The sequence below is a fragment of the Kribbella sp. NPDC051620 genome (genome assembly GCF_044453825.1).
Classification (GTDB): Bacteria; Actinomycetota; Actinomycetes; order Propionibacteriales; family Kribbellaceae; genus Kribbella.
In genome coordinates this window covers 1373510-1430519 of the sequence record NZ_JBITDB010000001.1, presented here as the reverse complement: position 1 = coordinate 1430519, position 57010 = coordinate 1373510, and the positions used below count along the sequence as shown (strand labels likewise).

General features: G+C 68.0%; 51 protein-coding genes (2 of these 51 cut by a window edge). 24 read left to right on the top strand and 27 right to left on the bottom strand.

Annotation, left to right across the window (positions count from 1 at the left end; all coding sequences use genetic code 11):
• On the top strand, window positions 1-515 hold the final stretch of the coding sequence (locus tag ACIA12_RS06285; RefSeq protein ID WP_396365729.1) for a family 78 glycoside hydrolase catalytic domain. Its footprint begins 3421 nt before the window's first position; only the last 515 of its 3936 coding nucleotides appear in the window; the start codon falls outside the window, past its left edge; it ends in the stop codon at window positions 513-515.
• Between the two features lie 38 nt (window positions 516-553).
• On the opposite strand, the gene ACIA12_RS06280 is transcribed toward ACIA12_RS06285, so the two are convergent.
• Window positions 554-1816 carry a cytochrome P450 gene (locus ACIA12_RS06280; protein ID WP_396365728.1) on the bottom strand — a complete coding sequence of 421 codons (1263 nt, stop codon included), beginning with the start codon at window positions 1814-1816 and terminating at the stop codon, window positions 554-556.
• 232 nt (window positions 1817-2048) lie between these two features.
• On the opposite strand from ACIA12_RS06280, the gene ACIA12_RS06275 reads away from it, so the two are divergent.
• A complete protein-coding gene (locus ACIA12_RS06275; RefSeq protein ID WP_396365727.1) occupies window positions 2049-3362 on the top strand; it encodes an MFS transporter in 1314 nt (437 codons plus the stop codon).
• A gap of 1 nt (window position 3363) precedes the next feature.
• On the opposite strand, the gene ACIA12_RS06270 is transcribed toward ACIA12_RS06275, so the two are convergent.
• The 7 genes from ACIA12_RS06270 to ACIA12_RS06240 form a co-directional block, all read right to left on the bottom strand.
• Window positions 3364-3882: an FxsA family protein gene (locus ACIA12_RS06270; protein ID WP_396365726.1), complete on the bottom strand. Its 519-nt coding sequence runs from the start codon at window positions 3880-3882 to the stop codon at window positions 3364-3366.
• Between the two features lie 22 nt (window positions 3883-3904).
• The gene (gene lnt / locus ACIA12_RS06265; protein WP_396365725.1) at window positions 3905-5470 is read right to left on the bottom strand and encodes an apolipoprotein N-acyltransferase; all 1566 of its coding nucleotides are present in this window, start codon (window positions 5468-5470) and stop codon (window positions 3905-3907) included.
• Window positions 5471-5966: 496 nt separating this feature from the next.
• Window positions 5967-6356: a hotdog domain-containing protein gene (locus ACIA12_RS06260; protein ID WP_396365724.1), complete on the bottom strand. Its 390-nt coding sequence runs from the start codon at window positions 6354-6356 to the stop codon at window positions 5967-5969.
• Complete coding sequence (locus tag ACIA12_RS06255; protein WP_396365723.1) at window positions 6353-7111, bottom strand: OAM dimerization domain-containing protein; 759 nt, start codon at window positions 7109-7111, stop codon at window positions 6353-6355. The genes ACIA12_RS06260 and ACIA12_RS06255 overlap by 4 nt, the downstream gene beginning before the upstream one ends.
• Window positions 7108-8685 carry a lysine 5,6-aminomutase subunit alpha gene (locus ACIA12_RS06250; protein WP_396365722.1) on the bottom strand — a complete coding sequence of 526 codons (1578 nt, stop codon included), beginning with the start codon at window positions 8683-8685 and terminating at the stop codon, window positions 7108-7110. Before ACIA12_RS06250 ends, ACIA12_RS06255 begins: the two co-directional genes overlap by 4 nt.
• Entirely contained in the window at window positions 8673-10274 is a 1602-nt protein-coding gene (locus ACIA12_RS06245; RefSeq protein ID WP_396365721.1) for an amidohydrolase, read from the bottom strand. The genes ACIA12_RS06250 and ACIA12_RS06245 overlap by 13 nt, the downstream gene beginning before the upstream one ends.
• Window positions 10275-10278: 4 nt before the next feature.
• On the bottom strand, window positions 10279-11388 hold the full coding sequence (locus ACIA12_RS06240) for an L-erythro-3,5-diaminohexanoate dehydrogenase (protein WP_396365720.1): 1110 nt from the start codon (window positions 11386-11388) through the stop codon (window positions 10279-10281).
• Window positions 11389-11495: 107 nt separating this feature from the next.
• On the opposite strand from ACIA12_RS06240, the gene ACIA12_RS06235 reads away from it, so the two are divergent.
• Window positions 11496-12965 (top strand): KamA family radical SAM protein, encoded by a 1470-nt coding sequence (locus ACIA12_RS06235; protein ID WP_396365719.1) that lies wholly within the window; start codon window positions 11496-11498, stop codon window positions 12963-12965.
• 100 nt (window positions 12966-13065) lie between these two features.
• Here the strand turns inward: ACIA12_RS06235 and ACIA12_RS06230 are convergent, their stop codons facing one another.
• The 3 genes from ACIA12_RS06230 to ACIA12_RS06220 are packed head-to-tail and all read right to left on the bottom strand — an operon-like array spanning window position 13066 to window position 13819.
• The gene (locus ACIA12_RS06230) at window positions 13066-13365 is read right to left on the bottom strand and encodes a hypothetical protein (RefSeq protein ID WP_396366033.1); all 300 of its coding nucleotides are present in this window, start codon (window positions 13363-13365) and stop codon (window positions 13066-13068) included.
• Window positions 13332-13673 carry an alcohol dehydrogenase catalytic domain-containing protein gene (locus ACIA12_RS06225; protein WP_396365718.1) on the bottom strand — a complete coding sequence of 114 codons (342 nt, stop codon included), beginning with the start codon at window positions 13671-13673 and terminating at the stop codon, window positions 13332-13334. Before ACIA12_RS06225 ends, ACIA12_RS06230 begins: the two co-directional genes overlap by 34 nt.
• A gap of 2 nt (window positions 13674-13675) precedes the next feature.
• Window positions 13676-13819 (bottom strand): hypothetical protein, encoded by a 144-nt coding sequence (locus tag ACIA12_RS06220; RefSeq protein ID WP_396365717.1) that lies wholly within the window; start codon window positions 13817-13819, stop codon window positions 13676-13678.
• A 97-nt stretch (window positions 13820-13916) separates the two neighbouring features.
• On the opposite strand from ACIA12_RS06220, the gene ACIA12_RS06215 reads away from it, so the two are divergent.
• Together ACIA12_RS06215 and ACIA12_RS06210 are read left to right on the top strand one after the other, a co-directional pair.
• Window positions 13917-14246: a DUF4288 domain-containing protein gene (locus ACIA12_RS06215; RefSeq protein ID WP_396365716.1), complete on the top strand. Its 330-nt coding sequence runs from the start codon at window positions 13917-13919 to the stop codon at window positions 14244-14246.
• 29 nt (window positions 14247-14275) lie between these two features.
• On the top strand, window positions 14276-14905 hold the full coding sequence (locus tag ACIA12_RS06210; RefSeq protein ID WP_396365715.1) for a class I SAM-dependent DNA methyltransferase: 630 nt from the start codon (window positions 14276-14278) through the stop codon (window positions 14903-14905).
• Here ACIA12_RS06210 and ACIA12_RS06205 read toward each other — a convergent pair.
• On the bottom strand, window positions 14902-15342 hold the full coding sequence (locus tag ACIA12_RS06205) for an Lrp/AsnC family transcriptional regulator (RefSeq protein WP_396365714.1): 441 nt from the start codon (window positions 15340-15342) through the stop codon (window positions 14902-14904). The genes ACIA12_RS06210 and ACIA12_RS06205 overlap by 4 nt on opposite strands.
• A 104-nt stretch (window positions 15343-15446) precedes the next feature.
• Between ACIA12_RS06205 and ACIA12_RS06200 the strand changes: the two genes are divergently transcribed.
• Window positions 15447-16367: a 5'-3' exonuclease H3TH domain-containing protein gene (locus ACIA12_RS06200; RefSeq protein ID WP_396366032.1), complete on the top strand. Its 921-nt coding sequence runs from the start codon at window positions 15447-15449 to the stop codon at window positions 16365-16367.
• On the top strand, window positions 16364-17563 hold the full coding sequence (locus ACIA12_RS06195) for a M20 family metallopeptidase (RefSeq protein WP_396365713.1): 1200 nt from the start codon (window positions 16364-16366) through the stop codon (window positions 17561-17563). Before ACIA12_RS06200 ends, ACIA12_RS06195 begins: the two co-directional genes overlap by 4 nt.
• Before the next feature lie 118 nt (window positions 17564-17681).
• Here the strand turns inward: ACIA12_RS06195 and ACIA12_RS06190 are convergent, their stop codons facing one another.
• Genes ACIA12_RS06190 through ACIA12_RS06180 form a run of 3 tightly spaced genes read right to left on the bottom strand, consistent with a single transcriptional unit; the run spans window position 17682 to window position 22095 of the window.
• Window positions 17682-19763 carry an ABC transporter ATP-binding protein gene (locus ACIA12_RS06190; RefSeq protein ID WP_396365712.1) on the bottom strand — a complete coding sequence of 694 codons (2082 nt, stop codon included), beginning with the start codon at window positions 19761-19763 and terminating at the stop codon, window positions 17682-17684.
• A complete protein-coding gene (locus ACIA12_RS06185; RefSeq protein ID WP_396365711.1) occupies window positions 19760-21493 on the bottom strand; it encodes an ABC transporter ATP-binding protein in 1734 nt (577 codons plus the stop codon). Before ACIA12_RS06185 ends, ACIA12_RS06190 begins: the two co-directional genes overlap by 4 nt.
• A complete protein-coding gene (locus ACIA12_RS06180; RefSeq protein ID WP_396365710.1) occupies window positions 21493-22095 on the bottom strand; it encodes a TetR/AcrR family transcriptional regulator in 603 nt (200 codons plus the stop codon). The genes ACIA12_RS06185 and ACIA12_RS06180 overlap by 1 nt, the downstream gene beginning before the upstream one ends.
• 232 nt (window positions 22096-22327) lie before the next feature.
• Between ACIA12_RS06180 and ACIA12_RS06175 the strand changes: the two genes are divergently transcribed.
• The 11 genes from ACIA12_RS06175 to ACIA12_RS06125 all read left to right on the top strand — a co-directional run bounded on the left by ACIA12_RS06175 (window position 22328) and on the right by ACIA12_RS06125 (window position 37704).
• Complete coding sequence (locus ACIA12_RS06175; RefSeq protein WP_396365709.1) at window positions 22328-24202, top strand: ABC transporter ATP-binding protein; 1875 nt, start codon at window positions 22328-22330, stop codon at window positions 24200-24202.
• Window positions 24203-24256: 54 nt separating this feature from the next.
• A complete protein-coding gene (locus ACIA12_RS06170) occupies window positions 24257-27328 on the top strand; it encodes an SNF2-related protein (RefSeq protein WP_396365708.1) in 3072 nt (1023 codons plus the stop codon).
• A complete protein-coding gene (locus ACIA12_RS06165) occupies window positions 27325-28563 on the top strand; it encodes an SWIM zinc finger family protein (protein ID WP_396365707.1) in 1239 nt (412 codons plus the stop codon). The genes ACIA12_RS06170 and ACIA12_RS06165 overlap by 4 nt, the downstream gene beginning before the upstream one ends.
• A 101-nt stretch (window positions 28564-28664) precedes the next feature.
• The gene (locus ACIA12_RS06160) at window positions 28665-29159 is read left to right on the top strand and encodes a SigE family RNA polymerase sigma factor (RefSeq protein ID WP_396365706.1); all 495 of its coding nucleotides are present in this window, start codon (window positions 28665-28667) and stop codon (window positions 29157-29159) included.
• A complete protein-coding gene (locus tag ACIA12_RS06155; RefSeq protein ID WP_396365705.1) occupies window positions 29156-30055 on the top strand; it encodes a hypothetical protein in 900 nt (299 codons plus the stop codon). Before ACIA12_RS06160 ends, ACIA12_RS06155 begins: the two co-directional genes overlap by 4 nt.
• Window positions 30056-30267: 212 nt before the next feature.
• The gene (locus ACIA12_RS06150) at window positions 30268-31968 is read left to right on the top strand and encodes an ABC transporter substrate-binding protein (protein ID WP_396365704.1); all 1701 of its coding nucleotides are present in this window, start codon (window positions 30268-30270) and stop codon (window positions 31966-31968) included.
• A gap of 67 nt (window positions 31969-32035) precedes the next feature.
• A complete protein-coding gene (locus ACIA12_RS06145; protein ID WP_396365703.1) occupies window positions 32036-32989 on the top strand; it encodes an ABC transporter permease in 954 nt (317 codons plus the stop codon).
• Window positions 32989-33870 carry an ABC transporter permease gene (locus ACIA12_RS06140; RefSeq protein WP_396365702.1) on the top strand — a complete coding sequence of 294 codons (882 nt, stop codon included), beginning with the start codon at window positions 32989-32991 and terminating at the stop codon, window positions 33868-33870. Before ACIA12_RS06145 ends, ACIA12_RS06140 begins: the two co-directional genes overlap by 1 nt.
• Window positions 33867-34826, top strand: a complete 960-nt coding sequence (locus tag ACIA12_RS06135; protein ID WP_396365701.1) for an ABC transporter ATP-binding protein — start codon at window positions 33867-33869, stop codon at window positions 34824-34826. Before ACIA12_RS06140 ends, ACIA12_RS06135 begins: the two co-directional genes overlap by 4 nt.
• Window positions 34823-35938 (top strand): ABC transporter ATP-binding protein, encoded by a 1116-nt coding sequence (locus tag ACIA12_RS06130; protein ID WP_396365700.1) that lies wholly within the window; start codon window positions 34823-34825, stop codon window positions 35936-35938. Before ACIA12_RS06135 ends, ACIA12_RS06130 begins: the two co-directional genes overlap by 4 nt.
• Window positions 35935-37704 (top strand): gamma-glutamyltransferase family protein, encoded by a 1770-nt coding sequence (locus tag ACIA12_RS06125; protein ID WP_396365699.1) that lies wholly within the window; start codon window positions 35935-35937, stop codon window positions 37702-37704. Before ACIA12_RS06130 ends, ACIA12_RS06125 begins: the two co-directional genes overlap by 4 nt.
• Window positions 37705-37828: 124 nt before the next feature.
• Here ACIA12_RS06125 and ACIA12_RS06120 read toward each other — a convergent pair whose 3' ends face one another.
• On the bottom strand, window positions 37829-38509 hold the full coding sequence (locus ACIA12_RS06120; protein WP_396365698.1) for a GntR family transcriptional regulator: 681 nt from the start codon (window positions 38507-38509) through the stop codon (window positions 37829-37831).
• Between the two features lie 144 nt (window positions 38510-38653).
• Window positions 38654-40426, bottom strand: a complete 1773-nt coding sequence (locus tag ACIA12_RS06115) for a M1 family metallopeptidase (RefSeq protein WP_396365697.1) — start codon at window positions 40424-40426, stop codon at window positions 38654-38656.
• A 143-nt stretch (window positions 40427-40569) separates the two neighbouring features.
• Between ACIA12_RS06115 and ACIA12_RS06110 the strand changes: the two genes are divergently transcribed.
• Window positions 40570-42123 (top strand): adenylate/guanylate cyclase domain-containing protein, encoded by a 1554-nt coding sequence (locus ACIA12_RS06110; protein WP_396365696.1) that lies wholly within the window; start codon window positions 40570-40572, stop codon window positions 42121-42123.
• On the opposite strand, the gene ACIA12_RS06105 is transcribed toward ACIA12_RS06110, so the two are convergent.
• The 4 genes from ACIA12_RS06105 to ACIA12_RS06090 are packed head-to-tail and all read right to left on the bottom strand — an operon-like array spanning window position 42106 to window position 45955.
• Entirely contained in the window at window positions 42106-42831 is a 726-nt protein-coding gene (locus ACIA12_RS06105) for a MerR family transcriptional regulator (protein WP_396365695.1), read from the bottom strand. The genes ACIA12_RS06110 and ACIA12_RS06105 overlap by 18 nt on opposite strands.
• A gap of 3 nt (window positions 42832-42834) precedes the next feature.
• Entirely contained in the window at window positions 42835-43587 is a 753-nt protein-coding gene (locus ACIA12_RS06100) for an SDR family oxidoreductase (RefSeq protein WP_396365694.1), read from the bottom strand.
• A 13-nt stretch (window positions 43588-43600) separates the two neighbouring features.
• Window positions 43601-44398: a GNAT family N-acetyltransferase gene (locus ACIA12_RS06095; protein ID WP_396365693.1), complete on the bottom strand. Its 798-nt coding sequence runs from the start codon at window positions 44396-44398 to the stop codon at window positions 43601-43603.
• Between the two features lie 21 nt (window positions 44399-44419).
• The gene (locus ACIA12_RS06090; RefSeq protein WP_396365692.1) at window positions 44420-45955 is read right to left on the bottom strand and encodes an SDR family oxidoreductase; all 1536 of its coding nucleotides are present in this window, start codon (window positions 45953-45955) and stop codon (window positions 44420-44422) included.
• A gap of 103 nt (window positions 45956-46058) precedes the next feature.
• Here ACIA12_RS06090 and ACIA12_RS06085 point away from each other — a divergent pair, with 103 nt between their 5' ends.
• Window positions 46059-46865 carry an ArsR/SmtB family transcription factor gene (locus tag ACIA12_RS06085; RefSeq protein ID WP_396365691.1) on the top strand — a complete coding sequence of 269 codons (807 nt, stop codon included), beginning with the start codon at window positions 46059-46061 and terminating at the stop codon, window positions 46863-46865.
• A 115-nt stretch (window positions 46866-46980) separates the two neighbouring features.
• The gene (locus ACIA12_RS06080) at window positions 46981-48156 is read left to right on the top strand and encodes a GAF domain-containing protein (RefSeq protein WP_396365690.1); all 1176 of its coding nucleotides are present in this window, start codon (window positions 46981-46983) and stop codon (window positions 48154-48156) included.
• Window positions 48157-48160: 4 nt separating this feature from the next.
• Here ACIA12_RS06080 and dhaK read toward each other — a convergent pair whose 3' ends face one another.
• The 4 genes from dhaK to ACIA12_RS06060 are packed head-to-tail and all read right to left on the bottom strand — an operon-like array spanning window position 48161 to window position 51448.
• A complete protein-coding gene (gene dhaK, locus ACIA12_RS06075) occupies window positions 48161-49156 on the bottom strand; it encodes a dihydroxyacetone kinase subunit DhaK (protein WP_396365689.1) in 996 nt (331 codons plus the stop codon).
• A complete protein-coding gene (gene dhaL / locus ACIA12_RS06070; protein WP_396365688.1) occupies window positions 49153-49797 on the bottom strand; it encodes a dihydroxyacetone kinase subunit DhaL in 645 nt (214 codons plus the stop codon). Before dhaL ends, dhaK begins: the two co-directional genes overlap by 4 nt.
• Entirely contained in the window at window positions 49794-50594 is an 801-nt protein-coding gene (locus ACIA12_RS06065; protein WP_396365687.1) for an HAD-IA family hydrolase, read from the bottom strand. Before ACIA12_RS06065 ends, dhaL begins: the two co-directional genes overlap by 4 nt.
• A complete protein-coding gene (locus ACIA12_RS06060; RefSeq protein ID WP_396365686.1) occupies window positions 50591-51448 on the bottom strand; it encodes a ketose-bisphosphate aldolase in 858 nt (285 codons plus the stop codon). The genes ACIA12_RS06065 and ACIA12_RS06060 overlap by 4 nt, the downstream gene beginning before the upstream one ends.
• Before the next feature lie 121 nt (window positions 51449-51569).
• On the opposite strand from ACIA12_RS06060, the gene ctaD reads away from it, so the two are divergent.
• Both ctaD and ACIA12_RS06050 read left to right on the top strand, forming a co-directional pair.
• Window positions 51570-53330, top strand: coding sequence for a cytochrome c oxidase subunit I (gene ctaD / locus ACIA12_RS06055; protein ID WP_396365685.1), 1761 nt, complete (start codon window positions 51570-51572; stop codon window positions 53328-53330).
• A 13-nt stretch (window positions 53331-53343) separates the two neighbouring features.
• Entirely contained in the window at window positions 53344-53940 is a 597-nt protein-coding gene (locus ACIA12_RS06050) for a hypothetical protein (RefSeq protein WP_396365684.1), read from the top strand.
• Between the two features lie 47 nt (window positions 53941-53987).
• Here the strand turns inward: ACIA12_RS06050 and ACIA12_RS06045 are convergent, their stop codons facing one another.
• Window positions 53988-54815, bottom strand: coding sequence for a serine/threonine-protein kinase (locus ACIA12_RS06045; protein ID WP_396365683.1), 828 nt, complete (start codon window positions 54813-54815; stop codon window positions 53988-53990).
• A gap of 271 nt (window positions 54816-55086) precedes the next feature.
• On the opposite strand from ACIA12_RS06045, the gene ACIA12_RS06040 reads away from it, so the two are divergent.
• Window positions 55087-56079, top strand: a complete 993-nt coding sequence (locus tag ACIA12_RS06040; RefSeq protein ID WP_396365682.1) for a calcium-binding protein — start codon at window positions 55087-55089, stop codon at window positions 56077-56079.
• Window positions 56080-56400: 321 nt separating this feature from the next.
• Here the strand turns inward: ACIA12_RS06040 and ACIA12_RS06035 are convergent, their stop codons facing one another.
• On the bottom strand, window positions 56401-57010 hold the final stretch of the coding sequence (locus ACIA12_RS06035) for a hypothetical protein (protein ID WP_396365681.1). It continues 1727 nt past the right edge of the window; only the last 610 of its 2337 coding nucleotides appear in the window; its start codon lies off the right edge, out of view; it ends in the stop codon at window positions 56401-56403.

Below are 57010 nucleotides of genomic sequence, written 5' to 3'. Positions count from 1 at the left end.
ACTTCGCCGTACCGGCTGGCGTTCGAGGTGGGCAGTATCCGGTGACGGTGACGGTCACGGCTCCCGACGGCACTCGGGTCACGGCCACTGTCGAAGTACTGGTGTTCGGGAGTTGGCCAGCCGGCACGGCGGCGGCCGCGTCGAGTGAGCATGCCCCGAACGAGGTAGGCGGCATGACGCGCACCTACCTGGCGGCCAACGCGCTCGACGGCGATCCGGCGACGTTCTGGAACGACGACACCGCGAACGCCTACCCCGACAGCCTCACGGTCAGCTCACCGACCGCGGTGGAAGTGCGGGGCGTGGGGCTGACGTCGCATCCCGACGGCGTTCTGACCGACTTCGCCGTCCAGACCTGGGACGGCACGCAATGGTTGACCCAGGCAACCATCACCGGGAACACGGCGGTCTCCCGCTGGATCCCGTTCACCGCGCCCGTCAGCACCACCAAGGTGCGCGTCCAGGTCACCGGTGCTCAGGCCTCCTTCAGCCGGATCGCCGAACTCACGCCCTAGTAGTAGACGGGGCCGGCACCGCCGGCCCCGTCCACAGGTCACTCGGGTGGGAGTACTGAGACAGGCAGTCCGGCCAGACCGTGCAGCAGCGCGCTGCTGGTCCACCGCACGTCGTCGGCCGGTACTGCGAGCCGCAGGTGCGGGTAGCGGGCGAGCAACCGGTCCAGCGCGATCTCGATCTGCATCTTGGCCATCGGAATGCCGATGCAGTAGTGTACGCCGTGCCCGAAGGAGAAGGTGCCCTGCGGGCAGCGGGTGACGTCGAGCCGGTCCGGGTCCTCGAACTTGGTCTCGTCCCGGTTCGCCGATCCCCAGGACAGCGCCAGGATCTGGTCCTTCGGGATCACCACGCCGCCGACCTCGATCTCGGCCTTGGTGAACCGGAAGGTGCCGACCGAGGCGGCCGGGTCGTAGCGCATCAGCTCGTCGACCGCCGCCGGGATCAGCGACGGATCGGCCCGCAGCTTGGCCAGCTCCTCGGGGTGGGTGAGCAGGTTGAAGACGCCGTTGCCGATCGAGTGGACCGTGGTGACATGGCCGGCGGTCACGACGATGAAGATCATCCCGACCATCTCGCTCTGGGTCAGCTGATCGCCGTCGATGTCCATCGTCAGCATCTCGCTGATCATGTCGTCGCCCGGATCGGCCCGGCGCGCGTCGATCAGCGCGTTCGCGTACTCGGTCATGTTCTTCGACGCCGACGCGACCTCTTCGGGGTCCTGACCGGCACCGGTCAGCGTGCCCGACCACTTGCGGAAGTTCTCCCGGTCCTCCTCCGGCATGGCGAACAGGTCGCAGATCGTGCCCAGCGGCAACGGCCACGCGAACTCGGCCAGCAGATCGACGACCGGCGCCGCCTCGAGCTTGTCCAGCAGCCGTTCGACGGCCAGCTCGACCTTGGGACGCAACGCCTCCTGGCGGGCCGGCGTCACCGCCTTGATGGCCAGCTTGCGCAGCCGGGTGTGGTTGGGCGGGTCGCTGTTCAGGACGTGCGCGGCCAGTTCGTCGTCGAAGCCGGGCTCGGCCTCCTCGTCCTCCTCCCTGGTCGAGTGCATCGGCGAACTCAACGTCGAGTGCTTGGCGTACATCTCGTTCAGCCGGCGGCCGTCCTTGCCGACCCGCGGGTCCAGCGCCAGCATCTTGCAGTCCGCGTACCGCGTCACCAGCCAGACCTTCGCGCCGTGCGGGAAGATCACCTCGTGCACCGGGCCCTCGCCGCGGAACCGGCGCAGATAGTGCGCCTGCCGCTGGACAAAATCCTCGCCCAGCTCTTCAATCGTTTGAGTTACCTCATCTGGCATGTCCGGGTTCCCCTCCTAGGTGGACGCGCGGGCTCCAGGCACCCCCGCTCCGCAACGCCTTCAGACTGGAAGAGGCGCGAGACCGGCCAGTTCTGATACACGCCCACGCGTGCCGTCCGCTGTGTCTGTCCGGGCAGTACGCCGGATCTGTATCAGCGGAGCCTGGTCGCGCCCTCAGTAACCAGAGCAGCGCCAGTCGCTGGGTGTGGGGGAACAGAAAGGTGAATCGCCGATGAGCGGTGAGACAGCAGACGACGTGGGGACGAAGGCCCGACCGGGGGTGTTCGAGACCTGGCAGCAGACTCCACGCGAGGCCAAGGCGCTGCTGGCCGGTGTGTTCGTCAGCAAGCTCGCCTCGTTCCTGCAGATCTTCCTGGTCCTGTTCCTGACCCATCGCGGGTTCTCGGGCAGCCAGGCCGGCTGGGCGCTCGGCGTCTACGGCGCGGGCGCGGTGCTCGGCACCGCGATCGGCGGCTGGCTCAGCGACCGGCTCAGCCCGCGCTCGGCGACGGTGATCTCGATGATGGGATCCGCCGTCTTGATCGCGTCGCTGATCTACATCAAGTACTACCCGCTGATCCTGCTGGCCGTCCTGCTGGTCAGCGCGGTCGGGCAGTTCTACCGGCCGGCGGCGCAGTCGATGATCACCCAGCTGACCCCGCCGGACAAGCTGGTGATGGTCACCGCGATGTACATGCTGTGCGTGAACCTGGGCACCACAGTCGCGCCGCTGATCGGCGTCGCGCTGGCCGAGATCTCGTACAACCTGCTCTTCTGGGCCGAGGCGCTGGCCGTCCTCGCCTTCGGTGTGATCGCGCTGGTCGCGCTGCCCAAACCGGATCGCAGCGCGGCGGCAGCGGCTGCCAAGGAGACGGCCGAGGCGGCCGATCCGCCGATCCGCGGTCGCTACATCGACGTCCTCCGCGACTACCGGTACTCGCTGTTCATGGTCGCCTTCTTCCTCCAGGCAGTCGTCTACGTCCAGTACACGGCCGCCCTGCCGCTCGCGATCAAGGCGGCCGGGCAGAGCATCTGGTGGTACGGCGCGCTGATCACGATGAACGCGATCATCTGCGCGACCTGCCAGATGATCGCCACCAAGTTCGTCCAGGGCTGGCCGATCCGGGTGGTGCAGCTGACCGGCTTCACCCTGGTGGCGCTGGGCTATGCGATGTACGCGATCGACATGCTGCCGGTGTTCCTGATCCTGGGCACGCTGTTCTGGACGCTGTCGGAGATCGTCGGAGTGCCGACGATGTTCGCCTATCCGGGGATGATCGCGCCACCGCATCTGCGCGGCCGGTACATCGGGGCGATGCAGACCATGTTCGGTCTCGGCGCGACCGTCGGCCCGGTGCTCGGCGTGCTGCTGTTCGAGCACATCGGCCAGCGGGTCTGGATCTGGATGACGCTGATCGAGGTGGTCGCCACGGTGATCGGCGCGATCGGCATCCGGCGCGTTCTCACGCCAGGGGCCGACCCGGCCCCGACGCCCGACTCGGTGGTCGAGTCACCGACCGGCGTGGCGGTCGACCCCGCCGACTGAGCTACTTGTCCTTGGGCGCTTCGGGGTCGATGACCTCACCCTGTACTACGTCGTCGCGGGCCTCCCGCTGACGGTGGGCCCGGTCGGCGTCCTCCGCGGTGGGCGGCCGGAAGGTACCGGGCATGAAGCCGGTGATCGGGTTGCCGCCCAACTGGGCGGCAACCCGGCGGCTCAGGAACCCCGCCAGCACCTTGCGCGCCAACGGCCGGGTGAACGGCAGAACGAAGAAGAACCCGAAGATGTCGGTGATGAAGCCCGGCGTCAGCAGCAGCGTGCCACCGACCAGGACGAGCGCCGCGTCGGCAAGCTCTCGGGTGGGCATCCGCGCCGTCTCGGTGGCCTGCTGCAGGGCCTTCCAGGCCCGCCGGCCCTCCCGCTTGATCAGCCAGGCGCCGAGCGCGCTCTCGAACAGCAGCAGCGCGATCGTGGGCCAGCCGCCGATCGCCTGACCGACCTGGATGATCACGTAGATCTCGGCCACCGGAACGACCAGCAACGCGACTGCGACGAACCAGGGCATACTCACACCTTCTTCATGATTCCTAGACTGGAACCTTTGCACGGTCGGGGGTCGCTGCGGGCGGGTTGCCGGGGTCCTCGGTGCGTGGCTTGCGCCGGGCCAGCAACGCCAGTACTGCTCCAAGGATGCCCAGGCCGGTCAAGATCCACTGCGGCCAGCCGCCCAGTGTCGTGGCGAGCGTCTTCTGATCGCGGACCGGGACCTTCGCGACGTACACGTCCGGGACGAACTGGCCCGACTTGTGCTCGACTTTGCCGTCGGGGTTGATCACGCCCGAGATGCCGCTGGTCGAGGCGATCAGCACGGTCCGGCCGGTCTCGATCGCGCGCATCCGGGTGATCGCGAACTGCTGCTCCGGCTGCCCGGTGTCGCCGTAGGTCGCGTTGTTGGTCTGCACGATCAGGATCTGCGCGCCACCCTTGGCGACGTCGGAGACCACGTTGTCGTAGGCGAGCTCGAAGCAGATCAGGTCGCCGTACATGACGCCCTTGATCGGCATCAGCCCGGGACCGACGCCGGGGATGGTCTGCCGGCCGATCATCTCGAGCCGCTTGATGTAGGGCAGCAACTGGTCGCGGAACGGGATGTATTCACCGAACGGCACCGGGTGGCGCTTCGCGTACCGCTGGCCGGGGCCGGTCGCTGGGTCCCAGACGATGCCGGTGGTCTGGCGCTCGTTCGGCCCGGGCCCTTCGGTCACCGCGCCGACCAGGATCGGCACCTTGACCGCCTGCACGGCCGCCTCGATGTCCTGCTTGGTCTCGAAGTCCTTGTACGGATCGATGTCGGTCGAGTTCTCCGGCCAGATGACCAGGTCGGGCTTGACCTGCGAGCCGGCCTCGATCTGCTTCTCCAGGTCGAGGGTCGCGTTCATGTGGTTCTTGGTGACGGTCCGAGCCCGGCCCAGGAACTCCAGGCCCTTGCCCGGCACGTTGCCCTGGATCATCGCCGCGGTCACCGTCTTGCCGTTGCCCTCGGTCGAGAGCGTGACGAGCGAACTGAGACCGACGATCGCGATCCCGGCGACGAGGCTGACCGCGCGCAGGCTCAGGGCGCTGCGGCGGCGCAGTACGGCGTACACGAGAACGCCGAGCAGGGCGAGGACGAAGCTCAGGCCGGCGATCCCGACCAGGGAGGCGAGCTTGCCCAGCGGGGAGTCGGCGAAGGCCCAGGCCAGCCGGCCCCACGGGAAGCCGCCGAAGGGGACGGAGCCGGTCGCGTACTCGGTGGCCACCCACAGGCACGGCACCCAGAGCATCCACAGTTTGTGCTTCAACGTCTGGCTGGCCAGTGCCCCGAAGACTCCGTAGAAGAGCCCTTCGAGGATGGCGAGCGCGATCGCGGCGTCGCCACCGATCACGGTCAGCCACGGCACCAGTACGGCGTAGTACGTGATGCCGAAGCCGGCCCCGACCAGGAAGCCGCCCTTCATCGAGACGCCGTTCAGCATCGCGAGCAGCAGCGGTACGGCGGCGATCGCCAGCCACGGATGGTCGTGCGGCTGATAGGCCAGTCCGAGCAGCGCGCCCGCGCCGACCGCCACGGCCACCCTCGGCAAGATGCGCACCAGCGCCTTCAACCGCTCCACAGCCACGCCCCTTCGCCTCACCACCCGGTTGCCACCGGTCGGACGACCGTACAACGTGCGGTGGGCGCGGATATATCCGGTCGGCGACAGGCGGGCAAAAGGAAAGAGGCTCGGCGCCCTTCGGACCAAACGCCGGCCCGCTGGATGCGAGCCGCCCGGTTGTTGTCTACTGGGCGCCGAGCCTCTTCCACCTCTGCCCCGCGGGGGGCTAACCACCGGCGATCTCAGCCCCCGTCGACTCAAGCCTGGCACTGGCCTGGTCAGCGTCGCGGGATCATCCGGTGGCCGAACTTCTTTGAACCGTTGATGAAACGGGTGGTGACGACTCCCAAAACGATGCTCGTTCGCCGCCGCCCTGTCAACCTTTCCGGTGCTGACTTGAAGTCGTTGTAACACATTTGGCTGCCCTGACTGGAGAAACGAGCAGCCGCCACCGATGTCACGTTACAGAGCCGTCTCAGCACTCCACGTAATCGTTACCCAGGGCAACTAATCGTCACGCGACCGGTACGACGACGGTTCCGGTTGCGCGTGTGATCACAAGCGGTTCGGCCAGTACCTCGGCCGCTGACTCCGACAGATCCGTGCGGCCGCGGCAGACCACCGTGGCGACGAAATCCAGCTCGCGGCTGCGGTTGCCGACCCGGGAGATCGTCGCTGTCACCTCCACGACGTCACCGGCCCGCAACGGCTGCAGGAACTGGACGTCCGAGTAGGAAGCGAAAAGTCCTTCATCTCCGTCGGCCTGGATGCACACCTCGGTCGCGACATCGCCGAACAGGCCGAGGACGTACGCGCCGTCCACCAGATTGCCCGCGTAGTGCGCGTGGCTGTACGGGACGTAGCGACGGTGAGTTGCGGTGAGTCCGATGGTTGCCTTGGTCATGCACTTCTCCGAACGGCTGCGGGCTTGCGACGGGTGACGAGGGCATCGACGAGATAGCTGGCCACTTCACCAGGAGTGGTACCGCGACCGAACACCCGGTCGACGCCGAGCTCCGGCGCCATCGCCTCGGTGAAACGGGGGCCACCGGCAACCAATACGGGACGGGCGTCCTCGGCGTACGCCTCGCGGAAGGCGGCCGACATCTCCTTGGTGTTGAGCACGTGCGCCTCGCGCTGGGTGACGACCTGGGAGACGAGGATCGCGTCGGCCTTCTCCGCTTTGGCGCGGCGTACCAGCTCAGGTACGGCCACCTGGGCGCCGAGGTTGACCACCTTCAGCTCGCGGTAGTACTCCAGGCCCTTCTCCCCCGCGAACCCCTTGATGTTCATGATCGCGTCGATCCCGACGGTGTGCGCGTCGGTGCCGATGCACGCGCCGACGACGGTCAGCCGGCGCCGCAGCCCCTTGCGGATCGCCAGGTTCGCGTCCTTCGGCGACAGCAGCGGGTAGTCGCGCTCGATCACCTCGACCTTGTCGGTGTCGACCAGGTGGTTAACCGGCCCGTAGACGACGAAGAAGGTGAAGTCCGGCCCCATCGGCTTGGCGTGCACGACGAGCGCGGGATCCATCCCCATCTTGTTGGCGAGCTGGATCGCCGCGCCCTCGGCACGCTTGTCGTGCGCGATCGGCAGCGTGAACGACATCTGCACCATCCCGTCACCGGTGGTGTCGCCGTACGGCCTGATGATGCTCACTGTGCCTCCTCGAGCAGCTCGATCGCTGGGTTGTAGTACTCCGGAGAACGACGGGCGACGCCGTCGAGGCCGCGGCCGGCGTCCTGGGGGCGCTTCATCAGGCCGAAGGTGCCGTCGCCGATGGCGTTCAGCAGGCCGTCGTCGACGATCCGTTCCAGCAGGTCGATCGACTCCCCCAGCACCTGCCGGGCGCGGTTCGCGATGAAGCCGTTCGGCGCCGGGTGGAAGTCCTCGTGAAGGTTGCCGGCGGCACCCAATACGTAGCGGACGTTCTGTAGTGCGAGGTCGCGGTCCGAGATCCACGGGGTGACGACGGCCTCGGTCATCATGCCGACCAGCAGGATGCCCTGGCCGGTCATCGCGCCGACCAGGTTGAAGAAGCCGTCCAGCAGGTACCCGCGGAAGACGTCACCGGTCATGTGCCGGGTCGGCGGCATCCACTTCAGCGGCGCGTCCGGGAACAGTTGCCGGGCGAGCATCGCGTGCGCGAGTTCGAGCCGGAACGAGTCCGGGATCTCCGGCGTGATCTCGAAGGCGTGCCCCAGCCCGAGCTGCCAGTCCTCGAGACCCGCCTCCTTGGCGAAGTACTCGTTCAGCAGTTGCGACACCGTCACCGTGTGCGCGGCGTCGACCGCGTCGGCGGTGGTCAGGTAGTTGTCCTCGCCGGTGTTGATGATGATCCCGGCGCGGGCGTGGATCTGGCGGCTGAACCGCTGGTCCACGAAGGTGCGGATCGGGTTGATGTCGCGGAACAGGATCCCGTACATCGAGTCGTTCAGCATCATGTCCAGCCGCTGCAGCCCGGCCAGCGTCGCGATCTCCGGCATGCACAGCCCGGACGCGTAGTTGGTCAGCCGGATGTAGCGCCCGAGCTCCCTCGACGACTCGTCCAGCGCCGCTCGCATCAGGCGGAAGTTCTCCTGCGTCGCGTACGTACCGGCGAAGCCCTCACGGGTCGCGCCCTCCGGAACGTAGTCGAGCAGCGACTGCCCGGTCGACCGGATCACCGCGATGATGTCCGCGCCTGCCCTCGCCGCTGCCTGGGCCTGCGGGATGTCCTCATAGATGTCGCCGGTGGCCACGATCAGGTAGATCCACGGCCGCTGTTCCGGATCGCCGTGCTTCTTGATCAGCCGGTCGCGCTCCCGCCGCCGAGCGTCGACCTGCTTCAGTCCGGCCGCCGCGGCCTTCCGCGCCGCTGCCTTCGCCCGCACGGCGTCCCGTCCCTCGGGCAGCCGGAACGTGACCGAGCCCGACGCGGCCTTCTGCGCAAGGACGTTGAGATCCTCGGCCTCGCCGCGGAGCAACGCATCCCAGACGGGCAAGGCGAGGCCGTGTTCCAGGCCGACGTCGGCTCGTACGGTGTCGGCGAGCCGGTTCACCCACGGGATGCCCTCGGTGTCCGCGCCGGCCAGGCCCGCCAGCCGGAGGACGGCGCGCTCGACCGAGACCGTCGTGTGCTGCTTGGCGATGTTGACGATCGGCCGGCCGGCCTTGCGCGCCAGGCTGCGCGCTTTTCGGACGGTGACCGGGTCGAGGTCGAGCTTCTTCACTGCACGGGTCACGATGACCATCCTTCGGATTCATACACGACACGACCGCCTACTACGGTCCGCCGGCAGGTCGGTACGGGTGCTTCGTCACTCAGGTCCGGCAGAACCGGTACTCCGGCGCGCGGGTCGGTCGACCAGGCGGCAACGCGGTCGTCCGGGGTCTGCACGACCAGGTCGGCGTCGCTCTCCCAGATCGCATAGGTCGCGGCGGTTCCGGGCGCGAGTACGCCGGCGTCGTCGATCCCGGCCGCCCGCCAGCCTCCTCGGGTGTGGGCGGCGAAGGCAGCTCGGACGGTGATTCGCTGGCTGGCTTCGTGGTGGAACGCGGCTGCCCTCACCGCTTCCCAGGGGCCGACCTCGGTCACGGGCGAGTCCGACCCGAACGCCAGTACTACGCCCGAGCGGGCCAGCGAGCCGAACGGGTTCATGCCCGACCAGCGGTCGCCTACGCGTTCGGCGTACATGTCACTCGGTCCGCCCCAGAGCCGGTCGAACATCGGCTGGACGCTGGCGACGACTCCACACCGCGCGAGGGTGGCGATCGCGGCGTCGTCGACCATCTCGACGTGCTCCAAGCGATGGCGTGCGGCCACGAGTGCCTGGACGCCGACCTTCTCGGCGGCCAGCTCGAAGCCGCGCGCGATGTTGTCCAGGGCCAGGTCGCCGATGCAGTGGAAGCCTGCCTGGATGTTCTTCTCGGTGCAGGCGATCACGTGCTCGGCGATCTGCTCGGCCGTCAGGTAGGCGTGACCGCGGTGATCGGCCAGATCCTCGTACGGCGCTCGCAGCGCGGCTGTCCGGGAGCCGAGAGCGCCGTCTGCGTTGAGGTCGCCGGCCAGCCCGGCCAGTCCGTATTTGGTGACGTTGTCGAAGACGCCGGGCTCACCCCAGTACAAGGTTGCCGAGAGCCCCAATTCGTCGGCGGCCTGGCGAACCAGCGGCAACTCCCACAGCGGGCCGATGTGCGGGGCGGCCATTTCGTGGAAGGCGCCGACGCCGCGTTCGGCCATGGCCGTCACGGCCGCGCGCGCATCCGCGAGGCGCTGCTCGGGGCCGACCAGCTCGCTCAACGCGTCGCGGACGTCGTGGTGCGCGTCGCGTTCGACGCGGCCGGTGGCGTCGTACCCGGCCTGGTTCTGCAGGTTGGGCACCGCTGCGGCCAGCGAGGACGAGATGACGCCGGAGTGGCCGTCGACGCGGGAGAGGTAGACGCGGCGTCCGCCTGCCGCGCGGTCGAGTTCCTCCGATGTCGGCGGACGGTGCTCGGGCCACTTCGTCTCGTCCCAGCCGGAGCCGTCGATCACGGCGTCCGATGCGAGCCCGGCGGCGAAGGTGGCGAGCCGGTCGAGGGCTTCGGTGAGGTTCGTCGTACCGGTCAGGTCGAGGCCGGTGAGCAGGGCGCCGGTCTGGGCGGTGTGGACGTGCGCGTCGACGAACGCGGGCGCGACGAGTTTGCCCCGCAGGTCGATCACCTCGTCGGCGCCGTTCGCGTAGGAGGCAGCGCTGACGTCGTCGCCGAGCCAGGTGACGACGCCGTCATCGAAGGCGATCGCGGTGGCGTGGGGATCGGCGGGTGAGTAGACGGAACCGTTGGTCAGAAGTGTGCGCACAGGCCTAATCCTCCGCCAGCCTGCGCTCGAACAATCCACGGACACCCGGCTCGTCCCGCAACAGCTTCAGCGCGTACTCCGCGTGGCCGGGCACGTACCCGTTGCCGACCAGCATCGTCACGTCCGCCGCCAGCCCCTCGGCACCGAGCGCGGCCGCGGAGAACGACGTCGCCATCGAGAAGAAGATGACCGTGCCCCCGGCCTTCGTGGACAGCACCGCGCCATGCTCGCACCCCGGCACGTCCACACAGACCACCGTGATGTCAGCAGTCCCCGCCTGCCAGCCGGCTGCGTTCCCAGTCCTGTCGCCGGCGGCTCCCCCGGCCTCCTCCAGACCGGCCGCGACCGCCTTCGCCAATGCCACCGGGTCCCGGGCGTCAGCCAGCGCGACAGCGTCCGCGAGGCCGGCCTTGTCCAGCTTCTCCGCCTCGGCCGGGAACGGCACGATGCCGATCGTCCGGGCGGCACCCGCATCGCGCGCCGCGGCCAGTGAGAGCGAGCCGGATTTACCTGCCCCGCCAATTACTGACACGACAGGCTTTATGCCTTTGTCGACATATGAGCGCACCACCCGAGCGGTCAGCGCGGGCGCTCCGCAGACATCCATCACGGCCAGCGAGAGCTCCGGAGCGAGGTCGTCCGGGAGCTTGGCGACGATCGATCGGGCGAAAAGAATCGCGTGCCCCTTGGCCGGGACCTGCTCGCTGCGACCGTCCCAGTCGGCCAGGCCGTCGGTGATCTGCAGCGGGGTCAGCGTCAGCGAGACCAGCGTGGCGACGCGGTCACCCTTCGCGACGCCGAGCGGCGAATCCGGGCCGACCTCGTCGACGGTACCGACCAGCATGCCGCCCGAGCCGGTGACCGGGTTCTGCATCTTGCCGCGCTCGGCGACGATCCGGAGTACGGACTGTTTGACCGCCTCGCCGTCGCCGTCGTGCGCCTCAGCCAACTGCCGGTAGGAGGCCGCGTCGAGATTCAGCCGCTCGACCGAGATCCGCACCTCGTCCGGCCAGAGCTCCGCCCGCGGATCGAGCCGCTGAGCCGCCTGCGGCAGCACGCCGAGCGGCTCGAGGACGCGGTGCAGTCCGACCGGCGAGGCAGTAGTATCCGGCACGAGGGCTCCTTCAAGGGAAATCTTGCGGTGTTCTAATGGATCTACCATAAGTTCTATCGCTATCCTCACATGAGACCGACACCGTCGTGGAGCCCCCAGGAGGACTCGTGACCGATCTGATCAGCCCGGAGCTTGCAGTTGCCGAACAGAACGGGCAGCCGTACGCGTACCGCCGGGCCGACCTCGTCGAGCCTGACTGGACCCGGATGCCGGGCTTCAAGGACACCACTGCCGAGGAATGGCGCTCGGTGCAGTGGCAGCGCTCGCACTGCGTGAAGAACGTGAAGCAGTTGCGGGACGTGATGGGCGACCTGCTCGAGGAGCGCGCCTACGAGGACCTGAGCCGCGACCAGGCCGAGCGCGCGACGATGTCGATGCTGCTGCCGCCGCAGATGCTCAACACGATCGTGCCGGCCGGGGCTGCCGCCGGGCACGACTACACCGAGGCGTTCTACGCCGATCCGGTTCGCCGCTACATGCTGCCGATGTTCAGCGACCGCCGCGCTGACTGGCCGTCCCACCCGCACGCGACCAGGGACTCACTGCATGAGCACGAGATGTGGGCCACGGAGGGGTTGACCCACCGGTACCCGACCAAGGTCCTGGCGGAGATCCTGCCGACGTGCCCGCAGTACTGCGGCCACTGCACGCGGATGGACCTGGTCGGGAACTCGACCCCGGTGATCGAGAAGCTGAAGTTCACCATCAAGCCGCAGCAGCGGCTGGACGACATGCTCGACTACCTGCGCCGCTCCCCCGGGGTCCGCGACGTCGTGGTGTCCGGTGGCGACGTGGCGAACATGCCCTGGCCGCGGCTGGAGTCGTTCCTGACCAGCCTGCTGGAGATCGAGAACATCCGCGACATCCGGCTCGCCACCAAGGCGCTGATGGGGATGCCGCAGCACTGGCTGTCCGACGACGTCCGGGCCGGCGTCGAGCGGGTCGCCCAGCTCGGCCGCAAGCGTGGCGTGATGATCGCGATGCACACCCACGTGAACGCCGCCCAGTCGGTGACGCCGCTGGTGGCCGAGGCGACGAAGGCGATGTTCGAGGCCGGTCTGCGTGACGTCCGCAACCAGGGCGTGCTGATGCGCGGCGTCAACGACTCTGTGCCGCAGCTGCTCGACCTGTGCTTCGCACTCCTCGATGGCGCGACCATCACGCCGTACTACTTCTACATGTGCGACATGATCCCGTTCTCCGAGCACTGGCGCGTCTCGGTCAAGGACGCCCAGCACCTGCAGCACGGCATCCTCGGCTACCTGCCCGGCTTCGCCACCCCGCGCATCGTCTGCGACGTCCCGTACGTCGGCAAGCGCTGGGTGCACCAGCTGTCGGAGTACGACGAGGTCCGCGGCATCTCGTACTGGAAGAAGAACTACCGCACCGGGATCGAGCAGCAGGACCCGGAGGCGTTGAACCGCACCTACGAGTACTACGACCCGATCGACACGCTGCCCGTCGAGGGCCAGAACTGGTGGAAGCAGCACGCCGGCGACTCCCTCGCCCAGGCCGAGAAGCAGGCCGCCGCCTCCCGCGACGCCGCCGAAGCCCAGAAACTCCTCCAGATCAACTGACCCCGGTTTCCACTGGTGTCGTCCGACAGGGGATGACGACACCAGTGGACGAGGTACCTGCTGCGGGCAGCGCCGCCGACTGGTCACCCGTGGCTGATGATCACCCGGCCGAACGGGTTGCCGGCGCGGTAGTACTGGAGGGCCTCGGGCAGGTCGTCGAAGCTGAAGACGCGTCGATGAGCGGGCGCATCGTGCTCGACTCGACGGCGCGGTTGAGCTCCAGGAACTGGCGGCGGCTGCCCACTGCCATCGGGCGGATGGTCGCGCCAGAGCGGAAGATTGTTGCTGCAGACAACGGTTCGGCGTTCGCCTCCTTGCCTTGGCTGGCGCCGACCAGCGTGACCTCGCCACCTTGGGCAACTGCTCTCACGGACTGGTCGAGCACGCCTGCGACATCGATGACGTGATCGACACCGCGCCGGCCGGTGAGGGCACGGACCTCTTCGAGAGGTGCTCGGGGATGGGGACCACGCCGGACTCGGGCAGTACGGCGTACTCGGTGAGGAGGCCGTCCAGCGAGGAGCCGAGCTGGGCGGCGTACTCGAAGGAGAACGGGCCGTCGATCCATTGCGGGAAGACGGCGGCGGCCACGCGCTCGCCGACCTTGACGCGGCGGACCGACTCCCCGACCGCGACGACCTCGCCGACGCCCTCGCGGCCGGCGACGACGCCAGGGGTGATCGGCAGGGGGTAGTCGCCTTCGAGCACCTTCAGCTCGCGCAGGCTGAGGCCGTTGGCGCGGATCCGGACCAGCAGCTGACCGGGATCCGGTCCGGGATGGGCCGCTGCCGGGTCTCGAGCTCGCCGTTCCCCTGGCCGGCGGTCACGTGATAGCTCTTCATCGTCTCGTTCATGGACGCAATGCTTCGGCGCGGCGATCGGGGCGGCAATTCCCGGCAGGGAATGGGCCGAGCGGCTAGGGTCGTCGGACAGGGGAATGGGGTGGGTGCGATGGGGTGGTACAGCGTTCGCTGCATCTTTCAGCTGAACGGGATCGGGGCGGACGACTCGCCGTACGAGGAGCGGATCACGCTCTGGCGGGCGGACGACTTCGACGCGGCGATCGCGCTGGCGGAGAACGAGGCGCTCGACTACATCGAGGACACCGACTGGGCCTACCTCGGGCTGGCCCAGTGCTTCTACCTGGGCGACGACGTCACCCAGATCCTGCAGGGCACCGAGGTCTACTCCCTGATCCGCAGCAGCACGCTGCCGCCGGAGAAGTACCTCGACACCTTCTTCGACACCGGCACGGAACACCAGCGAAGTACCGACGACTGAAGGCCCGGCCGGCCGCTATCCTCCTCGTCGTGACCGACCTTCTCGCCGCCACCCGAGCCTCGTACGACGCTGTCGCCGACAACTACGCGGAGTTCATCGCCGGCAAGCTCGAAGGCCTGCCGATGATGCGGGCGGTGCTCGGCGCGTTCGCGGAGCTGGTCGACGGGCCGGTCGCCGAGATCGGCTGCGGGCCGGGCAACATCACGAGCTATCTGGCGTCGCTGGGGATGGACATCCACGGGATCGACCTGTCGCCGCGGATGGTGGAGATCGCGCGGGCGGCGTACCCGGCCTTGCGGTTCGAGGTGGGCTCGATGACCTCGCTCGACCTGGCCGACGGTTCGCTGCGGGGTTTGATCGCCTGGTACTCGATCCACCATCTGCCCCCGGCCGAGCTGCCTGGAGTCCTCGCCAGCTTCCACCGGATCCTCATCCCGGGTGGCCGCCTGCTCATCGGGAGCCACGCGGGCCAGGAGGAACACCGCCGGCCCACCGAGGGCTACGGCGGCATACCGGTCACCTATGAGTCGTTCATCCAGCCTGTCGAACGACTCGTCGAGCTGGTCCGGGACGCCGGCTTCACGATCACCGCGGAGCTGGTCGAGCCTGGCGACAAGCCGGGCCGGAAGTATCTGTCGCTGTTCGCGCAGAAGGACTAGAACGCCGGTGGGCGGCGCTCGTACGGCGTGCTGAGCACGATCGTCGTCGTAGTCGAGACGTTGGCACGGGCGCGGATCACGGCGAGCAACTGCTCCAGCGCGTACGGCGTGGCGACGCGGACGATCAGGATGTAGCTGGAGTCACCGGCCACCGAGTAGCAGGACTCGATCTCGGGAACCTCCCGCAACCGCTCCGGCGAGTCGTCCGGCTGGGAGGGGTCGATCGGCCGGATCGAGATCAGCGCGGTCAGCGGCAGATCGAGCGCGGTGTGATCGATGGTTGCCGCATACCCCAGGATGATCCCGCGCTGCTCCAGCCGCTTGACCCGCTGATGCACCGCCGACGTCGACAACCCGGTCGCCTTCCCCAGGTCCGTGAAGCTCATCCGCCCATCAGACGCAAGCAACGCGACAATCTTCCGATCCAGGTCCTCCATGCGCAGACCCTACTCCGAGAAACCGTTCCCCAGCAGCAGGCGCCCAGTGCCGGCCCTGGGCGGGCCCCGGATGTGAAAGCATGCGCGGCATGGCTGAGAGGTTGATGTTGCTGGATACGGCGTCCTTGTACTTCCGGGCGTTCTTCGGGGTGCCGGACACGATGAAGGCCGCGGACGGGACGCCGACGAACGCGATCCGCGGGCTGCTCGACTTCATCGCGCGGCTGGTGGACAACCATCGGCCGACGCATCTGGTCGCCTGCTGGGACGACAACTGGCGGCCGTCGTGGCGGGTCGCGCTGATTCCGTCGTACAAGGCGCAGCGGGTCGAGTTCGTCGCCACCGGTGGCGAGCAGATCGAGGATGTGCCGGACCGGCTCGAGGTGCAGGTGCCCTACATCCGGGCCTGCCTCGAAGCGCTCGGCATCGCCGTCGTCGGCGCGCCCGACCACGAGGCCGACGACGTGATCGGCACGCTGTCGCACCGGGCGACGATGCCGGTCGACGTGGTCACCGGCGACCGGGACCTGTTCCAGCTGATCGACGACTCGCGCGGCATCCGGATCATCTACACCGCGGCCAAGGGCGTCGGCCGCGCGGACGTGTACGACGAGAAGGCGCTGCTCGCGAAGTACGAGATCCCCGCAAACCGGTATGCCGACTACGCGACCCTCCGTGGCGACGCGTCGGACGGGCTGCCCGGCGTCAAGGGGGTCGGTGACAAGACGGCCGCGTCGCTGATCACGGCGTACGGGGATCTCGCCGCGATCCGGCTGGCCGCGGCCGACCCGAGCACGCCGATGTCGCCGGGCGTCAAGCGCAAGATCCTCGACGCGAGCGACTACCTCGACGTCGCGCCGAAGGTCGTCGCGGTCGCCAAGGACGCGCCGGTGGGCAGCTTCGACGCGACGATGCCGACGCAGGTGCACGACCCCGAGAGGTGGCTCGACCTGGTCGAGCTGCTCGAGCTCGGCGGCAGCGCCCAGCGCGTGATGTCCGCGCTCAACCTCGGGCCGAAGGCATGAGCCGGACGCGGGAGCTGGCCGCGAGCTTCGGCGACGAGGTCATCGCGCTTCGCCGGGCTCTTCACCAGGTACCGGAGTACGACCTCGATCTGCCCAAGACCCAGGGCCTGATCCTGGAGGCGCTGGAAGGTCTCGACCTGGAGATCACGCTGGGCAAGGAGCTGTCCTCGGTCACCGCCGTACTACGAGGTGGCGGTGGCCCTGGCCCGGTCGTGTTGCTGCGTGGCGACATGGACGCGCTGCCCGTGACTGAGCGCGTGGACGTACCGTTCAAGTCGACCCATGCCGGACTCATGCATGCCTGCGGCCACGATCTGCATGTCGCCGGGCTCGTCGGCGCGGTGAAGATCCTGCATGAGCTGCGCTCGGAGCTTGCCGGCGACGTCGTGTTCATGTTCCAGCCCGGCGAGGAGACGACCGGCGGTGCGCCGATCATGATCCGCGAAGGCCTGCTGGAGGCGGCCGGGCGGCGGGTCGATTCGGCGTACTGTCTGCACGTCCAGTCGGCGGGTGACCCGCTCGGTGTCTGGAGCAGCAAGGCGGGGCCGTTGATGGCGGCGGCTGATCAACTGAGTGTGCGCGTGGTCGGCGCCGGTGCGCACGGCTCGGAGCCTTATCGCGGCAAGGACCCGATCCCGGTGCTGTGCGAGATCGTCGGGGCGCTGCAGACGATGGTGACCCGGCAGTTCGACGTGTTCGACCCGATCGTGCTGACAGTCGGCAAGATCGCCGGCGGCACCAAGGAGAACATCATCCCCGACGACGCCTTCTTCGACGCGACCATCCGCAGCTTCTCGGTCGAGGCGCAGGCGAAGGTCCAGGAGTCGAGTGTGCGGCTGGTCGAGCACATCGCCGCGGCCCACGGCCTGACGGTCGAGGCCGACTACCGCGTCGGCTACCCCGTCACGGTCAACGACGCCACGGAGTACGCCTTCGCCCGCCAGGCGATCGTCGACCTGTTCGGCCCCGGCCGCTTCCGCGAACGCGCCCACGCCGAGTGCGGCGCCGAAGACATGTCCTACGTCCTCAACGAGGTCCCCGGCGCCTACGTCAACCTCAGCGCCTGCGCCGCCCCCAACCCCGAAACAGCCGCCGACAACCACTCCCCCTTGGCCGACTTCGACGACTCCGTCCTCCCCGACGCCGCCGCCCTCCTGGCCGAACTGGCAGTACGCCGCCTGGCCCGCGGTCTCTGACTGTGGCAAGCCCACATCATGTGGGCTTGAACAATAAGCGGCGGGCTTGAACAGGACATACCTTGTTCAAGCCCGCCGTTTCCTGTCCGGCCCCACATGATGTGGGCTCGGACAGCTGCTAGAAGGCCTGTTCGTCTTCTTCGTCTTCGTCCCAGGCGACTGGTGGGCCTGCGGGGACGGGGGCCGGGATTGCGGCCAGTTCCTCGTCGATGTTGGCGACCGCGCCGCTGAACTGGGCGTTGTAGAGGCGGGCGTAGGCGCCGTCGACTGCCAGCAGCTGGGCGTGGGTGCCTTGTTCGACGATGGAGCCGTTCTCCATCACGAGGATCAGGTCCGCGTCGCGGATGGTGGACAGGCGGTGGGCGATGACGAAGCTGGTGCGGTCGGAGCGCAGGGCGGCCATGGCCCGCTGGACCAGGACCTCCGTGCGGGTGTCGACCGAGCTGGTGGCCTCGTCGAGGATGAGCAGTTGCGGGTCGGACAGGAACGCGCGGGCGATGGTGAGGAGCTGCTTCTCGCCGGCGCTGACGTTGCTGCCTTCCTCGTCGATGACCGTGTCGTAGCCGTCCGGCAGGCTGTGCACGAATCGGTCCACGTACGTCGCCTTGGCGGCAGCGAGCATGTCCTCCTCAGTCGCGTTCAGGTTGCCGTACAGGATGTTGTCCCGGATCGTGCCGCCGAACAGCCAGGTGTCCTGCAGCACCATCCCGATCCGCCGGCGCAGGTCGTGCCGGGTCAGCTCGGTGATGTCCACGCCGTCGAGCGTGATCCGGCCGCCGTTCAGCTCGTAGAACCGCATGATCAGGTTGACCAGCGTGGTCTTGCCGGCCCCGGTCGGGCCGACGATCGCGACCGTCTGGCCCGGTTCGGCGACCAGGCTCAGATCGGTGATCAGCGGCTTGTCCGCGGAGTACGAGAACGACACGTGCTCGAACTCCACCCGGCCGTGCGAGTCGTTCAGCTTGGCCGGCGTCTTGTCCTCCGGTACCTGCTCCTGGGCATCCAGTACTTCGAACACCCGCTCGGCCGACGCCACACCGGACTGCAGCAGGTTCGCCATCGACGCCACCTGGGTGAGCGGCTGGGTGAACTGACGGGAGTACTGGATGAACGCCTGGACGTCACCCAGTGACATCGAGCCGTTGGCGACCCGCAGCCCGCCGAGCACCGCGATCACCACGTAGTTGAGGTTCCCGATGAACATCATCGTCGGCATGATCAGGCCGGAGATGAACTGGGCCCCGAACGAGGCCTGGTAGAGCTCCTCGTTCTTCTGCGCGAAGCTCGCCTCGATCTCCTTCTGCCGGCCGAACACCTTGACCAGCTCGTGGCCGGTGAAGGCCTCCTCGATCTGGCCGTTCAGCGCGCCGGTGTGCCGCCACTGGGCGACGAACCGGCCCTGCGACCGCTTCGCGATCACCGCCGTCAGGATCATCGAGATCGGCACCGTGACGAGGGCGATCAACGCCAGTACCGGCGAGATCACGAACATCAGCGTGATCACGCCGACCACCGTCAGCAGCGAGGTGAGCAACTGGCTCAGCGTCTGCTGCAGGCTGGTCGAGATGTTGTCGATGTCGTTGGTGACCCGGCTCAGCAGCTCACCGCGGGGCGCGCCGTCGAAGTAGCTCAGCGGCAGCCGGTTGAGCTTGTCCTCCACCTCGGAGCGCAGCTCGAAGACGGTCCGCTGGACCACGCCGTTGAGGATGAAGCCCTGCATCCACGACAGCAGGAACGAACCGACGTACAGGGCCAGCACCAGCATCAACACGTTGCGCAGGGCATCGAAGTCGATGCCGACGCCGGGGATCAGATCGATCCCGCCCAGCAGGTCGGCCTTCCGGTTGTCGCCGGAGGCCCGGAGCTGGTCGATCAGCTGCTGCTTGGTCTGGTCCTTGGGCAGGAGTTTGCCGATCGCGCCGGCGAAGATGATGTCGGTGGCGCGGCCGAGGATCTTCGGCCCGATCACCGACAGCCCGACGCTGGCGATCGCCAGCAGGATCACGCCGCCCACCTGCAGCCGGTGCGGCCGCAGCCGCCGGAGCAGCCGCTTGGCGGACGGGACGAAGTTCATCGACTTGTCCCCCGGGATGCCACCGGGTGGCCCGAAGGCGCGCCCGGTCGTGGGACGTTCAGTCGCCTTGACGGTCTCCGCCGGCTGGTCCTCGCCGGGGGTGTCTACCACGGTCTGATCGGTCATGCTGCTTCCTCCGCGGACCGCTGGGACTCCACGATCTCGACGTACGTCGGACAACTCTGGAGTAGTTCGTGATGGCTGCCCTTGCCGACGATCGCGCCGTCCTCGACCACGATGATCTGGTCGGCGTCGATGATCGTGGACACCCGCTGCGCGACGATCACCACGCACGCCTCGGCGGTAACCGGTCGCAGCGCGGCCCGCAGCCGGGCGTCGGTGGACAGGTCGAGTGCGGAGAACGAGTCGTCGAACAGGTAGATCTCCGGCTTGCGGACCAGCGCCCGGGCGATCGCCAGCCGCTGCCGCTGACCACCGGACACGTTCGTGCCGCCCTGCGAAATCGGCGCCTCCAGGCCGAGCGCCATCGACTCGACGAAGTCCTTGCCCTGGGCAATCTCCAGCGCCTCCCAGAGCTCCTCGTCGGTGGCGTCGGGGTTGCCGTAGCGCAAGTTGCTCGCGACGGTGCCGGAGAACAGGTACGGCCGTTGCGGGACCAGGCCGATCCGCTCCCACAGTGCCTCGGGCTCGATGTCGCGTACGTCGATACCGTCGACCAGCACGCGCCCACCGGTGGCGTCGAACAGGCGCGGTACGAGCGAGAGCAGAGTCGTCTTGCCTGCGCCGGTGCTGCCGATGATGGCTGTTGTCTGACCCGGCGACGCGGTGAAGGTGACGTCCCGCAGTACCGGCTCGGCCGCGCCCGGGTACTGGAAGGTCGCGGCGTCGAAGACCAGCTCGCCACGGCCGATGAAGTTCCTGATCGGCGTGACCGGCGGACGGACCGAGGACTCGGTGTCCAGCACCTCGCTGATCCGGTCCGCGCAGACCGCGGCGCGCGGCACCATGATCAGCACGAAGGTCGCCATCATCACCGAGAACAGGATCTGGATCAGGTAGCTGATGAACGCGGTCAGCTGGCCGACCAGCATCGCGCCGCTCTCCACCCGGGAGGCGCCGAACCAGAGCACCGCGACGGTGGACATGTTCAGGATCAGCATCACGACCGGGAAGACCAGCGCCATCAGCCGGCCCGCCGAGATCGCGGTGTTGGTGACGTTGGTGTTGGCCTCGCCGAAGCGCTGCGTCTCGTGCGGCTCGCGGACGAAGGCGCGGACCACCCGGATACCGGTGATCTGCTCGCGCAGCACCCGGTTGACCGCGTCGATGTTGACCTGCATCTTGCGGAACTGCGGCACCATCCGGCTGGCGATCAGCCCGATCGATGCCGCCAGCAACGGTACGGCGACGGCCACCAGCCAGGACAGGCCGGCGTCCTCGCGGACCGCCATGAAGATGCCGCCGATCATCGTGATCGGCGCCGCGACCAGCATCGTGCAGGTGGTCACCACCAGCATCTGTACCTGGGTGACGTCGTTCGTACTCCGCGAGATCAGCGTCGGCGCGCCGAACTGGTTGACCTCACGGGCCGAGAACTCGCCGACCCGGTGGAACACTGCCGCGCGCACGTCGCGGCCGAACAGGGCGGCCGTCTTCGCGCCGAAGTAGACCGCTGCCACCGTACAGACGATCTGCGCCAGGCTGATGCCCAGCATCCAGCCGCCGTTGCGGACGATGTAGCCGGTATCGCCCTTGGCGACCCCGTTGTCGATGATCTTGCCGTTCAGGCTGGGCAGGTAGAGAGAGGCGACCGTCCCGATCAACTGCAGGACGACCACCATGGACAGGTTGCCGGCGTACGGCCGTAAGTGCGTACGCAACAGGCGAAGTAGCATCAGCGGTCCCCGGGTTCGTGGATGCGGACACCGTCGAGCGCGAAGTCGACGATCTCCTCGGCGGTCATGGTCCGACCGTCCGAAATCAGTGGGTGGGTGGCGGCGAACGTCATCAGCCGCAGCCGGTGGACGACCTCGTCCGGCGTCAGCCGCAACTGGTCGGCGTCAGGTTTCAGGATGTCGGCGAGGGCGGCGTCGGCGCGCAGACCGTCGGCCCGCGCCTTGTCCCGCTCTTCGGGCGCGCCCTTCCAGTCCGGCCGTTGGTGCATCCGCATCGCCATGAAGAGCTTGAAGACCTTGCTCAACCGGCTCTGGGCGATCTCGACGGCGGCGACCATCCGCTCGCGCAGCGGCAGCAACCGGTCGACCTCGGCCAGCTCCGCCAGGTACGGCTCGACGTCGAAGGCGGTCTTGAAGGTGGCGTCGATCAGCGCGTCCTTGCTGCCGAAGGCGCGGAAGATGGTGCCCTCCGCGACGCCGGCCGCCTCGGCGATCTGCCGGGTGCTGACATCGACGCCGTACTTCTCCAGCAAGGGCATGGTCGCCGCGACGATGGCCGCGCGGCGCTCGTCGGGTGGCAACGGGGTTGCTCGTGGACTCACCCGGCGACAGTAACTGAGTGAGTACTCACTCACAACTCTTTTATTCGGTGTCGCGAGCTTGCGCCGGGTGGTTAGACTCGGGCGAGTACTTTTCGTATGGCATACCGGATCTAAGGGCGGCGAGCTTGACCTCTAGCAATGTTGAGGTTCTACGGTTCGGAACTGTCGGTGGTCAGGTGGATCATCGTTCTTCTCAAGTCCTCGACACCGGAGCCACACCGTGAGTATGGAAATGACCGCGTGGACCTCGATGTACCACGCCATGCACGCCCAGGACGAGAAACGTCCGTTCTCGAAGGTGACGCTGCGGCGGATCCTCGCCTTCGCCCGCCCGCATCGGCGCCAGTTGATCCTGTTCCTGGTGCTGAGCGTCGGCGCGGCGTTCCTCGCGGTCGCCACCCCGGTGCTGGCCGGCAAGGTGGTGAACGCGATCGTCGGCGGCGAGGAGTTCGGTCTGGTACTTCGGCTCGCGCTCCTGATCGCGCTGATCGCCGTCGCCGAGGCGGGCGTCGGGCTGCTGACCAGGTGGTTGTCGGCAGGCATCGGCGAAGGACTGATCCTCGACCTGCGGACGGCTGTCTTCGACCACATCCAGAAGATGCCGATCGCCTTCTTCACCCGGACCCGGACGGGCGCCCTGGTGTCGCGGCTCAACAACGACGTGATCGGGGCCCAGCGCGCCTTCAGCGACACGTTGTCGGGAGTGGTCAGCAACGTGGTCACCCTGGTGCTGACGCTGGTCGTGATGCTCGGGGTCTCGTGGCAGATCACCTTGCTCGCGCTCGTCATCCTGCCGGTCTTCGTGATCCCGGCACGCCGGATCGGAGCGCGGCTGGCCGGGCTGCAACGCGAGGCGGCCGACTACAACGCGACGATGAGCACCCAGATGACCGAGCGGTTCTCGGCGCCGGGCGCGACTCTGGTCAAGCTGTTCGGCCGGCCGGCCCGGGAGTCGCACGAGTTCGCGGTACGGGCGCGGCGGGTGCGGGACATCGGCGTGCGGACCGCGATGGTGCAGTGGGTGTTCGTGACCTCGCTGACGCTGGTCTCGGCGCTCGCGCTGGCGGTCGTCTACGGGCTCGGCGGGTTCTACGCGCTGCGCAATCAACTCGATGCGGGTGACGTGGTGGCGATGGCGCTGCTGCTGACCCGGCTCTACTCCCCCTTGACCGCGCTGGCGAGCGCGCGGCTCGAGGTGATGACCGCGCTGGTCAGCTTCGACCGGGTCTTCGAGGTGCTCGACCTGGAACCGCTCATCAAGGACAAGCCGGACGCGGGGGTCGTGCCGGCCGGGCCGGTCTCGGTCGAGTTCTCGAAGGTTCGGTTCGCCTATCCGTCCGCGGACAAGGTGTCGCTGGCCTCGCTGGAAGAGGTGGCGAAGCTCGATACGCGGGGTGGCGAGGAAGTACTGCACGAAGTGTCGTTCCGGGCCGAGCCGGGGCAGATGGTCGCGCTGGTCGGGTCGTCCGGCGCGGGCAAGTCGACGATCGCTCAGCTGATTCCTCGCCTGTACGACGTGGACTCGGGGTCGGTGAAGCTCGGTGGAGTGGATGTGCGCGATCTGACGGCGGAATCCTTGCGGGACACGCTCGGGATGGTGACGCAGGACGGGCATCTGTTCCACGACTCTCTCCGGGAGAATCTGCTGCTCGCCAATCCCGAGGCGTCCGAGGACGACTTCTGGGAGGCGTTGCGACGGGCCCGGCTGTATGACTTGATCCACTCGTTGCCCGATCAGTTGGAGACGGTCGTCGGCGAGCGGGGCTACCGGTTCTCCGGCGGTGAGCGGCAGCGGTTGACGATCGCGCGGTTGCTGCTGGCGCAGCCGCGGGTCGTGATCCTGGATGAGGCGACGGCCGCGCTCGACTCGACGTCGGAGGCCGCCGTACAGGCTGCTTTGGCGGAGGCACTCGAGGGGCGGACGGCGGTGGTGATCGCGCACCGGCTCTCCACGATCCGCGCGGCCGATCAGATTCTGGTGATCGAGGCAGGGCAGATCATCGAGCAGGGGACGCACACTGAGTTGCTCGCCGCCGGCGGGCGGTACGAGGAACTGCACCGGACACAATTCGAGCAAGCCGGAGATGTTCCGGTCGTCGCGGTCTGATCCAACTGGTAGTACGGCCTGATCCGACAGCTACTACAGGCAAGGGAGCGCGGCTTGGCAGGGTATGTGCACGCGGGGGCGCTGGCGGCTTTGGCAGCGGTGTTCGTCCCGGCCGATCCACCACGCGACAGCACGGTCGCCTTCTGGGACCCCTCAGGAGGCGACCTGCCGCTCGGCGTCGGTGAGCAGGCGACCCACGAGTTGGTGGTGAGGGACGGCGACGCCCTCACCACCCGTACTACCCGAGTCATCCAGTTGCCGATCGACCGCGCCGTACCGGTCCTCGGCCGCATCCGCACCACCCCAGGCGCCCACCCCGCGTCGGCCTTCTGGGGAGCCGTCTCCCTGATCGCCCTCCAGCTGGTAGCCCGAGGCCGCCTCCTCCCCGGCGTCTCCCCCGCCGGCCACGACGCCTGGCGAGCCGGCCCCCTCGACCCCACCGACATAGACCGAATCCTCAAGTTGGCAGAAGCCATCCCCTTCGAAGCCCGCTGCCTCCCCCTCCCCCGCACCCCAGACTCGCCACGGGATCCGGCGCGCATCGACCAGCCAACCCGCCAACCCACCGGCCGAGCGGTCGGCCAGCCCACTCCCCAACCCGCTGACCCTGCGGGGGTCGGCCAGCCCAACGCCCAGCCCGCCAGCCCGGCAGCCACCGACCAGCCCACTCCCCGCCCGACCACCTCGACGGGCGCCGATCAGCGCCCGCCTCAGCCCTCCGGCCAGCCGGCGCGCTCCGCCGCCAGCGTTCCTTCTGTGCCAATGGATTCCACTTTGCGTTCCCCAGTTGCAGCGCAGTTGCGGGTGCCGGTTGGGGAGGACTTGGTGCGGCAGTTCATTGATGCGGTGGCTGATGGGATGCCTCGGTCGCCGGGGGCTGTGATGGCTCATGGGACTGGGTTGTTTGCGGCTCGGCAGCCTCAGCAGGCTGCTCGGTTGCGGGGGTGGGCTGATGAGGTGTCGGCGGGGCTCGATACCGGGGTGCGGATCTCGCTGCGGATCGAGCTGCCTGAGTCGCTCGGGTTCCGGGCTGTGGTGCAGTTGCACAGCCTGAAGGATCCGACGCTGGTACGAGACGCCGCCGACGTCTGGGCGGAGGACGTGAGCGGCTTCGGCCCTCGCGCCCGCATCGATGCCACGCTCGCGATCCGGCGAGCCGCCCGCGTCTGGGCGCCGTTGAGCCGCTTGCTGGACTCCGCCGTACCGGACCGGCTGGAGCTGGCAGACGAAGAGGTCGCCGGCTTGCTCGCCACCGGCGCGCATCGACTGGCCGCGGCGGGCATCGAGTTGCACTGGCCACGCAGCCTCGGCCGCGAGCTGACCGCCCGCGCCGCGATCACCTCCGCCGACGGCCCACCGTCCGACATGCCCAGCTTCTTCGGCGGCGGCAAGACCCTCGACTTCAGCTGGCAAGTTGCTCTCGGCAACGATCCCCTGACCGAGGAGGAACTCGACCAGCTCGCCGAGGCGACCCGCCCAGTGGTCCGCCTCCGCGACCAGTGGATGCTCGTCGACCCCGAGCTCGCCCGCAAGGCCCGCGAGCGCATCCTCAAACCAGTCACCGCGATCGACGCCCTCGGCGCCGCCCTGACCGGCACCACCGAGGTCGACGGCCGGCAGATCGCCATCACCCCGACCCGCTGGCTCGACGAGCTCCGCGCCAAGATCGCCGACCCCGAGCGCTCCCAGGACCCGATCGAGCCACCGGCAGCCCTGCAGGCGACCTTGCGCGACTACCAGCTACGCGGACTCCGCTGGCTCGCCCGGATGACCGACCTCGGCCTCGGCGGCTGCCTCGCCGACGACATGGGTCTCGGCAAGACGATCATGCTGATCTCCTTGCATCTCCACCGCCAGCTCACCCCCGACACCGCCGGCCCGACCCTCGTGGTCTGCCCGGCCTCGCTGCTCGGCAACTGGGAGCGCGAGGTGCAGCGATTCGCGCCAGGCACTCCGGTACTGCGCTTCCACGGCTCCGGCCGCTCACTCGACGGCGCCGACGACGGGTTCGTCCTCACGACGTACGGGACTCTCCGCCGCGATGCCGCCCGACTGTCCCAGCACCGCTGGGCCCTCCTGGTCGCCGACGAAGCCCAGCACGTCAAGAACCCAACCTCCGGTACTGCGAAAGCCCTCCGAACCGTCCCGGCGCGTGCCCGAGTCGCCCTCACCGGCACGCCAGTGGAGAACAACCTCTCCGAACTCTGGGCGATCCTCGACTGGACAACCCCAGGGTTGCTCGGCCGGCTGAGCGTCTTCCGCACCCAATGGGCGCAGCCGATCGAGGCCGACAAGGACGAAGCCGTCGCCGAGCGACTCGCGAAACTCGTCAAGCCGTTCCTGCTCAGACGCCGCAAATCCGACCCCGGTATCGCCCCCGAGCTCCCGCCGAAGACCGAGACCGATCAGCCGGTCTCCCTCACCCGCGAGCAAGTCGTGCTCTACGAAGCAACCGTCCGCGAGCTGCTCGACGAAGTCGCCGCGAGCGACGCGATGGCCCGCCGCGGCCTGATCGTCAAGCTCCTCACCGGGCTCAAACAGATCTGCAACCACCCGGTGCAGTACCTGAAGGAGGGCGACGACGCCCGCCTCGCCGGTCGCTCCGGCAAGCTCGAACTGCTCGACGAGCTGCTCGAGACGATCATCGCCGAGGACGGCGCCGTGCTCGTCTTCACCCAGTACGTCGCCATGGCAAGGCTGCTCGAACGCCACCTCGCCGACCGCGGCATCGCCACCCAACTGCTCCACGGCGGCACGCCGGTGCGCAAGCGCGAGGAGATGGTCGAGCGGTTCCAGGCCGGCGAAGTACCGGTGTTCCTGCTGTCGCTCAAGGCGGCCGGCACCGGGCTCAACCTCACCCGGGCCGATCACGTCGTCCACTACGACCGCTGGTGGAACCCGGCCGTCGAGGACCAGGCGACCGACCGGGCGTACCGGATCGGCCAGACCCGGCCGGTGCAGGTTCACCGGTTGATTGCCGAGGGCACCATCGAGGACCGGATCGCCGCCATGCTGAAGAGCAAGCGCGCGCTCGCCGACGCAGTACTGACGGCTGGGGAGGCCGCCCTGACCGAGCTCACCGACTCCGAACTCGCCGACCTGGTCGAGCTGCGAGCCGCCCGATGAGCGGCGAGGAGGCGCGCGGGTTCCCGGCCTTCCCGGCGCAGGCGGGACGTAGTACGCGCGGGAAGTCATGGTGGGGACGCACCTGGGTGCAGGCACTCGAGGACACGTCGCTCGACCTGGGCCAGCTCCGCAAAGGCCGCCGTACGGCGAACACCGGGCAGGTCGGCACGATCACCATCAGCCCGGGACGCCTCGCGGCCACTGTCTATGCGCCCGACGACACCTACGAGGCCGTCGTACACCTCGATCGCCTCGACGACGGCGAATGGGAGCGGTTCCTCGACCAGGTGGCCGCCCGCGCCGGCCACATCGCGGCGTTGCTCGACGGCGAGATGCCCCACGACCTGATCGACGCCGCCTCCGACGCCGGCATCGCACTGCTTCCCGGCATCGGTGATCTCGACCCGTCCTGCACCTGCGACAGCTGGGAACTCCCCTGCCAGCACGCCGCCGCCCTCTGCTACCAGGCCGGCTGGCTGCTCGACGGAGACCCCTTCGTCCTGCTCCTGATCCGCGGCCGCTCCCGCGAGACCCTGCTGGACGACCTGCAACGCCGATCGTCCACCCCGCCTGCAGAGGACGGCGTACCGGCAGTCGCGAAGCCCTCGGCCGAAGAGGACGGCGTACCTGCGGTCGCCGCGGCCAAGCACGGTGGCGAGCTCCCCGACCCGCCGCCGCTCCCGCCCAAGCTCGTGATCGAGGACCTGGCAGTGAGCGGCATCCAGCCACTCGTCGACCTCGAGCCGGCCGCGTTGCCCTTGCTGGTCCTCGATGCCGCGAGGCGAGCCCGCGCCCAACTCAACGCGCTGCTCTCCGGCGCGCCGGATCCCTGGCTCCTCGACGAGTGGCAGGACAGCGTCCGCCTGGCCGCCGATTACCCGGTACTCCGTGAGCGGCTGTCCGCCGCGTGGGACCGGCCGGCCGCGCTAGCTCTCGGCGTACAGGCGTGGTCGTACGGTGGCGCAGCAGCCCTCGACGTCCTGGAAAACGTTTGGTCGCCTGACCCGGGTGACCTCGCCCGCGCCCGCACCGAGTTGCTGGCGGCCGCTGACGACGACATCGCGATCACCTCCGACCACAACCACCTCACCACCTCAGGATCGGTCCGCTGCCAGACCCGCCTCGACCACAGCGGCCGCTGGCACCCGTACCGGCTGGTCGACGACGAGTGGCATCCCGCCGGCCCACCCGACCGCGACCCCACCATCGCCCTCGCACCTCCGGACACCTGGTAGCGGCTGCCCCCTCCGCCTGATTGGTTGGTCCTCACTGGGGATGCAACCAACTTCGCCCCCGCAGGCGTGTCTAACCCGGTATCAAGGATCGGGGGAAACAGATGAGTGATCGGGACGCCGCATTCGAGGCGTACTTCACGGCGCGTTCCGGCGCCATGCGCGGCACGGCGTTCCTGCTGTGCGGCGACTGGCATCGGGCCGAAGACCTCGTGCAGCAGACGTTCACGAAGATCTATCTGGCCTGGCGCCGGATCGAACAGCGCGAGTCGATGGACAACTACACCAGGCAGACGCTGGTACGGACGTTCTTGTCCGAGCGGCGCCGGGCGTGGTTCCGGCACGAGTCGGTCGGGTCTGAAGCGGGTGATCGGGCCGCGCCGCCGGCCGAGCTCACCGAGGAGCGGCTGGTGCTGATGGAGGCGCTGGTGAAGGTGCCGCCGAAGCAACGCGCCGTGCTGGTCCTGCGGTACTGGGAGGACCAGTCCGTCGAACAGACGGCCGCTCTGCTCGATTGCTCGACCGGAAATGTCAAGAGTCAGGCCGCCCGCGGACTGGCGACGCTGCGGAGTCTGCTTGAAGGGGAGAAAGTTCGATGAACGAAGAGGATCTCAAAGAGGCGATGCACGACGTGATCGTGCGCAGCACCCCAGCGGAGTCGATGGATCCCGCACACGCTCTCAACCAGGGTCGCCGGGTGCGCAAGCGGCGCAGGGTGGCGTGGGCCGGGGCCGCCGTCGTGACGCTGACCGTCGGCGCCGTGGCCGGTCCCACCCTGATCGCGAACCTGGGTGACAACGGGTCGACCGGCCCGATGGTGGCAGGCGGGGGCACCCCCTCGCAGGCAGTGCCGACGACGGCAACCTCCGTCGTACCGACGCCGAAGTCAGGCTCCACCGTTTTGCCGTCAGCACCGACCACCCGCAAGACCGGCGACCCGTGGCCTGAGGGCCAGACCGACCGCACGGCGAGCGCGGGTCCACGCGCCGTCCGGGTCGGGGCACTGATGGCAGACCTGAGCTCATCGGTACCGGCGGGGTTCACCACGCCGAACCTGAAGTACCCGGACGGTCGCTCGGCTAGATGGCCCCAGGCCCAATATGCGTCGGCCGACGGGGAGCAGGACTACTGGGAGTACATGGCCACCATCCCGGTGCAGAAAGACAACCGGGTCGGTCGGCTGCTGGTCATGTCGACCACGCCCAATGGGAAGCCGGCGACCAGCCCGTGCAAGCTGGCGCTGACGTTCTGGGGCTCGACCGGTACCTGCGCCGTCGTGGACGTCGACGGCAAGAAGGTCGGCGTGGTGACGGGCGGGAAGGGCAGCGACTACGACCAGACCGCTGCCTACCGGTACGACGACGGGACCGTCGTGTTCCTCGCCCAGGCCAAGAAGACCGACCTCCCGGGCAAATCGCCGCTGACGCAGCCGGTCTTCACCACCCAGCAACTGGCCGAGCAGGTGACCTCGGCGAAGTTCAAGATCAGCGACTGATCACAGCCCCCCGTACGGCCCCCGCCTCGATCGCACCGGTCGAGGCGGGGGCCGTGTTTGTGACTCCCCGTACCGACGGGCACGGTCTGTCATCCGGCAACGCAGGACCTCGGTTCACGGTTAAAGGTTTTCCCTGAACTCGCCGAATCGCTTGCGCAGGTGCCTTGTATACATGAAACAGTCGACGGAACCGCTCCTACCGGGAGGACGAAATGCCCCGTCGAACCCCGTCGTCTCTGAACCGCTCCAGTTCGTTCATCCGCCGCCCGCTCAGCCTCACCGCACGCTCCGGCGCTGTGGTCGGGGTGATCGCGCTGGCGATCGTCGGAGCCGCGTGCTCACCGGTGGAGCCGGCCGCCGAGCAACCGAGTGGACAGAACGGCAGTACTGGTCAGGATGTCTTCGGTGATCCGGCGGATCCGGCCGCGGTGAAGAACGGCGGCACGCTGACCGTCGCGCTCTCGGCCGACCCGGACAAGCTCGACCCGACCCTGTCGCGCAGCCTCTACTCGCGGTACGTCTTCCACACCATGTGCGAGAAGCTGTATGACCTCGGCCCGGACGCGAAGATCGTGCCGCAGCTCGCCACCGCGTTGCCGACCGTCTCCCCCGACGGCCTCAGCCTCACCATCCCGCTGCGCGAAGGCGTGAAGTTCGCCGACGGCACCACGCTCGACTCGGCCGCGGTGAAGCTGTCGATCAACCGCGGCCTGACGCTGCCCGCTTCGGGCCGCAAGAGCGAACTCGGCCCGATCAGCTCGATCGAGACGCCGGATGCGAAGACCGTCGTCATCAAGCTGTCCAAGCCGTTCGCCCCACTCACCGCGGCACTCGCCGACCGGGCCGGCATGGTCCTCAGCCCCACTGCGGTGAACAAGCTCGGCGCCAACTTCTCCACCGCGCCGGTCTGCGTCGGCCCGTTCAAGTTTGCCAGCCGGGTCGCGCAGAACTCGATCAAGGTCGTCAGGGATCCGCTGTACTACGACGCCGCCAAGGTCCACCTGGACGCGATCGAGTACCGGATCATCACCGACTCGAGCATCCGCTCGGCGAACCTCCGCTCGGGTGATGCCCAGGTCGCCGACTCGTTGTCGAGCCAGGACGCGCCGACCCTGCAGAAGGACAGCAGCCTGACTGTGCTGCAGTCCCAGTCGCTCGGCTATCAAGGGCTGACGATCAACATCGGCAACGCCGACGGCATCGGCAATCCGACCAAGCAGCTCGACACCCCGATCGCCAAGGACCCGCGCGTCCGGCAGGCGCTGGAGGCGTCGATCGACCGGGAGGCGCTGGTCAAGTCGATCTTCAACGGGTTGAACACGGTCGCCTGTTCGCCGATCTCGCCGAAGAGCGAGTTCAGCTCGGATGCCGCGCAGAAGTGTCCGCCGCACGACACGGCGAAGGCGAAGGATCTGCTGAAGCAGGCGGGCGTCGCCACTCCGTACAAGGTCTCGATGATCACCTCGAACAACCCCGACAGTCTGCGGCTGGCGCAGGCGTTGCAGGCGATGGTGAAGGAGGGTGGATTCGACCTGGTGATCAAGCCGGTCGAGTACGCGTCGCTGCTCGACCAGCAGGACCGTGGCGACTTCGAGCTGTTGCAGCTCGGTTGGTCGGGGCGGGTCGATCCGGATGCGAACATCTTCAACTTCGTCGGCTCCGAGGGCAGCCAGAACGTTGCCGGCTACAACAGTCCGGAGGTCGACAAGCTGCTCACCGACGCGCGGCAGTCCAAGGACCAGGCACAGCGGGTCCAGCTCTACGGGCAAGTCGTCACCAAGCTCCAGCAGGACGACCCGCTGATCTACCTCTACCGCCAGCGCAACCTGACCGGCGTCACCAAGAAGGTCCTCGGGGTCCAGACCTTCCCCGACGGCGTCATCAGGACAGCCTTCGCGGGCTACGCCAAGTGACCCGGCCGCCGACGCCCCTCCTGGAGCCGGATCTCGCCGTGCGCCTGCTCGGCGAGGAGTTCGAGGCATGAAGCGGTACCTGGTCGGCCGGCTCTGGCAGTCGCTGGTGACCTTGCTGCTGGCAACGATCGTCGTGTTTCTCGGGGTGCGTGCGCTGCCGGGAGATCCGGCGCTCGCGCTGGCCGGAGAAGATCGTGATCCGGAGTCGTTGCGGGCGATCCGGGAGCAATATGGTCTGGACGACTCCATGCTCGTTCAGTTCTGGCAGTTCGTCAGCCACGCGGCGCGCGGCGATCTCGGCCGCTCGATCAGAACGGGAGAGAGCGTGACCTCGATGCTCTCCAGCGCTCTCCCCGTCACGATCGAGCTCTCCGCCCTCGCGATCTTCGTCGCCGCCCTGCTCGGAGTCGGCGCCGGCGTGGTCGCCGCCGTACGCCGCGGTCGTCCCGCGGAATGGGCAGCCAATGCCCTTGCCCTGCTGGGCTTGTCGGTCCCCAACTTCTGGCTCGGCCTGATGGCGATCCTGTACCTGTCGGTTGCCCTCGGCCTGTTCCCCGCCTCCGGCTTCGTACCGTTCTTCGACAACCCGATCGACAACCTCCACCACCTCGTTCTGCCCGCGCTCATCCTCGGTACCGGGCTGGCGGCGGTGATCATGCGCCAGACCCGATCGTCGATGCTGGACGCGCTCTCCGCCGACTACATCCGCACCGCCGAAGCCAAAGGCCTGCCACCGCGAGCCGTGATCGGCCACCACGCACTCCGCAACAGCCTGATCGTGGTCGTCACGATCGTCGGCCTCCAGCTAGGCGCCCTGATCTCCGGCGCCGTCGTGACCGAGCGCATCTTCGCCCTCCCCGGCTTCGGCAAGCTCACCGTCGACGCCGTCTTCCAGCGCGACTACCCCGTGATCCAAGCGGTGGTACTGGTCACCGCGACGGCGTACATCGTGATCAACCTCCTGGTCGATCTCCTGTACTCCGTCATCGACCCGCGCATCCGGGTGCGAGGTGAAGCCTGATGGCCGTTGCCGACACCACCATCACCACCGCCCCGGTCACCTCCCGTCGCCGCAAGGTGGTCCGCCGGATGCTCCGCAACCCACTCGCGATCGCCGGCCTCGTCGTCCTCGCGATCGCCGTGCTGGCCGCCGCCTTCGCGCCGTGGCTCGCACCCCACGAGCCAACGCTGACGCATCTGGACCGGGCCTTCGCGCCACCGGGTACCGCGGGATACCTACTCGGCACGGACGATCTCGGCCGCGATGTGTTGTCCCGGATCATGTTCGGACTGCGCGCTTCCCTCCACGTCGGGTTGCTCGCGGTCGCGACCTCGCTGCTGATCGGCGTACCGCTCGGCCTGATGGCTGGGTACTTCCGGGCGATCGACGCGCTGATCTCACGGTTCACCGATCTCGTCCTCGCGTTTCCGTTCCTGATCCTCGCGGTCGGCCTGGCCGCGATCCGGGGCGCGAGCCTCGGGAACGCCGCGATCGCGATCGGGATCGCTCAGATCCCCGGCGTCATCCGGATCGTCCGGTCGGAAACGCTGCGGCTGAAATCTCTGGACTTCGTTTCTGCCGCGATCGTCGACGGCGCCGGAGATGTCTGGGTGCTCGGCCGGCACATCCTGCCGAACGCGGCCTCGGTGATCATCGTCCAGGCGACCGTGGCGATCCCGGCGGCGATCTTGGGCGAAGCGGTGCTCTCGTTCCTGGGTCTGGGGATCCAGCCGCCGGCGCCGAGCCTGGGCACGATGCTGTCCGACGCGCAGCAGTTCGCGACCCGGGCGCCTTGGGCCGCGGTGATGCCGGGTGTGGCGATCATGCTGCTGACGCTCGCGTTCAACATCGTCGGCGACAGCCTGCGCGATGCCCTCGATCCGAAGGCGAGCCGTCGATGACCGGGTCCGTGCTCGAGGTCAAGGATCTCTCGGTCACCTTCCGCACCGAGGACGGTCCGCTGTCGGCCGTCGATCACGTCAACCTGCAGGTCACCGACGGCGAGGTGCTGGCGATCGTCGGCGAGTCTGGCTGTGGCAAGAGCGTGACGGCGATGAGTTTGGCCGGGCTGCTCCCCCGGTCGGCTTCCGTGGAAGGCTCGGTGCGGCTGGACGGCGTGGAGTTGATCGGTGCGGACAAGCGGACGCTTCGGTCGATCCGCGGGCGGGAGGTGGCGTACATCTTCCAGGAGCCGATGACGTCGCTGAATCCGGTGTTCACGGTCGGGTACCAGATCAGCGAGGTGCTGCGGATCCACATCGGGCTGTCCAAGCAGGCTGCTCGCAAGCGGGCGGTCGAGTTGCTGAAGCTGGTCGGGATCTCGTCGGCGGAGCGGCGGGTCGACGATTATCCGCATCAGCTGTCCGGTGGGATGCGGCAGCGGGTGATGATCGCCATGGCGGTCGCGTGCGATCCCAAGGTGCTGATCGCGGACGAGCCGACCACCGCGCTCGATGTGACGATCCAGGCGGGGATTCTCGATGTGCTGCGGGCGCTGCGGGAACGGCTCGGCACGAGCGTCGTGTTGATCACGCATGACCTGGGGGTGGTCGCCGATCTGGCTGATCGGGTGGCGGTCATGTACGCGGGACGGGTGGTCGAGACTGCGGAAGTACATGAGCTGTTTGCGAAGCCTCAACACCCTTATACAGCTGGGCTTCTGGGTGCGTCGCCGTCGGCTGGGCGGCATGCGGGGACTGATCGGCTCAACGAGATCCCTGGGTTGGTACCGGTGCTGGCCGAGCAGCCGGACGCTTGTACCTTTGCGGACCGGTGTCCGCGGGTTGTTGACGTCTGCCGGGCTCAGCAACCCGTGCTGACCGCTGGTGTGGCCTGCTGGAATCCGGAGGGCAGATGACCGAGTACGCGCTGGAGCTTGAGAACTTGGTGATGCACTTCGGGCCGGTTCGTGCTGTCGACGGGGTCTCGCTGCGGATCCCGAAGGGGTCGGTCGTCGCGCTGGTCGGGGAGAGCGGCTCCGGGAAGTCCACGGTCGGCCGCTGCATCGTCCGGCTGCTCGAACCGACCGAAGGCACCGTCCGGCTCGCCGACGCCGACATCACCCACCTCAACCGCCGCCAACTCCGCCCGCACCGCCGCAACGTCTCAATAGTCTTCCAAGACCCCGCCGGCTCCCTCGACCCCCGCTTGACCGTAGGAGACATCGTCGGCGAGCCCCTCCGCCTCATGCGGCGCAACCGCCGAGGTCGCGCCGCCGACCCGGCCGGCTCCAGCGAGCAGCGCGCCGCAGTCGCCGACGCAGGTCCCAGCCGGCTGCCCGCAGCCGGGGGCGGCGAGGCGGCCGGGGCCCGGCGGGGCGACATCAACGCTGCAGTCGCCGATGCGCTTCGGCGGGTTGGGTTGAGGGGGGAGGTGGCTCAGCGGGCGCCGCATGAGTTGTCTGGGGGGCAGCGGCAGCGGGTGAGTATTGCTCGGGCGTTGATCTCGTCGCCTCGGTTGCTGGTGGCTGATGAGCCGACCAGTGCGCTGGATGTGTCGGTGCAGGCGTCGGTGCTCAACCTGTTGGCTGACCTGCAACGGGACCTGGGGTTCGCCTGCCTGTTCATCACCCATGACCTGTCGGCAGTCGAGTACCTGGCGGACGAGGTAGCGGTGATGTACCTGGGGCAGCTGGTCGAGCAGGGGCCGCGGGAGCGCATCTTCGGCGTACCGGCTCATCCGTACACCCAGGCGCTGCTGTCGGCGGCTCCCGTGCCCGATCCGTCCACCCAGCGGGCGCGGCGACCGGTGCTGCTGGGGGACGACCTACCGTCGGCTATAGACCCGCCCGCCGGCTGCCGGTTCCACACGCGCTGTCCGGTGGCGATCGACAAGTGCAGCACCGTCGTACCGGAGTCCAGGGTGATCGGAGAGGGTGGACACCGAGTCGCCTGTCACCTGGTCGGCGACGATGGCAGCGGACCCGACGTACGCGATCAAGCAGACACCACTAGAGGAGTTGCTCGATGACCTTCACCACCCGGCCCACTCTGCGCGGCACGTTCGGGATGGTCTCGTCCACGCACTGGCTGGCGTCGCAGTCCGCCATGCGGCTGCTGGAGCTCGGCGGCAACGCCTTCGACGCAGCCGCGGCCGCCGGGTTCGTGCTGCACGTCGTGGAGCCGCACCTCAACGGCCCTGGTGGTGAGGTACCGGCGATCATCGCTACCGCGGCCGACCCGACTCCACGGGTGCTGTGCGGGCAGGGAGTGGCTCCGGCGGGCGCCACGATCGAACACTTCAAGGGGCTCGGGTTGTCGCTCATCCCGGGCTCCGGGCCGCTGGCGGCCGCAGTACCGGGTGCTGTCGACGCCTGGTTGCTACTGCTCCGAGACCACGGCTCACTGCCGCTCCGGACGGTACTGGAACCAGCGATCGGGTATGCCCGCAACGGGCACCCCGTGCTCGCTCGAGTGGGCGACACGGTCAATACCGTGCGGGAGCTGTTCACGGAGCACTGGCCGACGTCTGCCGAGCTGTGGTTGCAGGGTGGCGAGGCGCCGCGCGCCAACGAGTTGTTCCGCAATCCGGCGTACGCCGACACGCTCGAGCGACTGGTCATCGCGGCCGAGGAGGCCGGTGCGGACCGGGTCGCGCAGCTCGAGCGGGCCCGTACTACGTGGCGCCAAGGGTTCATCGCCGAGGCGATCGACCGGTTCTCGCGGCTGCCGCACCGCGATTCGAGCGGTGAGGACCACGCCGGGCTGATCACGGGTGACGACGTGGCGTCGTACGAGGCGAGCTGGGAGGAACCGGCCACCTTCGACTGGCACGGGCACACGGTCGCCAAGACCGGCCCGTGGGGTCAGGGGCCGGCGCTGCTGCAGTCGCTCGCTGTCCTGGCCGAGCTGGGCGACCCGTCGGCGCTTGATCTGACGAGTGCGGAGGCCGTCCACACGACGACGGAGATCACCAAGCTGTCCTATGCGGATCGGGAGGCCTGGTACGGCGATGGCGTCGACGTACCGCTCAAGACGCTGCTGTCGCCGGGGTATGCGGCCGAGCGGGCGGCGTTGGTCGGCGCAGCCGCGTCGTACGAGATGCGGCCGGGTAGCCCGGATGGGCGGGTACCGCGGCTGCCTGCGCTCGTGGCGGGGGTTGAGGGGGACGCGAGTACTGGGGAGCCGACTGTGGCGCCGGATGGGGTTACTCGCGGGGACACGTGCCATGTCGATGTGATCGACCAGTGGGGCAATGTCATCTCGGCTACCCCGAGCGGTGGGTGGTTGCAGTCGTCTCCGACGATTCCTGAGCTGGGGTTCTGTCTGGGGAGCCGGTTGCAGATGTTCTGGCTGGAGGAGGGGTTGGCGTCGTCGCTCGCTCCTGGGCTGCGGCCGCGGACTACGCTCACGCCGACGCTGGTACTACGGGACGGCGCGCCGGTACTGGCCTGTGGGTCACCCGGTGGCGACCAGCAGGACCAGTGGCAACTGCTGTTCCTCCTGCGTCATCTAGCGGGCGGGCAGGATCTGCAGGAGGCGATCGATGCGCCTGCTTGGCACACCACTGCGTTCCCGTCGTCGTTCTACCCGCGCGGCGCAGTACCGGGCAACCTGACGCTGGAGAGCCGTCTGGGCCCGGTGGTCCGCGACGCATTGATCAGCAAGGGCCACCAGGTCGTCGAGTCGGACCCCTGGAGCCTCGGCCGCCTCTGCGCCGTCTCCCGCACCCCAGACGGCGTACTAGCCGCAGCAGCCAACCCCCGAGGAATGCAGGGCTACGCCACCGGCCGCTAACGCTGCGTCAGCCGCTTGAGGGCAGGGCGAGCGGATGCGCCCGCTTCGGGGCAGGGCGGACGTGCCCGGTTGGGCTCGGGGCGGACCGGTGCTTCGGGCGGGGCCCAGCCTGCGGAGCGGTCCGCTAGGCGGTCGGTCCTGCCAGGGCGGCATGGGCTGCGGCTTCTACGTGGTCGCGGGCTGCTGCTGTTGCGGCGGCCCGGTCGCCGGCGGCGATGGCGTCTACTACGCGGATGTGTTCTTTCCACGAGTGCGGAGCGCGCTGGGCGGCGCCGAGGCGGAAGACCCAGTGCACGTGGTGGTACATGGCCGCGGACAGCGACGCCAGCCACCGGTTGCCGCTGATCTCGATCACTGCGAGGTGCAGCGCACTGTTCAGCTCAGCGACCTGATCGAAGTCCTCTGCCTCCGTCGCGGCGCTAGCGTCGTCCAGCAGCTTCCGCAGCCGAGCCACGTCCTCCTCGGTCGCCCGCTCAGCCGCCAGCCCGGCCGCGAGCGTCTCGAGCTGCTCCCGTACGGCGAACAGATCCCGGATCGCCGTCTCGTCGAGCGTCGCCACCACGGCACCACGCCGGGGCAGGATCTCCACGAACCCCTCGGTCTCGACCACCCGCAGCGCCTCACGCACCGGATTGCGGGACACCCCGAAGTCGTCGGCCAACCGGTTCTCGGTCAGCCGCTCACCCTGCGCGTAGTCACCGTCGACGATCCGCCGCCGCAACTCGGCGAGCACCTGATCCCTGAGCGCAAGGTGATCGCCACCGATCGTCCGCGCCATCGCCTCTCCCCCGTACCGCTGATCCACCCCGAACTCCCCTCTGGCCGCACCTGGTTCCGCAGCACCCTACCCGCCGACAGCTCCAGCACCCCGCAACCCCGATCATCGGTATCTCCACCCCGACGACGGTCGAGCTCGATCGACATGCTTCGGACGGTAGCCCGCGAAGCGTCAGCGCTTGAGGATCTTGAGCACCGCCGCGGTGGTGATCGGGTGATAACCGGGCCGCGCGGTCTCGAACACCTGACTCGCGAACTCCCGGCCGTCCTCGGTCCGTACCAGCGCCTTGTAGACGGGCAGCACCAGCTTCATCCGGCCCACCCGGGTCAGGAAGGCGGCCAGTTCGCCGTACGCCGGCGTGTAGGTGCTCGCGGCAACGATCGCGTACCAGCGACGGGCGATCTCGCCGTTCGCGGTACCGGTGAGATCGAACTCCCGATCGAGCTGCCGCAACTGCTCCGCCGTCAGCACGTCCGGCGCGGCGTCGAGGAACCGCAGCCACTCCTGCGTCGTCCAGTGCTTGGCGCCGTCAGGCAGCTCGCCGGTCGCGAGCCAGCGCGCACGCGACTCGTCGACGATCTCGAACCGCGCAGAGATCGCTCTCTCGGCGAAGGCAGGGATGCCCGGCTCGTCCAGCCAGGCCGCGATCTCCGCAGCCGTCACCACACCCGGGTGCTTGGCCAGCAACTGCTCCTGCAGATGCTCGACGAAGTCGTCGGAGTTGATGCTCTGGAACGCGAAGCGATCGAAGTACCCGCGCAGGAAGGGGTCGAAGATCTCCCGCGTGAACCGCTCCTCCAGCCAGGTCAGGAACCAGCAGCCCTTGAGCGGCCCGAGCCCGGTCGTGCCGTGGTACTGCGACCGGTGGTTGAGCCCCGGCAGCTCGGCGGCCTGCTCCGCCGCGGAGAGCGGATCCAGCTTCACTACGGTCGCATGCTGCTTGATCGCCGTCTCCATCACGGCCAGCTCAGTGCCGTACACGGCCTCGACGATCCGGTACTCGACGTACGCCGTGAAGCCCTCGTTGAGCCAGATGTCGTCCCAGCTGTCCTGGGTGACCAGGTTGCCCGACCAGCTGTGCGCGAGCTCGTGCGCGACAACGTTGACCAGCGACTTGTCCCCGATCACCACGGTCGGGGTCGCAAACGTCATCCGCGGGTTCTCCATCCCGCCGTACGGGAAGGAGGGCGGCAGTACCAGGATGTCGTAGCGGCCCCACCGGTACGGTCCGAAGACCGCCTCGGTGACGCGCATCATCTCCTCGATGTCGGCGAACTCGGTCGCCGCCCGCTTGGCCATCTCCGGCTCCGCCCAGACACCCGTCCGGGTGCCGATCGGCTCGAACACCAGGTCGCCCGCGGCGATCGCCAGCAGGTACGACGGAATCGGCTCCGGCATCACCACGTCGTACGAGCCGATCCGGCGCGACTCCGTGCCGTTGTCGGCGCTCATCAGGACCATCAGCTCGGGCGGGGCCGTGATGTGCGCGGAGTAGCTGAATCGCACGCTCGGGGTGTCCTGGACCGGGACCCAGCTGCGGGCGTGGATGTGCTGGGACTGGCTGAACATGAACGGCATCACGCCGCCCGCGGTCATCGCCGGCTCCAGCCACTGCAGCCCGGTCGCTGTCGGCGCCGTCCGGTAGCTCACCCGAACCTGCTCGTGCTGCCCGGTCCGGATCGTCAGCGCCGAGCCCAGCTCGCTGTCCGGGACCGCCAGGCTGTACTCGAGCGGCTCCCAGCCTCCCTCGACCGCGCCCTCCACCGCGAGGACGGTCAGATCCCGCGTATCCAGGACCAGCCGATCGCCCGGGCCACTCCAGGCGAGCGTGTGCGTGGCCGTACCGGACAGCACCTTGGCGGTGAAGTCCAGGTCGAGGTCCAGCGCGAGGTGGGTGGTGCGCACCAACGCCGGTTCGGCGTAGGAGTGGCGATCGTGGCTCACAGGGGCTCCCGAGGCAGAATGTCGTTCGCAGGACATTACCCACGGAAAGGCCCGATGACGCGGCCGATTAGGGCCACGGGCAGCACCGTGCCAAAACCGGTTCAGACGGGGAACCCCTGCTGGACCAGCGAAATGGGGACAGGATGGCGCAGGGACGGCCCGAGCTCGTACTGCAGCGGAAGCCGTTCGGATCGTGGCTGCTCGGGCCGGCCGGTCAGTCACCACGGCTGCTGCGGATCCGCGCCCAGGTCCTGCTGAGCATCTTCTGCATCGGTACCAGCATCGTCGGCGCCTCGGTCGTCTTCGTGCTGGCCGTCTTCGTCCTGCCGGGTCCGCCGGCCAACGACGAGCTGAGGCTGGTCCGGGCGATCGCGGTCCCTGCGTACTTCGTCGTCGCGCTGGCCGTCGGGGTGGTGCTCAGCGCCCGGCTCGCCGTCCGGACCACCGCGTGGGTCCTCGAGGACCGGCCGGCCACCCGCCGGGAGCAGATCGCCACGCTCCAGCTCCCGCTGCGGCTGACCCTGGTGGAGGCCGGGCTCTGGTTCCTGGCCACGATCTTCTTCACCGGGCTGACCCTCGCGCTGCAACCAGAGGGCGTGCTCCGGGTGCTGGTGACCATCGTCGACGGCGGAATCGTCACCTGCACGGTCGCGTATCTGCTGTCCGAGTTCACGCTCCGGCCGATCGCCGCCCGGGCACTGGCCGACCAGGCACCACCCAAACGCCTGCTCGCGGCGGGTCTGAAGGCGCGGACGCTGTTCTTCTGGGCGGTCGGTTCCGGCGTACCGGTGCTCGGGCTGATGCTCACCGCGGTGCTCGCCCTGATCGACGGCGACGTCTCGCCGACCCGGCTGGCGGTCATCATCCTTGCCCTCGGCACCGTTGTGCTGACCTGTGGCGGCTTCCTCACGTTCCTGACCGCCAGGTCGGTGGTCGCGCCGGTACGGTCGGTGCGGAACGCGCTGACGGTGATCGGCGACGGGGAGCTGAACGTGCACATCCCGGTCTTCGACGGTACGGAGCTCGGCTCACTGCAGGCCGGGTTCAACCGGATGGCGGCCGGCCTTCGTGAGCGGGAGCGGATCCGCGATCTCTTCGGCCGGTACGTCGGGCCCGACGTCGTCCGGGAAGCGTTGGCCAGTGATGCGCTCGGCGGCGAGGAACGCTTCGTCGCGGTGCTGTTCGTGGATCTGGTGGGCTCGACCGAGCTGGCGGCGGTCCGCCCGCCTGGCGAGGTCGTCGCGTTGCTGAACAGGTTCTTCGAGATCGTGGTCGACGAGGTGGATCGCCAAGGTGGCTTCGTCAACAAGTTCGCCGGCGACGCGGTGCTGGCCGTCTTCGGCGCGCCGGCCGAGCTGCTCGACCCCGCAGGGAGCGCTCTCCAAGCCGGTCGCGCGCTGGCCCGGCGGTTGGCTCGGGAGTTGCCTGAGGCAACGGCCGGGATCGGCGTCACCGCCGGCACGGTCGTGGCCGGCACTGTGGGGGATGTACGCCGCCACGAGTACACGGTCATCGGCGATCCGGTGAACGAGGCGGCCCGGCTGACCGAACTGGCCAAAGCCGTCCCCGGCCGCTTGCTTGCCTCAATGGCCGCCGTCGACGAGGCGGCTCCGGCCGAAGCCGTCCAGTGGAAAGCCGGCGAGGAAGTGACCGTCCGCGGCCGTAACCGCCCAACCCGGCTAGCGATTCCCACCTAGATGCTCAGCATTCACACCTAAGTACTCATGCAGCAGGGCGGCGCCGTGCAACATGGCTCGGGTCCGTCGATCGTGCGCCGCGCGCCTCTCCGCGACCGCCGCACGCAACGCCTCAGCGCTCCCGGTCTGCCGCAGTCCATCCAGCACCGGCCGGATCTGGTCGAACCCGTACCGCCCCCGCCGCAGCATCGCGATGATCCGCGCATCCCTCACCTGCACCGGACCATACCGCCGGTACTTCGTCCCCGCCTCCCGCACCGGCATCAGCAACTCCGCCGCCTCCCACACCCGCAATGTCGACGTCCGCACGCCAAGCTGCGCCGCCAACTCCCCCACCAGCAGATCCGGTCCGTTCACCACCGGTACGCCGTCCAGGAACTGCTCAGCCGCCTCCCCCAGCGCCTCGCTCGCCACGTCCGTCGCGAGCCGCTGCTCATGCAACCCGGCATGGCTCGCATCGATCAACCGGAACGCGAGCGCCTGATCCCCCGCGTGAACGGCCTGCATGATCCGCGTGGAGGTCTCATGCCCGAAGCCAGGCACCAGCGCCCGAAACGTCAGCATCGCCTGCAGATGCACCTCGTCGTACTGCCGGTAGCCCGACTCACTCCGCGGCACCTCGGGCAGGATCCCGGCCGTCTCGTAGTTCCGCACCAGCTGCGTCGAGATGCCGGCCCGGCGCGCCAGGTCGACCGGTCGCAACGCCATCGGTCAGCGCCCGCCCGCCACGTCGACCATCGAGCCGGTCATGTACGACGCGCGATCCGAGGCGAGGAACGCGATCAGCTCGGCGACCTCCTCGACCCTGCCCGGCCGGCCCAGCGGCGGCGTACCGCCGATCCGCTCGAGCCGGCCTTCCTCGTGAATGTCGGTCTCGATCAGCCCGGGCCGGATCCCGAGCACCCGGATGCCTTCCTTCGCGACCTCGTTGGCCAGCCCGATCGTCATCGTGTCGACCGCCGCCTTGCTGCTCGCATAGTCGACGTACTCGCCCGCCGACCCCAGCACGGCACCTCGCGACGACACGTTGATGATGACTCCCCCAGCACCACCGGCCACGGTCGACATCCGGCGTACCGCCGCGCCCGCGACGAGGAACGCCCCGATCGTGTTGATCCGGAAGACCCGCTCCAACCGCTCGACGTCGTAGTCGGCCACCCGCCCACTCGGCGACACGATGCCCGCATTGTTGACCACGGCACCTATTGCACCCAGCTCGCCGGTCACCGCATCGAAGAGCGCCTCGATCTGCTCCGGCTCAGCGACGTCAGCCTGTACGGCGTACGCGCGCCGCCCGGCCTTCTCGCAAGCCGCCACCACCTGCGCGGCCTCTTCGGACCGTGTGCGGTAGCTGATTCCGACATCCCAACCGTCTGTCGCCAGCGCGATCGCCGCCGCCGCTCCGATCCCACGACTCCCACCGGTCACCAACGCCGTACCGCGGCGCGCTGCTGTCTCAGTCATGCCGCCCAGCCTTTCACGCAGGCGGTCTGAACACCGCCACCTGTACTTCGTTGTCGCTGAACCCCAACGACCGATAGATCCGGATCGCCAGGTACTCCGGATCGGCGACCATCACCAGCGTGTGCGCCCCCACCTCGTCGAACCCGTGCCGCGAAGCCTGGTGGACCAGCGTGCTCGCGAGTCCCTGTCCGCGGTCATCGGGATGGGTCTGGACATTCTGGAAACGAGCCACGCCCGAGCCGTCCGTCGCCAAGCCCAACGAAGCCTGCAAGCGATCCCCGTCGAAGGCGCCGAACCACTGCCCGTGGCCGGCCTCCCAGAGAGCGCGTTCCGCCTCGACCCGCCGCCGGTTGAACACGAGGTAGTCGTCGTCGATCTCCATCGTCGCGGCCGTCAGGGAGAGCGTGACCTGCTGCTCCCAGTCGTCATCGCTGCTGAGAGTCCGGTACTGCGAAGTCGTGTTCGGCCGGGCCGGCGGTCGAACGGCCTTCGCGCTCATCACGGTGCTGGGGTCGAGCTTGAGGCCCGCGGCGCTGATCTCCTCAACGCTGCCGACCGTTCCGTCGGTTGTGTCCAGGCCGAGGGCGAGGTGCTCCGCGTCGGGGAACTCACTCTTGAAGATCTCTTGCCGCTTGACGAGGTCACCTGGCCCGAACGGCGTCCGGAAGAGCAGGTAGTTGCCCCACCAGAAGCCCGGGTTGGCCGGGGTCCGGACCACGACGTAGTCGCCCTGGTCGGTCAGTTCGCTGCCGCTCAGCTCGAGCAACATCAGGTCGGTGCGGTAGCCGAGGTTGGAGATCGGGATGTCCACCTCACCATCGTCGGGGTGACGTCAAGACGATTTGCGCGACGGCCGCCACCTCGGGCTCCCACTGCTCTGGGGTCCACTGCTCTGGGGTCCACTGCTCTGGGCCGCCGCGGCGATGTTGCGTTGCATGCCGCCGAAGACGATGCCGTGGAAGGGCTTGATCGCCCACCAGTACAGGTGTCCGGGCAGTCCGTGCGGATGGAAGAGCGCTCTCTGCCGGAACACCGTCCGGTTCTCGTCGTCGGTGTCGACGACCAACTCCAGCCAGGCGAGCCCCGGCAACCGCATCTCGGCGCGCAGCCGGAGCAGCTTGACGTCCTCGATCTCCTCCACCCGCCACCAGTCGAGCGGGTCGCCGACGGACAGGTCGTTCGGGTTTCGGCGGCCGCGACGCAGCCCCGGGCCGCCGAAGACGCGGTCGAGGACGCCTCTGGCCCACCAGCCGAGCCGCCAGGAGTACCAGCCGTTGCCGCCGCCGATGCCCTCGATCACCGACCAGAGTTCCTCAGGCGTCGTCGAGATCGCGCTCTCCCGCTCGTCGACGTACAGGGAACCACCGGACCAGTCCGGGTCGCCCGGCAACGGATCGCTCGGGGCGCCCGGGGTGGACGCCGAGGCCCAGCTGGTCGTGACGTCGAGGTCCTGGACTCGCTTGAGCGCGAGTTCGACGGCACGGTCGAAGCCGAGCAGGCCGCTCGGGGGATCGGCGACGTGCTGGTCGATGTCGTGTTCCTTGCAGACCACCTCGTGGATGAGGCTGTCGACGAGGGGTCGGGCGATGCTGTTCGGCACGGGTGTCACCAGGCCGACCCAGTGGCTGGACAGCGAGGGGGTGAGCAGCGGGAGGGTGATGATCCGCCTGCTGGTGAGGTGGGCGACTGCGGCGTACCGCTGCATCATGTCGCGATACGTCAGTACGTCCGGACCGCCGATGTCGAAGCCTCGGCTGACGGTCGCGGGCATCTCGGCGCTGCCGACGAGGTACAGGAGGACATCGCGTACTGCGATCGGCTGGATCCTGGTGTGCAGCCAGCGCGGGGTGACCATCACGGGCAGTCGGTCGGTCAGGTACCGGAGCATCTCGAAGGACGCCGAGCCCGAGCCGATGATCACCGCGGCGCGCAGGACGGTTGTCGGTACGCCTGACGCGAGCAGGATCGCGCCGACCTCGCGACGCGAATCGAGATGTGGCGAGAGCTCCTCGCCCTGCGGGTAGAGGCCGCCGAGATAGACGATCCTTTGGACGCCGGCGTCTCGGGCGGCGGCTCCGAAGGTCAGCGCGGTATGACGGTCCCGGGACTCGAAACGCTTGCCGGTGCCGAGGGCATGGATCAGGTAGTACGCGACGTCGACGCCTTCCAGCGCCGCGTCGAGTTGATGGCGATCGCCCGCGTCGGCCTCGACCACCTCGACCTCGTCGTACCAGTCGCGGTCCCGGAGCCGGCGCGGATTGCGGGCCATCGCGCGCACCCGGTAGCCGGCTTTGAGCAGCTCGGGCACGAGCCGGCCGCCGATGTACCCGGTGACGCCTGTGACGAGGACGAGCTTGTTCGTATCCATATGAGTCGTTCGGTGCCCGGCCGGCTCTGGATCATGCTGTGCCGCACAAGTTTGACATGCAGCCTGGCGGCTGCCTATGGTCGTTATGCAGCCAACTGGCTGCATGAACGGAGTGGTGATGGACGACGAGGTGTTCCGGGCGCTGGCCGATCCGAGCCGGCGGCAGTTGCTGGACAGCCTGAACGAGCGCAACGGACAGACCCTGAGCGAGCTGTGCGCGGGGCTGTCGATGGCCCGGCAATCGGTCAGCAAGCATCTCGCCGTACTGGAGAGCGCGAACCTCGTCACCACCGTCCGGCGCGGCCGGGAGAAGTTGCACCACCTGAACGCCGAGCCGATCAACGCCATCGCGGACCGCTGGATCAACCAGTACGACCGGCGGCGGGTCCAGCTGTTCGCCGACCTCAAGACAGCATTGGAGACACCACCAGTGAGCGACAACGACTTCGTCTACACGACCTACATCAAGACCACACCCGAGCGACTTTGGCAGGCCCTCACCGATCCGGTTTTCACCCAGCAGTACTGGGGTGTGCAACACCGCACCGACTGGAAGGTCGGCTCCCCCATCGACTGGGTGATGGGCGACGTCACCATGTCCGGCCCCGGCCAGGAGGTGCTCGAGTACGACCCGTACCGGCGCTTCGCCTTCACCTGGCACCACATCACCCCCGAGTTCGCCCAGGCCACCGACATGGACGACGACCTGTTCGCGCGGACCAGCGCCGAGCCCCTGTCCCGAGCAAGCTTCGAACTCGAGCCCGATGGCGACCAGGTCAAACTGACCGTCATCCACACCGGCTTCGAGCCCGGCAGCGCCATCCGAGCCATGATCGAAGACGGCTGGACCAAACTCATCTCCGACCTCAAGTCCTTCGCCGAGTCCCCCGCCTTCCAGCCCGTCAGCTGAGCGGAGGTCGGTGCTGGACTTTCGGGGAGTTCGGCAGTTCTCTGGAGGGGTGGATTCCGTCGACCGGTGGCTGCATCGCCGACACGGGGAGTTTCTCGAGAGTGGGGACCGGCACGTGCGCGGCCTTGTCGCGGATTCGTGGGGCCGGTCGATCGCGGCCGGGCTGGACTCCGACGTGGCGGCGCCGTTCGCCTTCCAGGCCGACGAGCTTGCGGCGTACCGGGCTGAACATCCACTCTCCGCGGTCTTCCCGCTGCTGTACGACGTACTGGGCCGCGCCGCCGAGGACAGCGACTACGTGATGGCCGTCGGCGACAGCGATGGCCGGCTGCTGTGGGTGTGCGGTCGGCCCGAGGCGGTTCGCGCGGCGGACAGCATCCACTTCAGCGAGGGGGCTTGGTGGGCGGAGCGCCAGGTCGGTACCAACGCTCTCGGCACCTCGTTGGAGGTTTCGGGGCCGGTCCAGATCCGGTCCGCGGAGCATTTCACCCTGCTGGTGCAGCCCTGGTCGTGTGCGGCTGCGCCCATCTACGACCCGGAGACGCAGCGCGTGCTCGGCGTCGTCGACATCACCGGCAACGCCGACGCCAGCTCGCCACAGTCGCTCGCGCTGGTCAGGGCGGCGGCCCGGATGGCCGAGGCCGAGCTCGGCCGGTTGATGACGCTTCGCAAGGTCCGGGGCGACTCCGGCCGCCGAATGCGGATCTCGGCGCTGGCCCGGCCGGACGCCGAGGTACGCATCGACGGCCGCGACCTGCGCCTCAGCCGGCGGCACAGCGACATCGTCGTACTGCTGGCCGAACACCCCGAGGGCCTGACCGCCGACGAACTGTCGGACGCGCTCTACGGCGAAGAGGACCATCGTTCGTCACTCCGGGGCGAGGTCACCCGTCTGCGCGCCTTGCTCGGCGCCGACGTGGTTCGATCGCGGCCGTACCGGCTGCATCCGGACATTTCCGCCGACTGGCTCGAACTGGCCGATGACCTCGACTCGCACCTGCTGTCGTCAGCCCTGCGCCGGTACGCCGGACCGCTACTGCCGCAGTCCGAAGCGCCCGGTGTAACGGCTGCGCGCAACCGGCTCGAGCATCAGATTCGTGACGCGGTCCTGCAGACGTACGACGTCGACCTGGTCGCCGCGTGGACCCGCTCGTACACCGGAGTCAACGACCTGGCCGCGTGGGAACGCCAGCTGATGCTGATGTCCCCCGCGTCGCCGTTGTGGCCGGCGGCCCAGTCCGAAGTGCGCCGTCTGCGCTCCGACTACGGACTGGACCAGGCCGAGGGGTGAAGGCTCAGAACACCCGGATCGCGATCTCCGCCGGTGCCGCCAGCAGCCGGTCGATCTCGTCGTCGAGCTTGACCAGGGTGACCGAGGCGCCGGCCATGTCGAGCGAGGTGCAGTACTCGCCGACGTAGTTGCGCCGTACGGTGATGCCTTGGTCGGTCAGCGCCTGGTGCGCGCGGCCGTAGAGCAGGTACAGCTCGCTGATCGGCGTACCGCCCAGGCCGTTGATCATCAGCGCGACCTCGTCACCGTTCTCGTACGGGAGGTCGGATCGCACCGCCTCCAGCATCTGGTCGATGATGTCGTTGGCCGAGGCAAGCTTCTCGCGACTGCGCCCCGGCTCGCCGTGGATCCCGACCCCCATCTCCATCTCGTCGTCGCCGAGCTCGAACAGCGGCGAGCCCTTGGCCGGCGGCGTGCAGGCGGTCAGCGCCATCCCCATCGTCCGGGTGACCGAGTTGACCTTCTCGCCGATCCGAACCAGCTCGTCCAGGTCCGCGCCCTGCTCGGAGGCCGCGCCGACCGCCTTCATCACGAAGAAGTTGCCGGCCACCCCACGGCGGCCGACCGTGTACGTCGAGTCCTTGACCGACACGTCGTCGTCGATGATCAACGTGCGCACGTCGAGCCCGTCGGCCTGGCTCATCTCCTGCGCCATCTCGAACGCCATCCGGTCGCCGGTGTAGTTGTTGACCAGCAGCAGCACGCCTTTGGGCGAGGCGAGCAGCTTCGTCGTCTCGTACACGTAGTCCATCGGCGGCGCCGCGAACACGTCGCCGGGACAGGCGGCGTCGAGCATTCCTTTGCCCACCGTCATCACGTGCGCGGGTTCGTGCCCGGAGCCCGACCCCTGGACGATGGAGACCTTGTCGTCGCGCGGTGCGTCGGTACGCATGATCAGGTTGTACTCCGGGACGTACCGGAGCGTGTCCGGGTTGGCCAGCGCGATGCCCTTCAGCATCTCCGGCACGTAGTCCTGTGGGTTGTTGACGAACTTCTTCATCGGGACTCCCTTGTCTTCCAGACCTCTGCGATCTGCTCGATGATGACGGCGACGGCGGTGGCCCCGGCGTCGACCGATCCGCGGCTCCGCTCACCGGTGTAGGCGGCTCGGCCGCGTTTCGCGACGAGTTGCGCGGTCGCGTCCGCGGCTGACCTGGCGGCGACCGCCGCGCGGCCGACGACCTCGGTACTGGTCGCACCGGCGGCGAGTGCCTCCTCGATCGCGTCCGTCATCGGCACCAGCGCGTCGAGCAGCGTCTTGTCTCCCAACTCGGCTTGGCCCCGCGCCTGGATGCCTTCCACTGCTGAGCGCAGCATCTTCACGACGGTCGCGCCGTCCAGCTCTGTTGTCGCGCCGGCGGTCATTCCCGCCCGCAGGAACCCTGTCCCCCAGATGGGCCCTGACGTCCCGCCGATCCGCGACGTCACCAGCATTCCGACCTTCTTGAGGAAGGTACCGATGTCGGTCCGGTCGAGTTCGTCGTACTGCGCCTGCAGCTTCTCGAATCCGCGGGCGAGCGAGTAGCCGAAGTCGCCGTCGCCGACCACCGAGTCGAGGTCGCCGAAGTACTTCTCGTTGGCGAGGCAGGTACTGACCATCGTCTTCAGGACGAGATCGACCTCGCTCCAGTTGTCCGTCATCTCTGACCTCCTTGCACGTCATGCGGTCTGCCGGCCAGGCGAGCCAGGTCGGCGAGGCTGAGCGCGTCGACCGGACCTATCCCCCACGGATCAGCCAGTACTTCGAGCCGCTCACCTTCGGGATCGCCCAGACTCGTCAGGACCAGCGCCGCTTCGGTGAAGTCCTCGTCACGGGTGTAGCCGCTGACGGTCACCACCGTCGCCAGGCCGGCATCTGTCGCGGCCAGCAACCCGTTGCGTGAGTCTTCGACCACGACGGTCTCAGCGGGGTCCAACCCGAGTTGCTCGACGGTGAGCAGGTAGACAGCCGGGTCGGGCTTCTTCCGCGGTACCACGTCGCCTGCGAAGACCGGGATCGTGGCAGCCAGTTCGTGACCGACCGCGCCGGCCAGAACGGCTCTCACTGACGGCTCGGCCGACGTCGAGGCGACCGCGACTGTCCAGCCTTCGGCGTTGGCGGCAGTGATCACGCGCCTGACGCCAGGGCGGGGAGGAATCACCCCGGCCGCGACCAACTCGGTGAATGTCTTCGTCTTGGCCCGGTGCCAGGTCGCCACCACCTCGGCGCGGGCCTCGGGCGTTGTGGGTGAGCCGGCTGCTCGTAGTACCGCCGGATCCTCCAGAAGGGTGGCCAGTCGCTCCTTGCCCCCGCCGATGCGCAGCAGCCGACCGTAGTCCGCCACCGACCATCGCACCGGCAAACCGAACTGCTCGAACGTCGCGTTGAAGGCGGGGAGATGCCCGTCGCGCTCGGTATCGCCCAGCACCCCGTCGCAGTCGAAGATCAGCGCCGTCATACCCGACCGCCACTCCCGAACATCTCGATGTGCTCGACCGCCATCGCCTTCACCGCCGCGTGGATGTGCGTGAACAACGACGGCGGATCCCACTTGTCCTTCGCCTTCGCCTGTTCGAGATGCTCCAGCGACGCCTTCATGTAGGCGACTTTGAGCGCGGTGGAGATGTTGACCTTCGCGCACCCCCGCGCGATCAGATCCTGGAACTGCTCTTTTGTCAGCCCCGATCCCCCATGCAACGCCATCGGCACCGCAGTAGCCGCGACCAGCTCGCTGATCCGCTGCCCGTCGAGCTCAGGCGCCGAGTGGTAGATCCCATGCGCGTTCCCGATCGCCGGCGCGAACACGTCGACCCCCGTCGTCCGGACGAACCGCACGGCAACCTCCAACGACTGCCGCTGGGCCTCGGTATCCGACCCCACGCCGTCCTCGACCCCGGTGATCCCCTCGATCTCCCCTTCGACCTGGGCGCCGTACCGCTTGGCCTCCGCCACCACCTCCACCGTCTGCCGCTGGTTCTCCTCAACCGGCAACGCCGACGCATCGAACAGCACCGAATTCCACCCAGCCGCCAGACACTGGCTGATCACGTCCCTGTCCGGGCAGTGATCCAGATGAAGCACCACCGGCACGTCCACCGCAGCGACCGTCGCATCGAACATCGCCTTCACCACATCGCGCCCGATCGCCTTCACCGTCTTAACCGACGTCTGCACGATCAACGGCGACCTCGACTCCACCGCCGCATCCACCACCGCCCGCAGACTCAGCTCATCCACCACATTGATCGCAGGCACCCCGTACCGCTCGGCGAACGCATCACCCAGAACTTCCCTCAACTGCGCGACAGGCATACCCCACAGTCCCTCCCCCAACGCTGCAAAAGTGCTGCACCCCTGGCCTCAGCTCCGTTTGCTTGCCGCCTACGACTGGACACTGAGCGTCCGGAGAGGGATCGTGCAAGGGGAGACGCAGATGGCTGACGTAGCAGAGCGAATCAGTGCTGGGGCGGGTACCACCACGCTCCCACGCAGGAGAAGCCTGGGCAGTGTGGTCGGAAAGTGGGTATCCACGACCGATCACAAGCTGATCGGGCACCTCTACCTGATGACCTCGTTCGCCTTCTTCCTGATCGCCGGCGTGATGGCGCTGCTGATCCGGGCCGAGCTGGCCAAGCCGGGTCTGCAGATCGTCAACGAAGAGACTTACAACCAGCTCTTCACCATGCACGGCACGATCATGCTGCTGCTGTTCGCGACGCCGCTGTTCGTCGGGTTCGCGAACGAGATCATGCCGGTCCAGATCGGCGCGCCCGACGTCGCCTTCCCGCGGCTCAACATGTTCAGCTACTGGCTGTTCCTGTTCGGCGGCCTGATCACCCTGTCGGGGTTCCTGACGCCTGGCGGGGCCGCGGACTTCGGCTGGACCGGTTATGCACCGCTGTCCGGCCCGGAGCGCTCACCCGGCATCGGCGGCGATCTCTGGATCATGGGCCTGTGGATGGCCGGTCTCGGCACCATCCTGGGCGCGGTCAACTTCGTCACCACGATCATCACGATGCGCGCTCCCGGTATGACGATGTTCCGGCTGCCGATCTTCACCTGGAACATCCTGGTGACGTCGATCCTGGTCCTGATCGCCTTCCCGATCCTCGCCGCCACGCTGCTGATGCTGGAGGCGGATCGGGCCTTGGGGGCTCACGTCTTCGACGCCGCGAACGGCGGGCCACTGCTGTGGCAACACCTGTTCTGGTTCTTCGGGCATCCCGAGGTCTACATCATCGCGCTGCCGTTCTTCGGCATCATCACCGAGATCCTCCCGGTCTTCAGCCGCAAACCCATCTTCGGGTACGTCGGCCTGGTGGCGGCCACCCTCTCCATCGGCGCCCTGTCGATCGCCGTCTGGGCGCACCACATGTTCGTCACCGGTGGCGTGAACCTGCCGTTCTTCTCCTTCATGACGTTCCTGATCGCCGTACCGACGGGCGTGAAGTTCTTCAACTGGATCGGCACCATGTGGGGCGGCTCGATCTCGTTCGACACCCCGATGCTGTGGTCGGTCGGCTTCCTGGTGACCTTCCTGTTCGGCGGCCTGACCGGCGTGCTCCTGGCGTCGCCCGGCGTGGACTACCAGTTGTCCGACTCGTACTTCGTCGTCGCGCACTTCCACTACGTCGTCTTCGGCACCGTCGTGTTCGCCATGTTCGCCGGCTTCTACTTCTGGTGGCCCAAGTTCACCGGCCGGATGCTCGACGAAACGCTCGGCAAGCTGCACTTCTGGCTGCTCTTCATCGGCTTCCACACCACCTTCCTGGTCCAGCACTGGCTGGGCGTCGAAGGCATGCCGCGCCGCTACGCGACGTACGGGCCGAACGACGGTTTCACCACCCTGAACCAGGTATCGACAGTCGGCGCGATGCTGCTGGGCGTCTCGATGCTGCCGTTCTTCTACAACCTCTACAAGTCCCGCAAGACCCCACGAGTCGACGTCGACGACCCCTGGGGCTGGGGCCGCTCCCTGGAGTGGGCCACCAGCTCCCCACCCCCACGACACAACTTCGTCACCCTGCCGCGGATCAGATCAGAAAGCCCGGCCTTCGACCTCCACCACCCCAAGGTCGCCCTGATGGAATACCCAGACACCGGCGCTCCCCGCGACAACCTGCTCGACGCCGGCGAAGACGAAGGCCGAGTCGAAAACCTCAACCGCAACGCAGGCACCGACAAGACCACCTGAGGGTGGCAACACCATGGCCTACAGCTTCATCTGGCGCACAACCTGCGGCGCGATCGGCGGCCTGGGGATCGCCCTGGGACTGATCGTCCTACCACCCGACCTGCTCATCCCATTCGTCCTACTGACCATCGTCGTCAGCCTGACAGCCGCCGTCGGCCACACGTCGACCCCCACCGAACAACGAACCAGCAGCCAAGCAGGCCGCCTCGCCGCACTGCCCCTCTTAGCTCTCCTGGCCTTGGCAGGCCTGACTTTCGCCCTAGGCCCCGCCGTCCTACTGCTACTCCTGACCCTCCTCGCCACCTCACCACCCGCAGTCCGCTGGTACCGCGACTCCCCCAGCCGGCCAGAAGCCCTCGACGAGTCGGCCACCACCACAGCCCAACTCTGCCAACAATGGCACGACACCTTCGAGGACCTCCACCACGCACCCACACCAGCAGCCCGCCTCCGCGTCGTAAAAGCCCGCCAACGCTGCCTAGACGAACTAGAACGCCGCGACCCCAACGGCCTCAACGCCTGGCTAGCCTCCACAGCCAGCCCCGCCGGCGACCCCACCCGCTACCTGAGAATGGACCGATCAAACGCCCCACCCACCGACACGGCGTAACGCTGGACACGGCTCTGACATAGCGGCGGTGGCGCGCGGCGTGGGAATCAGGTGTGGAGGGCGGCGGTGGTTTGGTCGGGGGTCAGTCGGTCGGCCGGGGCCTTGCTGAGCAGGGCTTCGATGATCGGGCGCAGAGGGCCCGCGTGCACGAACGGGGCCGGCCGGGCCTCGACGACCGCGACCAGTGTGCTGAACGGGTCGCCGGCGCCGAATGGCGACTTTCCCTCGACGGCTGCGAACAAGGTCGCTCCGAGCGAGAACAGGTCAGAGGCCGGGCCGACCGCGTCACCACGGGCTCGCTCCGGCGACATGTACGCCGGGCTGCCGGCCATGGCCGCGCCCGACAGCGTCTGCTCGTGATCGATTTCGGTGGCGATGCCGAAGTCCATCAGCACCACCCGCCCGTCATCGCAGAGTTGTACGTTCGCAGGCTTGACGTCGGAGTGCACCAGGCCCGCGCGGTGGATGGCCCGCAGCGCGTCGACCAGATGCCGCGCGATCCGCCGTACCTCCGCAATCGGCAGCGGACCGCCCGTCGCGACCGCCTCAGCCAGTGTCCGCCCTGACAGCAGCTCCATGATGATCCACTGGTCGCCGGAGTCCTCGAGGATGTCATGCACCTTGACCGTGCTGTCGTGATCGAGTCGCGCCGCCGCACGCGCCTCGGCCAACGCACTGGCGCGGACGTACTCGGCCGCTTGGCCGCTGAGCATCACCTGCTTGAGGGCGACTCGCCGCTGCATCAGTTCATCCTCGGCGAGCCAGACGCGGCCCATCCCGCCGCGGCCAAGCAACGCGACCAAGCGGTACCGTCCGGCCACCAGCCACCCTGCGCCGACGATCGTCGGCGCCAGCCCCACCGCGACTGTGTTCATGATCGCCTGCCTCTGCGGGTTCGGATCTGTCTTCCGTGCTCTCTACACGGATCCCGGCCCCATCCGGTTCGATGACAGTTCCGATCGTCCTCGTCGCAGGCCCCCGGCACATTGTGGATGACCCCGGGACAACCCCTGGTCCGCACCCAACGCACCCCTAGGGCACGACTTCAGTCTTAGTTGCTCCCGGCAACTTCAATTGATCTGAACCGGTCGGCGACAGCGGCCGTGTAGGCCTCATAGATCAACACCAACTGGGAGGGATCGCATCATGAGTCACGTCACCAGAAGTCTCCGCCGGGGTCTCAGCACGGCGGCTGTCGCGGCTGTCGCCACCGGCATCGCCGTGAGTCTGGCCGGCCCGGCAGCAGCAGCGCCTGCGAGCAGGGTCGTGATCGACACCGGCCAACTGATCGTGATCGGCACGAACCACGCCGACAACATCACCTTGAGCGTGCCGGCTGCCGACACGACCGTACTCGAGGTCGACTTCGCTGACGGTACGGCGAAGCGCACGGTGAAGCGGAGCGACTTCGGCCAGATCCAGGTCAGCAGCCGAGGCGGCAACGACGTCGTACGGATCGACTACGGCGCCGAGGTGCAGCCGTTCACGATCATCGACACCGGCGACGGCAACGACACCGCGTTCGGTGGTAGCGGCAACGAACTGTTCCGCACCGGCGCCGGCAACGATGCAGTCGACGGCAACCGTGGCACCGACACCGCGCTGCTCGGCGACGGCAGCGATGCGTTCACCTGGGATCCGGGTGACGGCAGTGACGTCATCGAGGGCAGCCGCGGCCAGGACACGATGGTGTTCAACGGCGCGGCCGCCGCGGAGAAATTCGTTGCCGCCGCCAACGGTCCGCGGTTGCGGTTCACCCGCGACCTCGGCAACATCGTGATGGACACCGACGACGTCGAGCAAGTCACGCTCAACGCACTCGGTGGCGCCGACACAGTCACCGTCGGCGACCTGCGTAGGACCGATGTCCGAAAGGTCGGCATCGACCTCGGCGCACAGCTCAACGCGAATGGCGGCGACTCCGCAGTCGACGCGGTGACCGTCACAGGCACCCCCGGCAAGGACAACATCCGGGTCTCCGGTTCCGGCGGTAACGTGCGGATCTCCGGCCTGAGGACCGACGTCACACTGTCCGACGCAGAACCAACGGACCACCTGGCCCTCGACACACAGCCCGGCAAAGACAAAGTCACCACCGGCAAACTCGCCCCAGCCACCATCACCCTCAACATCCTCTGACCACACACCCCGGCGTCCGCCCAACGGCGGACGCCGGACCGCAGACAGGTCGGCTTGGCCGGCACGAACGGCTTGACGAAGTCGAGCGCTCCAGGCGATCCCGTTCGGCCAGGCGGGTTCGTCGGCAGAGATACCGTGAATTACTCCGGTAGTCTGTCCGATCTCGATCAGGTAGCCGTTGCAGCCGGAGTAGGAAACGGGTCCATAAATCGCCGCGCCACCCGATTCTGACACTCTCTATTCTCGGGCTCCCGATTTGGACCAACTAGAGATTCAACCGTCTACCACAAACTGGGCCAGACCATTTCGGCCTCGCCTTTGCTAACCAGTTGAGGCCGTCGATGATCCTCCGACACGAAATGGATCACTCGGGATTCCAGCTTCCGCTGGCACTTTTCCTTCCTGGCGTCGCGTGGGATATCCATCCCACAGCGCGGAATATTCACTACTGACACTTAGACTAAATCTCAACATTTCGCCCGGCTCGGCAAATACTGCGGCAGGCATCAAATATTGCATCGACCGTAGGCCCGGCATCTGGGAAGTGTCGTACCGGACAGGTCTAGCTATACCGATCTCTCGTCCGCGAGAATCAGCGAGGAAATAAATACGGCGGCCCCAAGTATCACCCGAGTCACGCACGGGAACGAATTGCACCCGGCAGAACCCTTCACGCTCGAGCATATTAACAGCTCGTTCGATGGCAGATAAGCAATCCGCTAGGCGCAAGACATCAGCAGTAGATTTCCTGTAGTGAAACCATTCATTTCGAACCTCGCTGACCTTCGCCGCCACTAATACACGAGAGATCTCAGTCAAGATTCTTGGAACATGTTCCTGCGCAGCAATTGTCAGATCCAGAAAGGCAACGGTGTGCTTAAACGGAAATCTCCGAAGGTCTGAGTTCCGGATCGCTGGCGGGTATTCTGCC

Bases quoted from the DNA above. Each gene is read 5' to 3' on its own strand.
- ACIA12_RS06280 (WP_396365728.1), bottom strand. From the start codon at position 1,816: ATGCCAGATGAGGTAACTCAAACGATTGAAGAGCTGGGCGAGGATTTT.
- ACIA12_RS06275 (WP_396365727.1), top strand. From the start codon at position 2,049: ATGAGCGGTGAGACAGCAGACGACGTGGGGACGAAGGCCCGACCGGGG.
- ACIA12_RS06270 (WP_396365726.1), bottom strand. From the start codon at position 3,882: ATGCCCTGGTTCGTCGCAGTCGCGTTGCTGGTCGTTCCGGTGGCCGAG.
- ACIA12_RS06260 (WP_396365724.1), bottom strand. From the start codon at position 6,356: ATGACCAAGGCAACCATCGGACTCACCGCAACTCACCGTCGCTACGTC.
- ACIA12_RS06250 (WP_396365722.1), bottom strand. From the start codon at position 8,685: ATGGTCATCGTGACCCGTGCAGTGAAGAAGCTCGACCTCGACCCGGTC.
- ACIA12_RS06220 (WP_396365717.1), bottom strand. From the start codon at position 13,819: ATGAACGAGACGATGAAGAGCTATCACGTGACCGCCGGCCAGGGGAAC.
- ACIA12_RS06215 (WP_396365716.1), top strand. From the start codon at position 13,917: ATGGGGTGGTACAGCGTTCGCTGCATCTTTCAGCTGAACGGGATCGGG.
- ACIA12_RS06205 (WP_396365714.1), bottom strand. From the start codon at position 15,342: ATGGAGGACCTGGATCGGAAGATTGTCGCGTTGCTTGCGTCTGATGGG.
- ACIA12_RS06200 (WP_396366032.1), top strand. From the start codon at position 15,447: ATGTTGCTGGATACGGCGTCCTTGTACTTCCGGGCGTTCTTCGGGGTG.
- ACIA12_RS06195 (WP_396365713.1), top strand. From the start codon at position 16,364: ATGAGCCGGACGCGGGAGCTGGCCGCGAGCTTCGGCGACGAGGTCATC.
- ACIA12_RS06190 (WP_396365712.1), bottom strand. From the start codon at position 19,763: ATGACCGATCAGACCGTGGTAGACACCCCCGGCGAGGACCAGCCGGCG.
- ACIA12_RS06185 (WP_396365711.1), bottom strand. From the start codon at position 21,493: ATGCTACTTCGCCTGTTGCGTACGCACTTACGGCCGTACGCCGGCAAC.
- ACIA12_RS06175 (WP_396365709.1), top strand. From the start codon at position 22,328: ATGACCGCGTGGACCTCGATGTACCACGCCATGCACGCCCAGGACGAG.
- ACIA12_RS06165 (WP_396365707.1), top strand. From the start codon at position 27,325: ATGAGCGGCGAGGAGGCGCGCGGGTTCCCGGCCTTCCCGGCGCAGGCG.
- ACIA12_RS06160 (WP_396365706.1), top strand. From the start codon at position 28,665: ATGAGTGATCGGGACGCCGCATTCGAGGCGTACTTCACGGCGCGTTCC.
- ACIA12_RS06155 (WP_396365705.1), top strand. From the start codon at position 29,156: ATGAACGAAGAGGATCTCAAAGAGGCGATGCACGACGTGATCGTGCGC.
- ACIA12_RS06150 (WP_396365704.1), top strand. From the start codon at position 30,268: ATGCCCCGTCGAACCCCGTCGTCTCTGAACCGCTCCAGTTCGTTCATC.
- ACIA12_RS06145 (WP_396365703.1), top strand. From the start codon at position 32,036: ATGAAGCGGTACCTGGTCGGCCGGCTCTGGCAGTCGCTGGTGACCTTG.
- ACIA12_RS06140 (WP_396365702.1), top strand. From the start codon at position 32,989: ATGGCCGTTGCCGACACCACCATCACCACCGCCCCGGTCACCTCCCGT.
- ACIA12_RS06135 (WP_396365701.1), top strand. From the start codon at position 33,867: ATGACCGGGTCCGTGCTCGAGGTCAAGGATCTCTCGGTCACCTTCCGC.
- ACIA12_RS06130 (WP_396365700.1), top strand. From the start codon at position 34,823: ATGACCGAGTACGCGCTGGAGCTTGAGAACTTGGTGATGCACTTCGGG.
- ACIA12_RS06125 (WP_396365699.1), top strand. From the start codon at position 35,935: ATGACCTTCACCACCCGGCCCACTCTGCGCGGCACGTTCGGGATGGTC.
- ACIA12_RS06110 (WP_396365696.1), top strand. From the start codon at position 40,570: ATGGCGCAGGGACGGCCCGAGCTCGTACTGCAGCGGAAGCCGTTCGGA.
- ACIA12_RS06105 (WP_396365695.1), bottom strand. From the start codon at position 42,831: ATGGCGTTGCGACCGGTCGACCTGGCGCGCCGGGCCGGCATCTCGACG.
- ACIA12_RS06100 (WP_396365694.1), bottom strand. From the start codon at position 43,587: ATGACTGAGACAGCAGCGCGCCGCGGTACGGCGTTGGTGACCGGTGGG.
- ACIA12_RS06090 (WP_396365692.1), bottom strand. From the start codon at position 45,955: ATGGATACGAACAAGCTCGTCCTCGTCACAGGCGTCACCGGGTACATC.
- ACIA12_RS06085 (WP_396365691.1), top strand. From the start codon at position 46,059: ATGAACGGAGTGGTGATGGACGACGAGGTGTTCCGGGCGCTGGCCGAT.
- dhaK (WP_396365689.1), bottom strand. From the start codon at position 49,156: ATGAAGAAGTTCGTCAACAACCCACAGGACTACGTGCCGGAGATGCTG.
- dhaL (WP_396365688.1), bottom strand. From the start codon at position 49,797: ATGACGGACAACTGGAGCGAGGTCGATCTCGTCCTGAAGACGATGGTC.
- ACIA12_RS06065 (WP_396365687.1), bottom strand. From the start codon at position 50,594: ATGACGGCGCTGATCTTCGACTGCGACGGGGTGCTGGGCGATACCGAG.
- ACIA12_RS06060 (WP_396365686.1), bottom strand. From the start codon at position 51,448: ATGCCTGTCGCGCAGTTGAGGGAAGTTCTGGGTGATGCGTTCGCCGAG.
- ctaD (WP_396365685.1), top strand. From the start codon at position 51,570: ATGGCTGACGTAGCAGAGCGAATCAGTGCTGGGGCGGGTACCACCACG.
- ACIA12_RS06050 (WP_396365684.1), top strand. From the start codon at position 53,344: ATGGCCTACAGCTTCATCTGGCGCACAACCTGCGGCGCGATCGGCGGC.
- ACIA12_RS06045 (WP_396365683.1), bottom strand. From the start codon at position 54,815: ATGAACACAGTCGCGGTGGGGCTGGCGCCGACGATCGTCGGCGCAGGG.
- ACIA12_RS06040 (WP_396365682.1), top strand. From the start codon at position 55,087: ATGAGTCACGTCACCAGAAGTCTCCGCCGGGGTCTCAGCACGGCGGCT.